The sequence below is a fragment of the Kineosporia sp. NBRC 101731 genome (assembly GCF_030269305.1).
Taxonomy (GTDB): domain Bacteria; phylum Actinomycetota; class Actinomycetes; order Actinomycetales; family Kineosporiaceae; genus Kineosporia.
Window position 1 is genome coordinate 281,832 of record NZ_BSTC01000004.1, and the last position, 55,806, is coordinate 337,637.

The window sequence follows — 55,806 nt, forward strand, 5'->3', positions numbered from 1 at the left end:
TTCACCGGCAAGGAGGCGCTGGTCTTCGACGAGCAGGCCCACATGCAGGCGAGCCTGGTCGCCGCGGTCCGCGGGCGCCCCGAAGGCCTGAGCGTCGTCGAGGCGCTGCGCGACTTCTGGCTGGCCGGGCGGGTGACGCAGCCCGACGGGCAGGGTGAGCTGGCGCAGTTCACCCGTCTCGTCGAGTCCACGCCGGCCCTGCGCCTGTATGCCGAGCGTGTCTGGGCCCAGCACACCGACATCCTGGCCGCGGCCCTGGCCGACGAGTTCGGGGTGCCGCACGACAACATCGCCTGCGCGAGCCTGGCCCGCTTCGCCCTGCAGGTGCCGACCATCGTGCGGGGCCGGGAGAATCCCGGTGCCGCGGTCGAGGAGATCTTCGCGTTCCTGGCCGACGGCTGGCGCGATCCGCGCTGAGAAGTTCCCCACCTCCGGGGCGTTCACCAGGTCGGGAACGGCCCCGGCGAGCGTTCTCGTCGGGGCCGTTCCCGTCAGTCCGGAAGTTCCCGGTACCCCAGATAGCGCAGGGCCATGCTGTGCGCCGCGCGCACCACCAGCCCCCGCACGAGGTCGAGGGCCAGGAAGATCTCCGGCCCGCCGCTGAGTCGTGCCGTGCCGGCCCAGAACACCGGGCCCGGATTGTCACTGCGTCGCGCGGCCCGGTACATCTCGTCGAAGGGAAAGATGCCCTCGTCCGGCTCGAACGTCCGGGCGACCCCGTTCGGCTTGCCCTCCGCCACCACCAGATCGGTCTCCAGGAAACGGAATCCCGCGTGCTCGACGTCGCGGCGGGCGTGCGCCGCATCGGCCGACGTGGCACTGAAGAACCATTCCCGCGGCATACGCGCCACCCCTCCGTCACCGACGATCGCTCAGGGCGAGCGTAGGCGGTGAACCGCGGGCAACCCGGAAGCCGGTAAGTGTCGGCGATCCGGCGGACGGGTGCTCACAGCGCCCCGGTCAGGGCGCGCAACTCCTCGAACGCCTCGTCGACCTCGGCGTGCAGATCGGGTGACGGCTCGGTCATCCACCGCCGGATCGCCGTACTGAACGCGTCCATGCCGACCCGGGCGCACAACAGGGCCGATCGTGCGCTCACGCCGCGCTTTTCCAGCGCCTCGGCGACGAGCGTGACGAGCGCGGTCGCCTTCGCGGACTCCCTCTCGCGCAGCGCGGGCGCGGCCCGGATGACGGGCGCGCGCAGTTCGGCCAGCGGGCGGTTGCGCTCGAGCAACGGCACGACGTCGTGGAAGGCCCGGCGCAGGGTCGGCAGCGCCTCCAGTTCCGGCGGCACCGCCGCGAGCGCGCCGGACAGGACCTCGCGCAGTTCCTCCTCGGAGGCGAAGAGCACCTCACGCTTGTCCGGGAAGTGCCGGAAGAAGGTGCGCTCGGTGACGCCGGCGTGGGCGGCGATCTGCCCGGCGGTGGCGCCGTCGTACCCGTGTTCGGTGAACAGCTCGAGGGCGGAGCGCTGCAGGCGCTCGCGCACGATCCGTCCGTCCCGGGGCACGCAGCCATCCTAACAGGGTTGCGTCAGTGACTGACAGATGCTTACTCTCCTGCCGTAACGTCAGTCCCTGACTTTACGAATGCCTCGAGGAAGCGTGGATCCATGACCGACACGATGCGGACCGTTCGATTCCGGGAGTACGGCGAGCCCCACGACGTCCTGCGTCTGGAGACCACGCAGGTGCCGGAGCCCGGACCGGGCCGGATCCGGGTGCGAGTGCACGCCGCCGGCCTGGCGCCGGCCGACTGGGCGCTGTGCCGTGGCCTTTTCGCCGGGGATCTCCCCCGCGGCATCGGCTGCGACGTCTCGGGCACGGTCGACGCGATCGGCGAGGGTGTGGACGGTGTCGCCGTGGGCGACGTCGTCTTCGGCACTGCGGACTGGGCGCACTGCCCCAGTGCCGGGGCTGCCGACCAGGCCGTCATGAACCGCTGGTTCCCCGTCCCCGACGGGCTCGACCTCGTCCACGCGGCCGCGCTGCCGATGACGGTCGACACCGCCTTCCACCACCTGAGCTGGCTCGGCCTCGACGCGGGCCGGACGATCCTGATCCACGGCGCGGGCAGCACCATCGGGTTCGCCGCCGTGCAGATCGCGCTCCTGCGCGGGATGAACGTCATCGCCACCGCCGGCGACCCGTACGCCCAGCAGTTGCGTGACCTCGGTGCGAAGGTCACCGCCTACGGTGACGGGATGGTCGAGCGCGTCGCCGAACTGCACCCGGGACCGGTCGATCTCGTGCTCGACACCGCCCCGACCGGTGGCGCCCTCCCCGACCTGCTGCGCATCGCCGGCGGCGACACCCAGCGCGTGCTGACCATCTCCGACTTCGCCGCCGCGAAGGAACTGGGCGTCCGCGCCTCGTTCACCGAGGACCTGACCCGGCGCGACGAGGTACTCCCGGAGTTCGCCCAGCTCGCCGCGGAGGGCCGGTTCACCGTGCCGATCGCCGCGACCTTCCCCCTGGAGGAATGGGAGAGCGCCCTGACCATCAGCCAGAGCGGGCACGCCCGCGGGAAACTGCTCCTCCTGCCGGGCCGGGACCACGCAGCGGCCTGATAGACGCTGAACGCCCTTCCTCCGGGCGTCCGGAGGAAGGGCGTTCAGCGGGTGACGAGGAGGATCAGGTCAGATGACCGGACTCGCCCGTGGCTCCGTGAATCCAGACCGACATCTCGCTGCTGTGGAAGTTCAGCACCGGACCGCCGGGTCTCGTGGCGTCGCGCACCTGGACCAGACCGTCGTGCTCACGCATTTCCACCCGGTCACCATCCGAGCCGCCGGTCCTGACCCACTCACCGCTCACTGCCACTCCTGACGTCGCGCACGCTTGCCGGGACATGATGGCCCCCACTCCGCGGACCGGCTAGTGCAGACGTGCACCAGCGGGGCATATCTGCACAGATCCGAGCACCCCGTGACCGGCCGATCGGTCAGGACGAGTGCTGCTCCAGCCAGACCCGGCCCCGATCTGCGTTGCGCAGGGCGAGGCGCGAGGAGACCAGCATCACGGCCATGCTGAACAAGACGGTTATTGATGCGATCAGCACGGGTATCGATGCGGAAGCCCAACCCAGGACCACGAGCAGCGCGATCCCGATCAGTACGTACACCGGCACGAACCAGACAACGATGTGGCGCCTCGCGGCCATCCGGTGGGCCACGTCGATCGCGACCTCCTGGTCCCGTGCCTCAACCGGTTGCCCGGCCCGGATGCTGTGGATGACGCTCGCACGGCGAGCCCCATAGACCCCCATCAACAGGGGCGGCTGGGCCCAGCGCACACCTCTCCGGCGCCTCCAGAGCACGAAAACCACTGCTGGAACGATGTGTACGGCCAGCAGGCCGGCCATCAGCAGGAGGAACAGCCAGAAGTCGCCGTCCAGTTCCTCGTCGATCCAGAGAAACCCGATGCCACAACCGATCGGCAGCAGCACCGCATACAGCGCAAGACCCCCAGCCAGTAGTCGGGTCTGCCGGCGCCGCGCGAGATCGGTCACCTCCGTGTCACCCATGGCTGAATGATCACGGCCGGGCCGAGGGTGTGCACCTTGAGGGTTAATGTCACATTCGCGGGCTCACGAACGAGAGGGAACTGTGGACGTCGTGGAGACTTTCCGGGTCGAGTCGGGTGCGTTCGTGAGCGCTCTGGGTCGGCTACCGCAGGACGCATGGGGGCTTCCCACGCGGTGTACGCCCTGGTCGGTGGCGGGGGTGGTGGGGCACGTGGTCACCACCGTGGGCCGGGTCCCGGGAATGGTGGACGCGCCGGCACCCCTGGGTGCGGAGGTCACCGCGGTCTCGTACTACCGGGCGGACGCACGGTTCAGCCCCGCTTCCAACGCGCAGCGGGTGCGGGACGCGGCCGCCCGGGCCGACTCTTCCTCTGCCGGAGAACGGGGACTGGCCGACCAACTCGACGACACCGTCGAGCAGGTGGTGCGGGCGTGCGCCGGGCAGCGGGACGACCGGGTGGTACTGACCCGGCACGGCGACGCGATACTGCTGAGCGGGTTCCTGGTAACGCGGGTGTTCGAGACCGCGCTGCACGGGATCGACGTGGCGGACGCCGTCGGACAGGCGGCGTGGGTCACGGAACCGGCGGTGCGGGTGCTGGTGGCCATGCTGTTCGAGCGACCGGAGGCCGCCCGCGCGCTCGGCTGGGCCCCGGATGTGCTGCTGCGCCGGGCCACCGGCCGCAGCGAGGTCGGCAGCAGCGACCGGGAGCGGCTGACCGGTTGCGGGCTGCGGGATCTGGCCCTGGGCTGAACGCGCGAGCGCCCTTCCCCGGAGGTCGGGGGAAGGGCGCTCGGGGACGCTGCGGATCAGCGGGTGGATCCGTGGGTGGATCAGCGGTGGATGTGGTCCAGGTGCAGCATCTGCTTGAGCACGCTGTCGAGCTCGGTGTCGTCGAAGATGCTCTTCCAGTCGTCCTTGATCAGCTTCTCGCGGCCGTAGTCCATCGCGATCAGGCAGGCGTCGGAGAACGGGTTGTCGCCGCGCAGGCCGTTGGCCAGGGCGACCTGAACGTGGCCCATGAGCATGGCGCGGGCGGCGGGCTCGGGCACGCCGACCTTGTTGACGGTCTCGGACAGGGCCTCGTTGAGGAGGTCACCGATCATGCAGGCGACGACCTCGACCAGGGTCGGCTCGAGGTAGGCCAGCTGCTTGACCGTCACCCAGTGCACGTCCAGGACGGGCGCGTACATGAGCTTGATGACCTCTTCGGCCAAGGCCTGCTTCTCGGCGTTGCCCGACTCGATCGCGGCGACGACGTCCTGCGCGGCGGCGATGCCACCGAAGGTGTCGTCGAGCTCGGCCTGGGTCTTGCGCTGCAGGAACACCGACGGGTGGCACGGGTGCGCCACGACGTACTCGATGTCGTCGCGACGGAACAGCAGGTTGGCGTACGCGGCGGCCGGGTCGAGGGTGAGCACCACGGTGCCCGGGTTGACCTGCGGCACGATGGCCTCGGACACCGGGCCCAGGGCGATGTCGGGCACCGACAGGATGACGACGTCGGCGTCCTTGACCGCGTCGGCGGCCTCGGAGAGCTCACGGCCGGCCTCGATGGTGCGCGCCTTCCCCGCCTCGCCGTTCTCGACGTAGTAGACGGTGTGGTTGCTGCGCTGCAGGTTGTTGGAGACCCGCATGCCCATCTTGCCACCGGCACCGATGACGGCGATGGTCAGCTGCTTGTCGCTCATTTGCTGTAACTCCTCAGGGTTTCCAGGTTGGATACGGTCCAGCGGTCTTCGAGGTCGCAGGTGGTGGTGCTGTCGCCCTGCCAGGGCACCCAGTGCTCGATGATCTGGTTGATGCCCTGTTCGTCCGGGCGCACCGCGGCGATCAGACCGTGGTAGTCGAGAAGTCCTTCTCCCAGGGGGATCCCGGCCAGCGTGAAGCCGACCCAGCCGTCCTTGCGGCTGAAGGAGAAGTCCTTGACGTGAATGTTCTTCACCAGGGCGGCGGTGCGGCGCACCACGTCGTCCGGGTGCTCGAGGGCGGCCACGCAGTTGGCCGGGTCCAGGCAGATGCCCAGGTTCGGGGACCCGACGGCGGTGACGACGTCGACCAGGGTGGCGGTCGGCACCTGCTCGTAGGTCTCCAGCGCGATCGTGACACCCGCCTGCTCGTAGGCGGGTACGGCGTCCTCCAGCATCTGTCGGGCCTGCTCCGGCGTGGGCCGGGAGATGGCCGAGTAGAACATGCTGCGCACCAGCGTGATGTCGAGCGCCCGGGCGATCCGCAGATAGAGGGCCAGGTGCTCGGGCGTGACCCCGCGGGTGCCGAGCTCGAACGCGACGCCCCGGCTGTCACCGAGGGCCTTGAGAGCCTTCAGCTCGTCGTCGCTGTAGCTCTCGATCAGCGGATAGTCGCAGATCTGCAGCAGCGAGACCCCGAGATTGGCCGTTCTCTCGACCATCTCGGCCAGGCCGATGGGCTGGAGCGCGGTCTCGGCGTGCCACTGCCAGAAGAACGAGTACGTGCTCAGGCCGATGGTCATGCTGCCATCCCTTCGTCCAGAACGGCTTTCAGCGCCTGCGGGTCATGGGCGAACCGGCCCAGGAACACGCCGTCCGCGGCCCCGGCGATCCGGCCGTACAGGCCCGGGCCGGCGCTGCCGCCGTAGATGACGCTGCTGTCGGGGTGCGCGTGACGGGCAGCCACGGCCTCGCGCAGCGCGGTGCACACCGTGCGGATGTGCGCCTCGCCGGCCGGTTGCGCGGCACCGATCGCCCAGATCGGCTCGTAAGCCACGACGATCCGGCCGCCGAGCGCCTTGCGGTCACTTACCTGCAGGGCGGTGACCAGCTGGCGGACGCACTCGGTGGCCGCCGCGGACGCTTCCACCGGCTCGGGCTCACCGATGCACAGCACCGGCACCAGCCCGTTGCGCAGCGCGGCCGCGGTCTTGTCCGCCACCACGTTCTCGTCCTCGCCGTACATCCGGCGCCGCTCGGCGTGACCGACCTCGACGTACTGGGCGCCGGCCTCGCGCAGCAGCGGCCCGCCGACCTCACCGGTGTAGGCACCGGTGTCGGCCTGCGCCAGGTTCTGCGCACCGACCGCGATCGGCGTACCGCGGAAGATCTCGCGGGCGGCCGGGATCGCCGGGAAGCTCGGGGCGACGAAGAGTTTTCCGCCCCTGTCCGTGAGCAGCGGGTGGTCGCCGCACAGACCGGCGACGTCCCGGCACCAGCGCAGTGTCTGGTCGTAGCCCAGGTACATCTTGAGGCTGACGCCGAAGGTGGTGCTCATTTCGCCTGGGCGTCCTCGTAGGCGGAGATCCGGCTGACCTTGCCGGCCGAGGCGGAGGAGTCGTCGAACTCGTACGTCAGCCACTCCTTGGCCAGGCGGCGGGCCAGCTCCAGGCCGACCACGCGCTGGCCGAACGTCAGCACCTGGGCGTTGTTGCTCAGGATCGAGCGCTCCACCGAGAAGCTGTCGTGCGCGGTGACGGCGCGGATGCCGGGCACCTTGTTGGCCGCGATCGCCACGCCCAGACCGGTGCCGCAGACCAGGAGGGCCCGGTCGGCCTGGCCCGAGGCGATCAGCTCGGCCGCGGCGATGGCGACGTCGGGGTAGGGGTTGTCGCGGTCGGCGGCGACGTCGACGACCTCGATCACCTGGTCGCTGGCCTGAAGATCGGCCTTGAGCGCTTCCTTGTAGTCGAAACCGGCCTCGTCCGCGCCGACGACGATACGGAGCTTGCTCATGCTGGGGTTCACCTTCCGGTTGTGGTGCTGAGGGTGGTGTGGACGGTCCGCGCCACCAGGCTGAGCGAGACGGCGCCGGCGTCGGGGGTGCCGAGGCTGCGCTCGGCGTGCGGCCGGGCCCGGCCGGTCCTGGGCAGGAGACTGCTGGTGGCCTCGGCGGCCCTCTCTCCCTCGGTGGCCGCGGTGGCCGCCGCGTCGATCCCGGTGGATCCGGAATCGACACTCCCCCGGTAGGTCTCGTCGAGAGGGATGAGCACGTCGACCAGGGTCTTGTCGCCGAGCCGGGCGCCGCCGGTCTCGGTGATGGCCGTGCGGGCCTCGTGCAGGGCCGCGGCGACGGTCGCCGCGGTCGGGCAGGCCTCGTCACCGAGGCGGGTTCCCATGCGGCGCAGGGCCATTCCCCACAGTGCGCCGGAGGTGCCACCGGCCTTGTCGGCCCAGGCGTCACCCGCGATGGTCAGCACCGAACCGGCGCCGGCGCCCCGGGCGTACGCCGCGCGGCCGGCCTCGGCCGCCGCCCTGGCGCCGCGCTGCATACCGATGCCGTGGTCACCGTCACCAGCGACCGCGTCGATGCGGCCCAGCTCCTCGACGTTCGTGTCGATCGTGGTCTCGACCGCGCTCAGCAGCTCGACGAGAAGGCCCGCGGCGGAGCGGGACTCCTCGGTGGCCGGCGGGATCGCCGCGGCCTCCTGGGCTTCCTGGGCCACTGCGGTCAGGTCGACCCGGCGCGGCTGCGGGGTGAGAGTGCCCCGCCGGAACGCCGGGCTGTCGGCCGGGGCGAGCCAGAGGTCTTCCAGCTCGGGGTCCAGCCAGGTGAGGGTCAGGGAGACGCCGGCCATGTCGAAACTGGTGCACAGCTCCCCGACCTCGGGGGCGACCACGGTGACCCCGGCGTCCTCCAGCAACTGGTTGACCTTGCGGTAGACCACGAAGAGCTCTTCGTGCTTGACCGTGCCGAGCCCGTTGAGAAGGACGGCGGCGCGGCTGTTCTGCTCGACACCCTCGGGCAGTTCGGCGAGCAGCCTCTCGACCAGGAGCTGGGCCAGCCCGTCGGCCGTGGGCAGGTCGACCTCGTCCAGGCCCGGCTCACCGTGGATGCCCAGCCCGACGGCCATCCGGCCCTCGGGAACGGTGAACAGCGGCTGGGAGGCACCGGGCAGGGTGCAGCCGGAGAACGCGACCCCGATGCTGCGGGTGCGGTCGTTGGCCCGCTGGGCCAGCTGCGTCACCTGTTCCAGGGGCAGGCCCTTCGCGGCGGCCGCCCCGGCGGTCTTGAAGACCACCAGGTCGCCCGCGATGCCCCGGCGCTTGCCGCGTTCGCTGATCGGCGCGCTGCAGATGTCGTCGGTCACCCGCACGGTGCGAACCTCGATACCGCTGTCCCGCAGACGTTCCTGCGCAGCGTCGAAGTTCAGGCAGTCACCGGCGTAGTTGCCGTAGCTGAGCAGGATGCCACCGCCCCGCTCGGCGGCCCGGCCCACGCTCACCACCTGCTGTGCCGACGGGGAGGCGAACACGTTGCCGAGCACGGCACCGTCGGCCAGGCCCGCACCGACCAGTCCCGCGAAGGCGGGGTAGTGACCCGACCCGCCACCGACCACGACGGCCACCTGACCGGCCGGGACCTCGCTCGCCCGGACCACGCCACCGGGCACGGCACCCACCCGGTCGGCGTGCGCGGCCACGAAGCCCGCGGTCATCTCGTCGGCGAAGGCCGCCGGATCGTTGGTCAGGCGTGTCATTGCGGTTTCCTCCGGAGTAGCGAAAAGTCAGTGCGCGGAAAGGGGCTCAGTGCCCGACCGGGACCTCGACACGGTCGGAGGTCTCCACCCGGCCGCTGCGGGCCAGCGCCAGCATCAGCAGGCAGGACATGAGCATCGCCGCGCCGACCACGAACATCGCCAGCTTCATGTCGCCGTCGTTCGCGTCCCGGATCCATCCGGTCACGTACGGGGCGGCGAAACCGGCCAGGTTGCCCCAGGTGTTGATCAGCGCGATCCCGGCCGCGGCCGCGGCACCGGTGAGGAACTGCGTCGGCACGGTCCAGAAGTTCGGCAGCGCCGCGAAGATCGAGCAGGCCGTGACCGCGATGCAGGCGATCGTGAGCTGCGGTGAGCCGGCGAACAGGGCCAGCGGCACGCTCACCGCGCCGGTGAGGGCGGGCAGCGCGATGTGGATCGTCTTCACGCCGACCTTGCTCGCGTGCCGGGACACCAGGTAGAGCACGATCGCGGCCGGCACGTACGGGATGGCCGTGATCAGGCCCTTCTCGACCAGGCCGTACTTCACGTCGTACTGCTCCTGGAAGTCGCCGATGATCGTCGGCAGGAAGAACGCGAGCGTGTACAGGCCGTAGATGAAGCCGAAGTAGATCAGGCTCAGCACCCACACCCGGCCGTTGGTGAAGGCGGCCTTGAGGGCGTCCAGCGAGTGGCCCGACTCCTTCTCCGACTCGGCTCCCTCCTTGGTCGCGGCCTCCGTGGCCAGGGCCGTGGTGAGCCAGTTCCGTTCGTCGTCGGTCAGCCACTTCGCCTGCTGCGGGGAGTCCGGCAGGTAGAAGAACGCGATCAGGCCGACGATCACGGCCGGGGCACCGACGCCGAGGAACATGAAGCGCCAGCCCTCGAGGCCGAAGAAGGCTCCGTCGTGCGTCATCAGCCAGCCCGCGATCGGGGCGCCGATGACGTTGGTGAGGGGCTGGGCCAGGTAGAAGAAGCCCAGGGTGCGGGCGCGGTAGCGGGACGGGACCCACAGGCTCAGGTAGAGGATCGCGCCGGGGAAGAACCCGGCCTCGGCGATCCCCAGGGCGAACCGCAGCCAGGACAGCTGGGTGTACGACTGCACGAACGTGAAGAGCACCGCGACGATGCCCCACGTGATCATGATCCGGGCCAGCCAGACGCGGGCGCCGAAGCGGTGCAGGGCCATGTTGCTGGGCACTTCGAGCAGGATGTACCCGACGAAGAAGATGCCCGCCGAGAACCCGTACTGAGCGGCCGTCAGGCCCAGGTCCGCTTCCATGCCGTTGGGGCCCGCGAAGCTGATCGCGGAGCGGTCCAGGTAGTTGATGAAGAACATCAGCGCGACGAACGGCACCAGCCGGGTCGTCACCTTTTTGATGGCTGACTTAGCCACGTCGCTTTGTGACTCTTCGAACGACGTCGTCGTCATCGGGGGCCTCTCCTTCGAGGGCGCAGGGGGCGGGGCGTCTGCGTTCTGCGCCATCGTCATCGTCATTAGTCCACCTGTCAACCGGTTGACCAATTTTGGTGGACCGGTTGCTAACCTGCTGTGCGTGAGCGACAACTCAGGCAGCTTGGATGCCGCATTCGGGGGCACGATCAAGAGCTCCACGGCAATGGCCGAGGTCACCCGGCGACTGCTCGACTACATCGGCAGCGGCTCGCTGGCCGAGGGTGACCGGCTGCCACCCGAGCGTCAGCTCGCCGCCCATATGGGTGTCGGCAGATCCGCCGTGCGGGAAGCACTCGCGGCGCTGGAAATTCTGGGGATCGTCACCGTGCGCCCCGGCTCCGGGACCTACCTCAGCGGCGGGACCTCGGAACTTCTCCCCCAGACCCTCTCCTGGGGGATCCTGCTGCGCTCGGACAAGACCAAGGAGCTGATCGAGGTCCGGCAGGGTCTGGAGACCCAGGCCGCACTGCTCGCGGCCACCCGGGCCCCGAAGTCGTCACTGAAGGCGCTGGCCGCCCACGTCGCGACGATGGAGGAGAACCTCCACGACTATCACCGGTTCGTCACCGCCGACATGCTGTTCCACCACGAGCTGGCCTCCGGCGCCGACAACGTGCTGCTGCGCGACATGCTGCACAGCGTGCGCTCGCTGATCCGGGTCTGGGTGGAACGCGCCCTCAGCGACGACGACCACGCCCGGCTCACCCTGGCCGAGCACCGCGCGATCCTCGCCGGCCTGGAGGCCCGCGATCCGCTGGCGGCCGCCGAGGCGATGCGGCAGCACATGCTGAGCGCCACCGAACGGTTGCTGCCCACGCTCGAAGACCACGACTGAAAGACCACACTGATGACGAACACCGAAGAACCCGCCCCGTACGGCACCGGCGCCCCGCAGCCCACCGCGCCCCGGCGCGTCCGTACACACCATCTTCTCGAGATGAAGCGCCGCGGCGAGAAGTTCACCATGCTCACCGCGTACGACCTGTACACCGCCCAGGTCTTCGACGAGGCCGGCATCGACGTGCTGCTCGTGGGTGACTCCGCCGCGAACAACGTCTACGGGTACCGCACCTCGCTGCCGATCACCGTCGACGAGCTGATCCCCCTGGCCCGCGCGGTCGTGCAGGGGGCCTCGCGGGCCCTGGTGATGGGCGACCTGCCGTTCGGCTCCTACCAGGGCTCCCCCGAGCAGGCCTGGGACACCGCATCACGCTTCATGAAGGAGGCCGGGGTCGCGGCGATCAAGCTCGAGGGCGGCGCCGCGATGGCTCCGCAGATCAAACGACTGGTGGACGGCGGCATTCCGGTGTGTGCGCACATCGGCTTCACCCCTCAGTACGAGCACGTGCTGGGTGGGTACCGGGTGCAGGGCCGCGGCGAAAGTGGCTCCAGAATTCTGGACGACGCCCTCGCCGCCCAGGAGGCCGGCGCCTTCGCGGTGCTGATGGAGATGGTCCCGGCCGACGTGGCCGCGAAGATCACCGCCGAGCTGCGCATCCCGACCATCGGGATCGGCGCGGGCCACCAGACCGACGCCCAGGTGCTGGTCTGGCAGGACGCCTTCGGCCTGAACACCGGCAAGCTGCCGCGGTTCGTGAAGCAGTACGCCGACCTGCACGGCGTGCTGCTGCAGGGTGCCGCTGCCTACGCCGCCGACGTGAAGGCCGGTACGTTCCCGGCGCCCGAGCACAGCTTCTGACCGCCCTTCATCGGTAGGCGTGCGACTGGAGCCGGTAGAGCTCGGCGTACGTGCCGTCAGCAGCCATGAGCTCCTCGTGGGTGCCGGACTCGGCCACCGTGCCGTGACCGAGCACCACGATCAGGTCGGCGGACCGCACCGTGGAGAAGCGGTGCGAGATCAGTACGGTCACCGCGCCCACCGCCTCGCCGACCCGGCGGGCGGTGAGCGCGTACTGCTCGAACAAGGCGTCCTCGGCTGCGGCATCCAGGGCCGAGGACGGCTCGTCGAGCACCAGCAGCAAAGGGTCGGTGCGCATGAAAGCCCTTGCTGTGGAAAGTTTCTGCCACTGGCCGCCGGAGAGGTCGCAGCCGTCGTGGGAGGCGCCGAGCCGGGTGGCCGTCCCCTCCGGCACCGCGGTGAGCACGTCGAGGGCCCGGGCGCGTTCCAGGGCCGCCGCGACGGCGGCCGGGTCGTCCCGATGGGGCAGGTCACCCACGCCGACGGCGTCGCCGAGGGTGAATTCGTAGCGGACGAAGTCCTGGAAACCGGCCGAGGTGCGCTCGCGCCAGGCGTGGGTCGGCAGGTCGCGCTGGTCGGTACCGTCGACGGTGATCCGGCCCACGTCCGGCCGGTACAGGCCCAGCAGAAGCTTGACCAGCGTGGACTTCCCGGCACCGTTCTCCCCCACCACCGCGACGGTGTGCCCGGCGGGCAGGTGCAGGCTGACATCGTGCAGCACCGGTGACGTGGCACCCGGGTAGGTGAAACCCACGGCCTCCAGGTCGATGCCATGGGTCAGCCGGTCCGGGATCGGCGCACCTTCCTTCAGCGGACTGTCTTGTGCAGCAAGCTCTTTGAGGTCTTGCAGTCGGTCCTGGGCGGTAGCGATACGGCTCAGGTTCTGCGACAGCGTCACCGCGGTGGTGACCTGCACGTTCACCTGCACGGCGAGGGCGATCACCAGCACCACGTCGCCCAGGGGCCGGTCACCGGCCACGCTCGCGCGCACCGCCAGCAGCACAGCCAGCGTGTAGGCGGCGACGAAGACCAGTTGTCCCGCGGCCCGCACCAGTGCCGCCCGGGCCTGGGCCCGCCACAACCGGCCCATGGCCTGCGACCAGGCGTACTCGTGCCGGCGGTCGAGCTCGTCGCGCAGTGCGAAGATGCGCAGCTCACCACCGTGTCGGGGTGCGGTGGCCAGGTGAAAGAGATTGAGGGCCAGCCGGGTTCCCTCACTGCTGGCTGTGCGGCCACGGTCGGTGATGCGCTCGGCGACCCGGGCGGTGAACAGCGGGGGCAGCACCGCCAGCGGCAGCAGCAGGAGCACCGGGTTCACCCGCGCCAGCAGCACCGCGGTCAGCAGCATGGCCGGCACCAGGCCCAGAGCGCTCAGCAGTGCTTCCAGACCGGCCTGGAACTGCCGGCTCTCACGCTGCAGCACGGTCAGGGCGTCGGCCTGGTCGGTACGTTCCTGATGGGCCACCCCGGCTGTGCCGTTGGACGCCGCAGCCAGTTCCTGGTCGAACGCCAGCTCGGCCTGCTCGGAGATCTCGAAGTAGTACAGGTGGGCGAAATGGGCTGCGGTCAGGGTGATGACGGCCAGTACCGCGACCACGGCGCCCGCCCCGGCGGCTGCGGCGCGGTCACCGGCCAGGAACCGGCCGGTGGTCCAGGCCAGCGCGACCGCCAGGGCCGGTGCGGCCAGAGCCCCGCCGATCATCAGCAGGCCCGCGACGATGATCCGGGACCGGTCGGCCGCCCAGGCCGCGCCGAGAATGCGGTGGGCTGCGGCGATGACGCCCCGGGTTCTCACGCGGTCTCCTGGGGTTCGGTGAAACGGTGGGCCTGGGCGTGGAACATGGCCGCGTACTGGCCGTCGGCGGCCAGGAGCTGCTGGTGGTCGCCCTGTTCCACCACCCGCCCGCCGTCCAGCACGACGATCTGGTCGGCGTGACGCACCGTGGAGAAGCGGTGCGAGATCAGCACCGTGGTGGCCCCGGCCGTGACCTGGCGGAACTCCTCGAAGAACCGGGCCTCGGCGCGCACGTCGAGAGCCGCGGTGGGCTCGTCCAGCACCAGCACCGACGAGCCGTGCCGCATCGCGAACAGGGCCCGGGCCAGGGCGATGCGCTGCCACTGCCCGCCCGAGAGCGAGGTACCACCGGCCAGATGCCGGGCCAGGGGCACGTCCGGGCCGCCCGGCAACCGTTCCGTCACCCGGTCGGCCCCGGCATCCACGGCCGCGGCGGCGATCCCGGCCCGGTCGTCCAGCGCCCAGACCGCCCCGAAACCGATGTTGTCGGCCGCGGAGACCTCGAACCGGGCGAAGTCCTGGAAGATCACCGCCACCCGGCGGCGCCACCCCGCCGCCGGGTGCGCGGCGATGTCGGTGCCGTCGACGCGGATCGTGCCGGAGTCCGGTTCGTACAGCCGTGTGAGCAATTTGACCAGCGTCGTCTTCCCGGCCCCGTTCACCCCGACCACGGCCGTGCACCGCCCGGCCGGGAGGGTCAGGTCGAGGTGGTCGATCACCGGGGTGTCGCGGCCCGGGTAGCGGAACGACACGTCGTCGAAGCGGATCTCGCGCTCCGGACTTCCTATGGGTGTGTCACCTTCGTCGGTTCTTGGTCCGGCCTGGGCGGCGAACCGGTCTACCGCCAGGGCCGCGCGCAGCCCGACGGCGGTCTGCAGGTCGGCCTCCGGGTAGTGCTCGGCCAGGCGCAGGGCGCCCAGTACCGCCTGCACGACCAGGACGAAGGTGGCGACCGAACGCTCGTCGACCGAGGAGGCACCGAAAGCGGCCAGAACGGCCACCAGCACCACGGCACCCACCAGCGAGTACGCCACGAACGGCCACAGGTAGACCCGGCGGCGGGCCGCCCAGAGCGGGCCGAGCCAGGCCGTGTAGGCCTCGGCCAGCAGGCCCGCGCACCAGGCGGCCAGCCCGAACACCCGCAGCTCGGGGCCCGCAGCGGGCTCGATCGACAGCCGGCGCAGGTAGTCGATGCGACGTTCGGAACCACTCAGTTCCGCCCGCACCTGCGCGTACTGCCGCAGGCCGTGCACCTGTCCATAGCGGAAAGCGGCTACCACACCCAGGGTTCCGGCCGCCGCCCACCAGGAGAAACCCACGCCGATCAGCACCACGAACCCGGCCAGCTGGGTGTAACGGGCCACCAGCGCCACGGTGCCGGCCACCGCCTGCCCCGGGCTCTGCACCCCGAATTCCAGCTCCTGAGCGGCCACCCGCAGATCGCCCTGCGGCCCGTCACCCTCCAGCACCGCGACCGGGGCGTCCAGCGCCGCCGCCATGAGCCGCCGCTGCTCGATCCCGTCGACCCGGTAGGCCGCCAGTTCGCCCAGCAGGTACTGCACCGGAATGAGCACCTGCTGCACGCCGAGAATCACGGCGGCCGCGATCAGGCTGGTGAACAAGGCGGCCTCGGCCCCCGACCCCGAACCCCCACGCACGGCAGCGGGCACCTGACCCAGCAGGCGGCTCGTGGCCACGACGAAGGCGACCGGGAGCAGGCCGACCATCAACCCCACCACCAGCATCGCGGCAACCGGAAGAGAACCGGCCGAGACCAGCAACCGACCGGTGAGCCATCCCGAACGCCCCGCCGAAACACCCACGTCCTTGTTCGTGATCATGCAAAACCTCCCCGGGGAGGTTTTGCATGATCACGAACAGAGAGATGGACGCTCGCGGCCACCCCTCTGGGTTCCGCTCGTCCACTTCGCTTAGTCATCGCCGAACAATCCACCCGGCGTAGCCTTTTCGAATTCGGCGCAGGAGGGGAGGTCGAGCAGGCGGATGACGTCGTTCATGTTGAAGGGGTTGATCGTGGGGAGGGGCAGGAGCAGTTGCATGATCGGGGTGTTGTACTTCTCGGCGATGCGCCGGTAGTTCACGTACGACGACCACATGTTGGCGCCCTTGGACTTCGGGTGCGGGTAGTGCAGGGACGCGGCCCCGCGCTCCAGGACGAACCGGGCGCCGTCGCGGTGCAGGCGGTAGCCCAGGTCGACGTCCTCACCGCCCCACGACTGCAGTTCCTCGTCGAAACCGCCCACACGTCGTAGCTGTTCGGTGCCGGCCGAGACGTTGCAGGTCCAGTACACCGGCCAGGGGGCGGGCAGGTCGGCGAAGTCGTCGGTGTACTTGCCGTAGAACTCCTCGCGGAAGTCCAGGCACCGGCCCGATTGCGCCAGCCGGGCGATCGCGGTGTCGGCGTCCACCCCGTCGGCGGCGGCCCGGATCTCGTCGGCGCCCGCGTCGTCCAGGGCGAAACCGTAGACGTACCCGATCACCGCCGTCGCCTGCTCCCGTTCATGGGCCGCCAGGTGCGCGGCCACGGCCCCGGAGTGCAACAACACCCCGTCGTCGATGAAGATGCACACGTCACCGGTGGCGTGCTCGATGCCGACGTTGCGGGCGCGGGCCCCGCGGTAGCCCTCGTCGGGCTGGAAGTGGTAGCTCAGCCGCAGCTTTTCCCGGTAGCGATCGGCCACCGACCGGGTGTCGTCGGACGAGCCGTCGTCCACCACGATCACGTCGAACCGCTCACCCGGCAGGTCTTGCGCGGCCAGCGAGTCCAGGGTCAGGGCCAGCAGGTGCGAGCGGTTGTAGGTCGGGATGATCACGGTGCCGGTTGCGAGCACGGTGCCTCTTCTCTCGTTCTGGTCGCGGCCGCCATCGCGGCGACGAACCGGTGGATCCGCTCGGGGGTGACGCCGGGGGTACAGACGATGTGGCTGATCCCACCGACGGCGGGCATCGGCCACTGTTCCAGCACCGCCGGGGGCGGGGTCGGGAAGGCGACGGTCAGGGCCTGGGGGTGGCTGCGCCAGGCGTCCCAGCCGATCGCGCGCAGTTGCGTGAGGGCGAGCTGCGCCACCTCGCGGCCTGAGGTGGCCTGGGCCCGCAGACCGTCCAGCCCCAGGCGGCGGACGTGGAACCACAGCAGCAGGGCGGCGTGACCGCTGCGGGAGCTGCCGACCAGGTCACCGGCCCCGCACAGCGACCCGGCCAGGTTCTCGATCTCGTCGGGTGGCGCCGAGGGACTGATCACCACGCCGCACGGGAAGGGTGCGCCGAGGAACTTGTGCCCGCTGATCGACAGGCTGTCCACGCCCCGCTCGTGCACGCCGAACGGCAACGCCGCCGGGGTGCGGGAGGCCAGGGCCAGGGGCAGGCCGGCGAAGGCGGCGTCCGCGTGGATGTAGTGGTCGGCGACGCCCGCCCGGTCCAGGGCCCTGCGGATGTGGGGCACGTCGTCCACTGCTTCGGTCAGGGTCGTGCCGATCGTGGCGAGCACGATCGCCGAGGCTCCCGGCGCCTGCTGGAGCAGGTGCTCGAGCGCGACGGGGTCCATCGCGCCGGACCGGGTCACGGGCACCGTCACCGCCTCCAGCTGCAGCAGCCCCGCGACCCTGGTGATGCTGGGGTGCGCGGACGCCGAGAGGTACAGGCGCGCCTTGGGCAGGAGGGTTCGGGCCCGCCAGAGCCCGTACATCACTCCCTCGGCACCGCCGGAGGTGACGTAGCCCCACCCGTCCGGCCCGGCCCCGAAGAGGGCGGCCAGGAAGCTGACCAGTTCCCGCTCGAGGTCCTTGGTGTGCCAGGCGAAGACCGGGTCCTGGTGGACGTCGCCGTAGTTGTTGAGCTCGTGGGAGAGGAACGGCAGGAGCTCGGGCGGGAACGGGTTCGACCATCCGGGAAAGCCGACCTTGCGGTGCTCGGCGTGCCGCAGCCGCTGCTCCAGGTCGAGAAGCCGGGCGCTCTCGCTCACCTCAGCCGTCCTGCGCGACGAGGCCGGCGACCGCCGACAGCGGGTCGTGCTCGGCGTACTGGCCGCTCAGCGCGGTGGCCCGGCGGCGGTAGCCCGGATCGTCCAGGACGGCGCGCACCGCGGTGCCGACCGCCTCGGCCGTGGGGGTGCCGGTGTGCAGGTCCAGGCCCGTGCCGCTCCACGTCACCCGGGCCGCCACCTCGGGCTTGTCCTCGGAGTCACCTCCCACGATCACCGGGACCCCGTGGCGCAGTGCCGTGTTCACGCCGCCGTAGCCGCCGTTGGTCACCATCACATCGCAGTGCGGCAGCAGGCGCTCGAACGGCACGTACCCGGCCAGGATCGCGTTCGGCGGGACGGTGCCCAGCAGCCCGGCGAGCTCCGCCGGGCCGTCGGGCCGGCTGGTCACGGCCACCACGGTGATGCCGGTACCGGCCAGCGCCTGCACCGTGGGCAGGATCAGGTCGGTCAGGTCCTCGTTGGCCAGGGTGCCCTGGGTGACCATGACGACCGGGCCGTCGCTCAGACGTGACCACCAGCGCGGTTCCTCGTACGGTTCGTGGAGCACGCGGCGCAGGGCACCGATCACCCGGAACGACGACGGCGCGGACGGGCGCGGATATTCGAAGCCCGGGACCGTCAGTTGCAGAAAATCGTCCGGCACCACGACCGCACTGGTGAAAATGAAGTCGGGAAGCGTGACACCCAGAGAACCGAAAACCTTTTCGGCGTGCTCCTGGAGTTGCGCGTAGTCCTCGTGGGCAGCCGCGTTCAGCCGGCGGTTACGCTCGCGGCCCTCCTCCCCGGCCAGATACGGGTCGCCCGGTCCGAAGGGAGCGGTGTCGTCGCTGAACAGCACCGGTGGCAGCACGCCGACACCGATCACCCGGGGCCGCCCGGCGCGGCGGTCCGGATCCGCCAGGACCAGCGGCGCCGCCCCGAGGTAGACCGTGTCGTGGATGATCGCCGAGGGCCCGAAAGACGCTGCGATATCCGACATCTGCTGACTCTGTGCGGGGACCGCGTCGATGAAGACCCGCCAGAAGAAGGCGTGCATCGGCGGACCGACTCTGACCTGCGCGAACGCCGGGAAAGTGACCTCCATGGCGCGGTCGTCGAAGTCGGCTTCCGGCGCGACCGGCTCGAACCGGCAGCCGGTCGAGCGCACCTGATCGGCGAAGCGCCGCCCGGTGCAGAAGAGCACGTCGTGGCCGCGGACGACGAGGTCGGCGGCGATGGTGAGCAGTGGACCCACATGACCATGGAAGGGCGTGGCCGAGATGACCAATCTTGACAAACTCGTCCTCCGATCAGGTTGTACGCCAAAGGATTTGAGACCGCATGCGCACCAGAACCGGAAGTCGGCCGGTTGGGTCAACCCGAGAGTACAGGAATTGTCCGGTTTGTCAGCCCCACCCCGGAAAGCAAGCGCTTTGTTCTGTGGCGCAACGTATCCGGCCCGGATACCTGATCAGACGAAGATTTGTGCCCAATTTATCGCCCCATGGTTGACCGGTAATCCGGACATGAGGTACTTCTGATGCGCACGCCGCTCCGCGCCGGGAAGCCAACTCCGGCCAGTTGCCCAAATTCCCTGCAACATATTGACTTTGGACTGTTCATCGCGAATGATCCGAGACCGCAGGCCCGACACCGTCGGATGCCGGCCCCCTGGCGGCGCCGCGACCGTCGAGATCATGGCCCAGCGGACCGCGGTGAGCACTTGGCGGTGCCCCCACAGGCCGAATGTTTCTTATGACGAAGGAGTTTTAGCGCTCAGGGCTTCTCGTCGGATACCGGCAGGTGGCCGACGCCGCGTCTGGCCCGGGCGGGGCCCGGTATGAACCTGGCCGCGATCTTCGGGCGTCCTGGTGCAGACTCACTGGGCGTCGAGGGCAATCAGGCCCCGGCCAGCATGACGAGCGCTGCCCACCACCGTGGTCGACATCGGCCGCACCGATCTGTGCACAACGCTGGAAGATCCGGGCAGGGTCACGGGTGCCGACGGCCACTCCCGGGTGCAGGTGGCCGAGGACGACCGACAGCATCTGCCTCGGGTCGCACGACCCGGCGCCGTACCTCTGGTGCCGCTGTCGAACCGGGAACGGGAGATCATCCGGCTGATGGCCCGGTCCGCGCCCATCAGAAGATCTACGACCGCCGATTCACATCCGGTTCATGACGAACTGCCACACTGTGGGCTGACTTCGTCCGTGACCGTTGATCGTGGCGCGCCTGCCCGCGCGCCTGCCCCGAGGTGTGGCCCCATGCGTATCCCCCGTCTTCCCTCACGCGAGCGCCGGCCCGGTGCCACGCTCACCTCCGCCGGGCTCGTGCTCGTCGTGGCCGGGTCGGCGCTGGGGGCGCTGGCCTACACCTGGTCCGGCGATCCGGACGTGCCGCTGGCCGACGTCGCTCCCGTCACCATGCCGCCGGTCTTCAGTTCCGCGGCGCAGGGCCCGACCTCGGCCCCCGCCACCCCGACGGCCACGACCACGCCGCCCTCACCCACGGCCTCGGTCACGACCCGCGTCCGGACGGTGACCGTGACGGTGGATCCGCCGGCCCCAACCGCTACGCCGAAGAAGAAGACGACGACGACCCCGGCCTTCACCAGCCCGTTCCTGATCCGGAACCAGAGCAGCGGGCGCTGCGCCGACCTGCCGAACGACGGCCCGGCCCAGGCCGCCGCCGTCCTGAACCAGTGGACGTGCACGGCCGGGGACAGTGAGAACCAGGAGTTCGAGCGGATCAAGGTCGCGCAGGGGATCATGCTCAGCAACGTCAAGAGCCAGCTGTGCATCGACCTGGTCGGGTACGACTCGGTGCCCGCCGGCAGCAATGCCCTGCTGGGCCAGTGCGTGCGTGACGCCACCGACAATGCGGTGTTCCGCAGCCGGGCCCAGGGCAAGGGCTTCCAGCTGGTGAACGTGAAGAGCAACCTCTGCCTGGACCTGGTCGCCGACGACCCGGAGGGTGAGACCGGCAACGGCCGCAACCTCGTGATGGCTACGTGCAGCTCCGCCGCCACCCAGGTCTGGACGTTCGCCTGACCTCGCCCCCTTTTTTCTTTCGTGATCACGGCGGTCTTGGCAGATTCAGGCCCCGACGTCGAGGGCGATCTTTCCTCGGCGCGGGCCCGGAGCCTCGACCAGTGTGTGGGCGCGCCAGGCCTCCTTCAGCGCGAAGACCTCGTGCAGCGGCACGCGGAACCGGCCCTCGACAGCCAGCCGGGCGGCCTCGGCCAGGCCGTGCTCACCGCCCGGCTCCCCGGCGAGCGCTCCCATCGACAGGGCCACGCCGAGTCCGGGGGCGGCGACGTCGGCGAGGCTGAGCACCCGCTGCGCCGAGCCGGTGATCGCGATCAGTTCCGGCAGCGAGCCCTTCCCGGCGACGTCCAGGGCCACGTCCGCCCGTGGCACCCGGGCGCGCAGGTCCGGCCCGTAGACCACCGGCTGCGCGCCGAGACTCTCGACGAACGACTGGTTCTGCCACCGGGCGGTGCCGATGACGTCAAGCCCTCGGGCGATCGCCAGTTGCACGACCGCACTGCCCACTCCCCCGGCCGCGCCGTCCACCAGCAGCGTCTGGCCGGCCCTGACCTCCAGCCGGTCCAGGGCCCGGGTGGCGGTCTCCACGCTGGTCCCGGCCGCTCCCGCCTGGTGCCAGGGCAGCGCCGCGGGCCGGTGGGCCCAGCAGGTGAGCACCGCGAACTGGGCGTTGGCACCCCCGAGCGTGCGCACGTCCACTGCTCCGAAGACCGCGTCCCCCACGTTCGTGAGCGTGACCGCGTCCCCGATCTCGTCGACCACGCCCGCCGCGTCCACCCCCGGGACGTGCGGCAGCGTGAGGCGGGCCGCGGCCGCCGTGGTGCCCGAGCGCAGGGCCGCGTCGACCGGGGTGACCCCGGCCGCCCGCACCCGGATCCGGATCTGCCCCGGGCCCGGGTGGGGTTGCGGGGCCTCACCGGCGCGCAGCACCTCGGGCGGCCCGAAAGATGAATAGTGGACGACGAACACGAGTTCTCCTCAACAGCTGGGTGATGGGGTTGCCGGGTACCGTAGGCCGGGGAACGGCGACCCGATCCCGGAAACCGGCGAAGTGAGACAGATGAGCCCGCAGACGTCCCGGAAACCGCGCACGGACGCGCATCTCAACCGCCTGCGCATCCTCGGCGCCGCCCGGCGGGCCTATGCCACGACGGCCTCGACGTGCCGGTCAGGACCATCGCCGATCGGGCAGGGATCGGCAGTGCCACGCTGTACCGGCACTTCCCCACCCGCACCGACCTGCTGGAGGCCGTGCTCGCGGAACGGGTCGCGGCCTGTGAGGACAATCTGGCGCGGGCACTGGCCGGTCCGGACGCCTGGAGCGCACTGACCCAGGTGATCCGGCACTTCGCCGACACCCGGCTCAGCGACCCGGCCCTCACCCAGATACTGCTGCGCACGCAGTCCTTCGTCGGTCGGCGTCGCGAACACGCTCAGGCGCTGGACGATCTGGTGCGGCGGGCGCGGGAGGCCGGAGCCTTGCGCGAAGGAGTGACGGTGGCCGACGTGCGCGCGGGCCTGCTGGCGATCGCCTCGCTCGGTGTGCTCCCCGCCGACCAGGCGCGCGACACCGTGCGGCGCCTGGAGAACCTGCTGCTGGCCGGGCTGCAATCGGTCCCGGGGGGCCGTGACACCGGAACGCCGTGACGAGGCCCGTGGACGACGATTCTCAGCAAAATCTTTTAGGCCCTGCATTAACTACCCGGTCACATCGGCATAACGGTCCGCCGCCCAATGCCCCTGAGAATGTGACGGCTGAGCACTGAACGGCGTTCGCAACGGCTTTCGCCATGAGCACGCCTTAATCCGCGATCGTGCTAGACCTCTCGCCCATGGCCCTGACACGTCACCAGAAGATCCGGAAACTCCGGCCCGTCCTGATCGCCGGCGTCACCGCCGTGGTCGTCGGAGGCACCGGCGCTGCCTTCGCCTGCACTCCGTGGGCGGGTAATGGCTCTGCTGCCAACGCCTCTCCCATCTCCGGCAAGACCCGGACCACGCCGAGCGCCTCGGCGACCACCGAGCCCGGCACCGACACCCCCACCAGCCGGGCGACGTCCCCCGATGCGCAGGAGGTGCGGCAGAACCGTCGTCGCGGGCACCGCGGCCACCACGGCAAGCCGACCGCGAGCCCCACCCAGACCCCGACGTCCCCGGCTGACAACCCGAGCACGCCGCCGGCCGACCCGACCACGGACCCCGACGAGACCACCCCGGCGCCGTCCGGCACCACCAGCACGAGCCCCACAACCACCGCACCGACCGGTGGCAGCGGCGACAGCCAGGTGGCGAAGTACCAGGCCGAGGTGCTCGCCCTGACCAACGCCGAGCGCGCGGCCGCTGGGTGCGACGTCAAGCTGACGGCCAATGCCGCCCTGACGAAGGCCGCCCAGGCCCACGCCGAGGACATGCTGAAGAACAACTACTTCAGCCACGACAGCCAGAACGGCACCGGCGCGTTCGAGCGGATCACCGCCGCCGGCTACACCTGGAGCGGTGCGGCCGAGAACATCGCGGCCGGGCAGGCGACTCCCGCGGCCGTGATGAAGAGCTGGATGAACTCGGCCGGTCACAAGGCCAACATCCTGAACTGCAGCCTGACCGAGCTGGGAGTGGGCTACGCCGCGGGCAGCGGCGCCGCCTACGGCCAGTACTGGGTGCAGGACTTCGGCACGCCGAGGAAGTAGCCCACTTCCGATCCGCCCCTCGGCCGACCGGGGGGCGGATCGGGCCGGCTGGAGGTACCGGCCTGAACTCGAGCCGTTGCCAGTACTTCTGCGGAGTTAGCATCAGTCAACCAAACCACTTGACGCAAGCCATGATTCAAGTGGTTGACACGAACTCGTCGTGAGACCAGATCCACAGGATCCACCTGAACGCCGATTCCGACTGCGACTCACGGGCACCAGAGCCCCGGCCGTGCTGACCGTCGATGATGTGAAAGCACCTCCCAAGAGGCGGTAGTCGCCAGGGCACCGGCGGCGGCACCGATCGCCGTTCCCCAGAACTCCCTGCCGCCGTATGTCCCGTCCCGCAACGGGGACTGCTCGGGCTACCAGGCCACCAGAACCAATCCGTTGTGCCCTGCTGTGCCCGCGGTGGCTCCGTCGGCGCCCCCGCCACGCTTGCTCCCGGTGGATCCGACGTCGACACCGCCCTCACCGCCTCGGGCCCCACCGGTACCGGCACCGCCGTTGCCACCGGCGGCCACATCGGCGGGAACCGTGTAGGTGCTGCCGTCCGGCAGCGTGATGGTGGCCGGGCCGACCCGTCCGCCGGCTCCGCCGTTACCGGCACTGCCGCCGTAGCCACCGAACCGGGTGTCCTTCGAGACCCCGCCGCCGGAGGTGCCCAGGGTCCCGGCTGCGCCTGCCACCCCGATCACAGTGCTGCCTTGGCACTTGTTCGCAATGATCTGCCCGATCCCCCGGGCCTCCCCACCCGCGCCGCCCACGGAGACCTGCTCAGCGGCTCGGCCGCCGCCGGTCCCGGACTCCTGACCGCCACCACCGCCGCCCACCGAGCTTCCGCCCTGCCCACCCGCGCCACCGCCGGCCCGCAGGACGGGCAGGAAGATCGGGAGATCGCGGGTCCGTGACGACACGACGGTGGACTTGTCAGCACCGAGCAGACCACGCAGCAGGGCGGGCGCCGCCGACTCCCCTGCCCCACCGGAGTGGCCGCCCTCACCGTTGCTGCCGTCACCCCCGAAGGTGTCGACGCCCCCACGACCTCCGGTCGTGCCGCCGCCCCCTCCACCGCCGGCACCGCCGGTCCCGATCTGGACCCGCAGATTCCCCTCGGTGGTCAGTGACGTCGAGCAGGCCAGGAAGGACCCGCTGCCGCCGCCTGCGCCACCGCCTCCGCCGGCACCGCCGCCGCCCCCGCCGCCCATGCGGTAGCCACCGAACTGCTGCGATCCCTCGCCTCCGCCACCGGCCCCTCCGGAAGCACCACCGCCCCCGCCTCCACCGGCTCCCCAGACATAGATCATGGCCTTGGAGTCGACCGGCGGCGTCCAGTCCTCGTTGGCGGTGAATTCCTTGAAACCGTGAGCGGTCGCGGCCGAGGCCGAAGAGACCGGGACGAGCGTGGCGGCCGAAATGGCCACGGCACCAGCAAGACCCAGACCGGCGAGACGGACGGGACGGAGCGAGTTCATCGTCATGGAACGACAATTACTCGCCCGAAAAGATCAGCGCGCGCTCAGAACCGGGATATCACTCGCCCAGCCGTCATGATTTGACGCTTCACACAAGGTCTTTGAAGCTCAGATGATTGACGAACGGTATCCGCCGGACGGGCCGCCGCCCCGCAGACTCACCGTCGGTCAGGACAGCCGGGCCGCACCGTTCCGCTCGACCACCCGCACGTCGACCGAGGTCGCTACCGTCTGCTGTCGCATGTGGTGCCGGCGGCACAGCACCTCGTACGCCACCGCCCCGGTCGCGCCGCTCGTCACGTCGCCGACCACGACCTGCTCGCCCGCCACGACCATCACGCCGTTGACCGTGCGCGCGTTGTGGGTGGCGCGGGCACCGCACCAGCACAGGGCCTCGGCCTGCGAACCGACGATGCGGTCGGCCAGCTCGATGAACCGGGCCGAGGAGGGGAACAGCTTGGTGCGGAAGTCCGACAGCAGACCGAAGGCGAACACGTCGATGTCGTGGTCGTCGACGAGCAGGGCCAGCTGCTCGACGTGCGAGGGGGTGTAGAAGTGCACCTCGTCACACACCAGGTAGTCCACCGTCTGGCCGGTCATGATGCGGTCGGTGACGGCCTGGAGCAGATCCGTGTCGTCGTGCACTTCGATCGCCGGCCGGGACAGGCCGATGCGGCTCGAGATCACGGCCTCCCCGGACCGGTCGAACCGGGAGAACAGCAGGCCCTGACGGCCGCGGATGCGATGGTTGTGATCGGTCTGAAGGGCCACGGTCGACTTGCCGCAGTCCATCGTCCCGGAGAAGAACACGAGTTCGGACACCCCGGTATCTTGCCAGGCCCAGGAACGGGCCGGGACCTTCCGCGGTACAGGCCAGGACCCGGCGCGGTGTCGGCAAAGGGCCACCCACCCCTGGGGGGGGTGCAGGGCCAAGGATCAACGAGGTGGCGTCTCGCCTGTATGACGGGGCCGTTCATGAGGCCGAACTGCAACCCTGAGGTCGGCTCACGCGACGGCGGTGGCCAGCCGTCTCACCGTCTCACCGTCGACGACGTAGGTATGACGAGCGTCGATCGTCAGGAAGGTGGTCCCGCCCTCGACGCTCCACAGCAGGTCATCGACCAGGAGCGCGCCGCCCCGCCACAACCAGGCCGCGAAGACCCCGCGCTCGATCACGGCCAGGGTCCTCGCCCCGAACCACACCGTGATGTCCTCGCAGCGGAACACGAACTCCAGCACCATCACCGACCGCGTGACCTCGTCCGAGACGACGACCTCCTCACGACCCGGCCGGTGCCCGCTATCCACGACGCCACCACCGTGGCGGGCGGGACGACGCACGACGGCCCGCCACGGGTGACGCCGTTCGATGAGCCCGCACCAGACCGGGGGCGACGCAGGTCACCCGGACGATGCCGGGACAGCCGAGCAACAGATACTCCAGGTGACTGGCCTGCCCGAGGTTGTTATCAAAGCTCAGCGCCAGCACGTCATCATCGATGATCGCGGCTTCGTGGACCGGCACACCGTGCCGCCTCAAATACACCACGAGCTGCCCGAGCCGCTCCATATCGGCGTCCCCGTGCACCGTCCCACCCCCGTCTTCTCGGCCAGTAGCGACAGCGTCGTCGCGCCGGACGAGGGCGGACAAGGAGACCGTCGGTCCGGGACGGCCGGTCAGTGACACGACGACACATCGATTGTGTCCCGGATTACCAGGCCATTACGCTGCACATATGACGCAAAAGGCTAGCGCCGCTACCCAGCGTAGGCCTGTCGGACGCCAGCTCTGGGCGCGCGCGAGGATCACTTCGCCGACCACCGCGACAAGGAGCTGCCCCTGGCCGATGCCGCTGTCGCGCTGCGGGTGAACCCCCGCACTCTGCGCAGGCTGGAGCAGGGCGAGGTCAAGCCCAACTACAACCTCGTCAAGAGCGCCTGCGAGCTCTACGGTTTCGCTCCCGAGACCACCGGCCGCATTCTCGAGATGGTGGATCAGGCCGACGAAGACGAATGGCACGAGAAATACCGCCAGGACATTGCCCCCTGGCTGGTGCAACTGCTCGACCTCGAAGCCGTGGCCGACCGAATCCTGATATTCGGCAGTCTGATTCCGGGAGTTCTGCAGACACCGGCCTACACCGAGGCGGTCGGGGCCAAGAATCCGCACCACAGTAACGATCCCCAGTACGCCCGTCGGCTGGCGGAGATCCGTGTCCGGCGAGCGCGGAACGTCTTTGACCGTCAAGCGGTCCAGGTCTCGGTGATTCTTGACGAAGCCGGCCTGCTCCGCCAGGTCGGCGGCCCGAACGTCATGGCCCAGCAACTGGATCACCTGCGCACGCTGGCGAAGCGCCGCAACGTGACCGTGCGCGTCCTCCCCCTCGACGCCGGAGCCAGTGCGGCAACCAAGGGCGAGTTCACCCTTCTGGAGTTCGACGACGACAAGGAACCCGACCTGGCCTACATGGAGACCTACGCGGCCGGGCAGTATTCGGTCAAGGAACAGGTTCTCGACGACCTCCGCCAGCGCTATGCCAGTCTGTTGACTCAGGCCGTTCTTATCAAGGAGTACGAGAGATGAGCCCCGACAGCGTCACGTGGATCAAGGCCACCAAGTCCGGCGAGTTCGACCACCTCGCCCTCTGACGTCGTCGCATCTTCCGCGTGTGGGGGTGGCGCCCTTGGACACTGCCTCCACACGATCGAGCATCATGTTCGGCACCGCCGAAGGCCTGTTATCACCTAGCCTCCTGCGCACCGAGCCCTGACCGGGTCGTGGACCGGAACCGTTGCTGGTACTTCAGCGGTGAGATGCCCAGGCGGGCAATGAACGCCCGGCGCAGCGACTCGGCCGTGCCGTAGCCTGACAGCAAGGCGGCCTGGGCCACCGTCGAGCCGGCGTCGAGCTTGGCCCGGGCGGCCTCGAAGCGGATCGAGGCCAGGTATTCCATCGGTGTGGAGTCGAGTTCTTCACGGAACATCCGGGCCAGGTGCCGCACGCTGACCCGGGCGTGGTCGGCGAGCTTCTGGGCGGTGAAGGGCTGGGCCGGGTCGGCCTGGATCAGGTCGACGACCAGGCGGACGACCGGGGTGCGCGGGGCGGGACCGGCCAGCTGGGCGGAGAACTGCGACTGGCCCCCGGCCCGCTGGAGGTAGACCAGCAGCGACTGGGCGACCCGGCGGGCCGCGTCGGCGCCGTGGTCTTCCTCGACCAGGGCCAGGCCCAGGTCGATGCCGGCGACCACCCCGGCCGAGCTGTAGACGTTGCCGTCGCGCACGAAGATCGAGTCCGGCTCCACCAGCACACGCGGGTGGTCCTTGGCCAGGCGCTTGGTGAACTTCCAGTGGGTGGTGGCCCGGCGGCCGTCGAGCAGCCCGAGCGCCGCCAGCACGAAGGCACCGCTGCAGATACTCGTCACCCGGCGGGCCCGGGGCACCAGCAGCGCGGTGGCCTCCAGCACGGCCGGGGTGACGAACGACGGCGGGGCGCACTCACTGCCCGGCACCACCAGGGTGTCGATATCGGTGACGTCGGCCGCGGCGGCCATGACCTCGACCCGGGCCCCGATGGACGTGTGCACGGGCTTGCCGTCAGGCGAGATGAGCACCACCTCGTAGTTGCCCACGGTCTGGTTGGCCTCAACGAAAACCTCTGCCGGGCCGGCGAAGTCAAGCATCTTCACGTAGTCGAAGACGAGTACACCGATGCGCAGCCGTCCACCTCGCACTGCCACTACGGCCACCTGCCCAGCTCGCCACCTCACCGATATGTCCGGTCCGCGCCGACCGGCCCTCATCATCGCACCGTTGTCTGAGGGTGTCGGATTTCGAGGGTTTCCCGTCCGGAGGTGAGGGGTCGTCCGGCCCTTGACGAGGGCAGGCTGGGAGGCACGTCCCCCAACCAGGAGTACCCCATCCATGTCTGATGCCAAGCCCACGATCGTGCTCGTGCACGGCGCCTTCGCCGATGCCGCCAGCTGGGCGCCGGTCACCCGGATCCTGCTGGACCAGGGCTTCGAAGTGATCGTGCCGTCCGTACCCAACCGCACCCTGAGCGGTGACTCCGCCTACATCCGCTCGGTCGTCGAGCAGATCGAGGGCCCGGTCGTGCTGGCCGGCCACTCCTACGGCGGCGCGGTCATCACCGTCGCGGGTGTCGCGCAGAACGTCACCGCGCTGGTGTACGTCGCCGGTTACGCCCTGACCGAGGGCGAGAGCCTGGGCGAGCTGCAGGGCGGCTTCCCCGACTCCGATCTGGCCGCCCACCTGGTGCAGAGCACCACGCCGGCCGACGGCCCCGAGTTCACCGTCGAGATCTCCGCCTTCGGTGAGGTTTTCGCCGCCGGGCTGGACCCGGAGGTGGCGCAGGTCCTGGCCGTCGGGCAGCGGCCCCTGGCCGCCGCCGCGTTCGGTGAGGCCGCCTCCGTCGCGGCGTGGCGCACCAAGCCGAGCCGGGCGATCGTCGCCGCGGCCGACCACACGATCAACCCCGACGTCGAGCGCTTCGGCTACCAGCGCGCCGGGATCGAGCACGTGGTCGAGCTCGACGGCCCGCACCTGCTCATGCAGACCCATCCGGCCGAGGTCGCGAAGGTCATCACCGACGCTGCCGGTATCTGAAACCCCTCACCCCCGAAAGAGAGCACTCATGCCCGGAACAGAACCCGTCCTCGAGACCGCCGCCCAGGAATTCGCCGACGCGACCAGCAAGCCGCCGTTCCTCTACGAACTCGCCCCCGCCGACGGCCGGGCCGCGGTCGACGGTGTGCAGAGCGGTGACGTCGCGGTCCCCGAGGCCGAGGTCGAGGAGCTGACCATCACCGGCGGCCCTTCCGGCTCGGTCTCGATCCGGATCCTGCGCCCGGTCGGCACCACCGGCCCGCTGCCGGTGCTGCTGTACACGCACGGCGCCGGCTGGGTGTTCGGCAACGCGCACACGCACGACCGCCTCGTCCGTGAGCTCACGGTCCGCGCCCAGACCGCAACGGTTTTCGTGAACTACAGCCTCTCCCCCGAGGCCAAGTACCCGACCGCCATCGACGAGGTCTACGCGGCCCTGGAGTGGATCGCCGCCGAAGGCGCGAACCACGGCATGGACCCCTCACGCATCGCGGTGGCCGGCGACTCGGTCGGTGGCAACATGACCGCCGCCACGACCATCCGGGCCAAGCAGCGCGGCGGCCCGGCGATCGCGGCGCAGGTGCTGTTCTACCCGGTGACCGACGCGAACTTCGACACCGACTCGTACGAGCAGTTCCAGACCGGCTACTTCCTGGCCCGCGAGGGCATGAAGTGGTTCTGGGACCAGTACACGACCGACGAGGCCCAGCGCGCGCAGATCACCGCCTCGCCGCTGCGGGCGACCCTCGACGACCTGGCCGGCCTGCCCCAGGCCCTGGTCATCACCGGTGAGGCCGACGTGCTGCGCGACGAGGGCGAGGCCTACGCCGCGAAGCTGCGCCAGGCCGGTGTGCCGGTCACGGCCGTGCGCTATCAGGGCATCATCCACGACTTCGTGATGGTGAACTCGATGCGCGACACCCAGGCCGCCCGGGGCGCGACCCGCCAGGCCGGCGAGTTCCTGTTCGACACCCTGCACGCGTGACGAACGCCTAGGCCGGCCCGGGCCGGGGACTCAGGTCCTCGGCCCGGGCTACGGCCTGACCTCGGTGAGAAGACGGCCTCGCAGCTGCTTCACCGTCTCGGTGTCAACGCCGACGCGATCAGTGAGATACCCCTGTACCGAGCCATGTTCAGCCTCCAGGTCGGCCAGCACCAGCTCCATGACCACCGCGGGGGCCCGGCCGTACGAGGGCCACAGCATCGGCCGGTCCGGGTTCGCGGTGTGCCAGTCGGCCAGCAACCGGGCCGTGGCCAGCTCGGTGAGGGCGAAGTCGGCCAGCACGTCGTCGCGGGAGACCCCGAGCAGGGTGAGCACCAGGGCCGCGATCAGGCCGGTGCGGTCTTTTCCCGACGTGCAGTGGAACACCACCGGGGCCGGTGCCTGCGCCAAATGACCGATCACCTGCCGGATCTCGTCGGCCCCGTCGTCGGCCACCTCGGCGAAGCGGTCGGCCAGGTAACGCCACGGATCGAGGTCCGGGTCGATCGTGGCCTGGTCGTACGGGCGGTGCTCGATGCTCAGGTTCACGTACTCGAAGCGTTCCGCCTCGGGCACCCGGCCCCGGGCCTCGATCTCCCAGGGATAGCGCAGGTCGATCACGGTGCGGATGCCCAGTCCCAGGAACGTGTCCCAGTCGGCGCCCTGCAGCTTGCCCAGCGAGTCCGCCCGATAGACCGTTCGCGGCACCACGTACGCGCCCTCCCCGGTGCGATAGCCGCCCAGGTCGCGGAAATTGTGCAGCCGCTCGAACCCGATGTGCCGGTTCACGATCTCGTCCTCCCCCTCGAATCATGGACGTCCACCCGCTTTTGCGCGAGATCCCTCACCAGCCGTCGGGCTGGCTCGGGAGCGGCGATCTCGATGTGCTCCCCGAGCTGGAGCAACTGCCGCACACCCGCGGTCTCCTCGTACGCGACCGCCAGGGACAAGTGTCCATGATCCAGATCCCTGACCTCCCGCCGACGGGTGCCGAAAATACGGCGCGCGAGGTCGAGGCGGTCGGGCACCAGGTGGGCTGTGACGATCACGTCGTCACGATGCTCCCGGCGCTCCCCCGTGCTCCCCCGTGCTCCCCGGTGCTCCCGGTGCTCCCGGTGCTCCCGACCGGGCGGCTTCACGGCGACACGGTCTCGGCGGCCCGCCGGCCGCGGGCGAAGCCCCAGCCCACGAGCACCGCGGCCAGGGCGGTCAGAGTGAGCGCGGCGATCGTGACCGCGTGCTGGAACTGGCCACTCTGGTGGGCACTCCAGTCCGGATCGGCGATGGCACCGGTGAACAGCGCGGCCAGGAAGGTGCCGGAGATGGCGACACCGACGCCGGAGGTGACCTGGGTGGCCGTGTCGACGAGGGCCGCGCCGATCGTGGTGCGGTTCTGCGGCAGACCGCGCATCACGTTGACCGCGGCGACGACCCCGACCACGCGCAGGCCGGCGGCCACGAGCACGAGGGCGAGCGCGATCCAGACGTACGCCAGGGAACCCAGCACGGCGTAGACGGCGAGCCCGGACACGACGGCCGCGGAACTGATCCAGGCCGCGCGCTCGAGACCGGCCCACTCGACGAACGGCCGCACCAGCGCACCGCCAGCGATGAGCACGACCACCTGGGGCAGCAGGCCGACGGCGGCGTGGGCGGGCGACCAGCCCCACTGCAGCTGGAGTTGCAGGGTCACCAGGTAGCTCAGGCCGGCGGTGGCCAGCCCGGCGGCCGCCTTGAACGCCAGGCCGCTGGAGACCAGGGGCAGGGCCACCAGTCGCAGGTCGAGCAGCGGGAAACGGGCCGAGCGTTCACGGACCACGAATCCGGCGGCGCCGGCGAGGGCCGCGACGGCGCTCGCCCACGGCCACCCGGACCCGGCGCCCTTCTCGACGAACAGGGTGGGAGCGACCAGGGCGAACACGATGGCCGCGGTGGCCAGCCCTGCCCCGGCCACATCGACGGGGTCACGGTGCAGTTCGGCTTCGGTGTCGGCGGCGATGCCGGCGCGCACCCCGATGAGGGCGAGCACGGCGATGGGCACGTTGACCAGCAGCAGTGCCTGCCACGGGGCGACCGTGAGCACGAAGCCGCCGAGTGTCGGCCCGATCGCGAGCCCGACCAGACCGACGGTGGAGATGAGGGTGGTGGCTCGCACGCGCAGGTCGTCGCCCGTGTACAGACGAAAGGCCAGGGCCATCGAGCCGGGCGTGGTCATCGCCGCGGCGACGCCCATGACGGCCCGGACGGCGATGAGCTGCTCGGTGGTGGTGACGAAGGCTGTCGCCAGGCTCGCAAGCCCGAGCAGGGCCAGGCCGATGAGCATGATGCGACGGCGGCCGAACCGGTCGGCCAGGGCACCGAAGGCGAGCATCAGGCCGCCCAGGACGACCGCGTACGAGTTGGTCACCCACTGCAGGGAGCTGGTGGAGGCGTTCAGGTCGCGGCCGATGGTGGGGAGGGCGACGTTGAGGATCGAGTTGTCGAGCATTTCGAACAGGAACACGGCGGACAGGCCCGCCAGCGCCATCCAGGCGCCGCGCAGGGACTGGGGGGCGGCGCCTAGAGTGGGGACTTCGGAGGTCATGTCACTAAGCTAAGTGACTAAGCTTAGTTACACAAGACGGCGGGAGACGGATGCCCAGAACCAGTACGCGAGGTGGCCCCCAGACGCGGGCGAGGATCGCGCAGATCGCGGACAAGCTGTTCTACGAGCACGGGTTCGAGAACGTGACGGTGGCCCAGGTCGCGAAGGAGGCCGGGGTCTCCAGCGTGACGGTGTTCAAGCACTTCCCCCGCAAGGAAGACCTGTTCCTGGACCGCTCGGAAGACGCCGTCGAGCTCCTGCGGTCGGCCGTGCGCGACCGGGCCGCGGACACCGACGTGCTGGAGTCGCTGCGGATGATGGCACTCGGGCTCACCGCCACGAGTCACCCGCTCTCGGGCCTCGACCCCGCCTCCGACCCTTTCTTCGCCACGCTGGCCGCATCACCCGCGCTGATCGCCCGGGCCCGCGACATCGCCTCCGACCTCCAGCAGACCCTCATCGACGAGCTCCAGCAGGACGACGCCTTCGACGGCGACGCCTCACTCCTGGCCGCGTTCTTCATCGCCGGATACAGCACCGTGCTGGTGGAGACGGCGCGCCGCCGCATCGCCGGCGAGTCACCCGAAGATGCGACGGACGAGCACCGCACCCGCCTCGAGCAGATGTTCACCGCCCTGCGCGAGGGGGTCCTCACGCGTTCGTGAGCCTCGCTCGCCCTGTCGGGCCGCACCGTTCAGGCGGAGGGAGTCCGGAACGGCGCAGCCCAGCAGGTCCGCACACCCGACCGAGAGATCTGGGCCCTCCTAGTTTCTCGCTCCGCCACCCGGCGCCCCCATCGACAGCCTTCGATGTTCGCTTTGCGAATCGCCCCGTCGCAGGCTGTCTGTAGTTGTACCTTGACTCTGGGTCAGATGATCAGGTGGAAGTGGTGGGGTGTCCATGACAAATTCCGCAGATTTTGCCGGCGGGCCGGTGCGCTCATCGTCCGTGGCGACCGACCGCCCCGAGGTGGCCAGTCAGTTCATCGGGCGCATCTTCGCCCGCACCCGGCTGGATCTCGGTGTCACCGCCCCCCATTTCCAGTTCCGCGCCGTGCGGGCCGAGGTCGGGGAGCTGGCCTGCGGGGTGCAGCAGTGGGGCTTCGCCGGACGTTGCGTGTCCGAGCCGGCCAGCACGTTCGCCACGGTGCTGGTCACCGACGGATCGATGTGCCAGGAACGTCCGGGCCGCCTGGACACGCCGATCGGCCCGGGAGGAGTCTGGCGCGGCGACACGGCGCAGGCCACCCGGGCGACCTGGACGCCGAGCTCGACGTTCGCCACGCTCCACCTGCCCCTGACCAGCATCGCCGAGACCGCCGGCGAGATGATCGAGGCCCCGGGCACCGTGCAGTTCCTCGACAACACCTCGATCGACGAGGCGTCCGGGCGCTACTGGTCCGACCTGATGCGAATGACCTACCGCCAGGCCATCGCGCCCCGATCGTGCCTGGCCAATCCCCTGATCCGGGCCCACCTGGTGCGCACGATCACCACCGCCGCCCTCAGGGTGTTCCCCAACAGCACCATGACCAGTCACTACGTCCGCGCCGGCGACCAGGTCGGCCCCTCGACCCTGCGCCGGGCCGTGACATTCATGCACGCACACAGCGACCAGCCCCTGACCATCACCCAGATCGCCGAGGCCGCGGGCGTCAGCGCCCGCGCCCTGCAGAGGGCATTCACCCGTCATCACGGTTGCAGCCCGATGAGATATCTGCGCGACATCCGGCTCGAACAGGCACACCGCGACCTGCAGGCCGCCGACCCGTCCTACGGCGACACCGTCACCGACATCGCCCGCCGCTGGGGCTTCGCCCATCCCGGCCGGTTCGCCAGTGCCTACCGCCGTGCCTACGACGTCCACCCCAGCACGACGCTGCTCCACTGACGCAACCATGGACGGAACCATCCGCACTGCACCGACGAGCGGACCGCCGGGCGATTCCCGGCACACAACCCTCGACGGTGGAGGTGAGGCCGGTGTCCGATAGGGGATCACCGCGCAGCCCCCAGAACGACCCGTCGCACAGGCCGGGAGTCCCCGCCGACACCACTTGACCTGTGCGACGGGTCTGCTGTGTCCCGGTGAGCTCCGTGACCGTGGAGGAGTTCCGGCCGACCTGGCGGTCAGGCGTCAACGGGTCGTCCCGCGATAGACCCCGATCATGTGCCGCCCACCGCCCCCCCGCCCGCCGAGCAGATACTCCGCCGGATCGAGGCTCTCGTGAGATCCCGCAGCACCGAACTCTGGGAATGAGGTCAGGCCAGGTGCTGGGCCAGGAAGCGGAACTGGTCCGGCACCAGGCTGCGCCAGTAGTTCGTCGTATGGCCCCCGTCACCGGTCGAGCCCTGCGGCTGCGGGTCGCACCGGCTGCGGTACCGCTTCGTCTCGGCGTAGAACGGATCGTCGCTGCCGCAGGAGACGCTCAGCGGGAACGGGCCCTTGATGCCGGGATGCCGGGACAGGGCGCCCCAGCGGGTGAAGTCCTCGGCGTCGTCGAAGGAACCGGCCGAGCTCACCGCACCGCTGGCGAACAGGGCCGGGCTCGACGCCGCCGCGGCGACCAGCTGACCGGGCGCACCGAAGCGCCCGTTCGTGGCCTCGCGCGCCAGCAGGAGAGATCCGTAGCCACCCATCGAATATCCCATGCTGGCGACCTTCTTCGTACTGAAGCCGAGCTCGGCCACCCGCGGGAGCAACTCGTCCTGCAGCATGGCCAGCGCATTGTCGCCGGAGGCCCGCGGATGCCAGTAGGTCTCGCCGCCGTCCATGGAGATCACTCCGAACGGCGCCCCACCCTCCTGAACGTGCTGGGCCAGGTACTGGTGCAGAGCCAGGCCGCCGAACGCCGAATGGGCACTGTCGCCCCGGCCGTGCAGCACGAGCACCACCGGCAGACCGTCGGGGTCCTGGTCGGGCGGTGTCACCCAGCCCCAGGTCACCTCCCGGCCCCGGGCGGCGGAGTCGAACGTCTCGAAGGTCGGGTCCGAGCCACCGGCGTCCGGAGCTCCGGCCACCACCTGCCCGATGCCCAGCGCGCTCCGCAACCGGGCCCGCCCGGGCAGCACGCCGTTGAGCGACCCGGCCACGGCCGCGCCGGACAGCGCGATGCCCGAGACACCGGCCAGCAGCACGCGGCGGGTGATATGCCCGGAAGAAGCCATGGCGGTGATTATGCCGCGACGGAGAACACCTCCCGGTGCGGGATGCCGTAGTTTCACCGTGTGCAGCGGGTTCTCGTGGTGGAAGACGATCTGGTGATCGCCGACGCGGTCGCGCGGCGGCTGGAGAAGGAGGGTTTCGCGGTCGACGTCGTGCACGACGGTCGCGCGGCGGTAGAAACCTTTCGCGACGAGACCGACCTGCTGGTGCTCGACGTCATGCTCCCGGGCCTGGACGGGCTGGAGGTCTGCCGCCGGGTGCAGGCCGTGCGGCCGGTGCCGGTCCTCATGCTCACCGCCCGCGCCGACGAGGCCGACCGCATCATCGGTCTGGGAGTCGGGGCGGACGACTACCTGACCAAGCCGTTCAGCCCCCGTGAGCTGGTGGCCCGGGTCCGGGCGCTGCTGCGGCGGGTGGAGCGGGCGCAGGAGCTGGCCCTGCGGCGGGCCGGTCTGGACCTCGGCCGGGGCTTGACCGTGGATGTGGCGGCCCGCCGGGTGGATCTGGCCGGGCAGGAGATCCATCTGACCCGCACCGAGTTCGACCTGCTGCACGCCCTGGGCCGCCGGGCGGGCGAGGTGGTGCTGCGCGAGACGCTGCTCACCGAGGTCTGGTCGTGGCCGGAGGCACCCAAGACCTCCCGGGCCATGGACACCCACGTGAAGGCGCTGCGCCGCAAGCTCGGGCCCGGCCGCATCCGCACGGTGCACGGCGTCGGGTACGCCCTGGACACCCCATGACGGCGATGGACCGGCTCGCGCTCTGGTGGGACCGGGTGCGCCCGCTCGACCCGGTGCCCTCGATCAAGATGAAGTTCGCCCTGCTGGTGGCGGTGAACCTGGTGCTCACCGCCGGGGTGACCTGGTTCGCGGTGGTGGAACTGCACTGGCGCACCCGCTACGGCATGATCGTCGCCAGCCTGATCGTGCTGGCCGTCAGCCAGGTCGTGGGTCACGGCATGACCCTGCCCCTGCGCCAGATGACCGCCGCCGTGCGGGAACTGGCGGCCGGTCGCCCGGCCCCGCCCCTGCAGACCAACAGCCGTGACGAGGTCGGTGAGCTGGCCCGGGCCTTCACGGTCATGACCGCCCAGCTCGCCGCGGTCGATCAGCAACGACGGCAATTGCTGGCGGACGTCGGTCACGAGTTGCGCACGCCCGTCGCCGCCCTGCGCGCCCAGGTGGAGAACCTGGTGGACGGGGTGCGCGCCCCGGACGAGCCGGCGCTGGGTGAGGTGCTGGCCCAGGTCGAGCGGCTCGGTGACCTGCTCACCCAGTTCCTGCACCTGGCCAGCACCGACGGCGGGGCGCAGACGCTCCAGCGCCGGCCGGTCGATCTGCAGGAGCTGATCGCGCCGGTGGTCACCGAGATCCGCACGGCCCGGCCCGGTCCGTCGATCACCGTCGACGTCTCCCCCGGGCTGGTCGCCGACGTCGACCCCGCCCGGATGAGCCAGGTGCTCACCAACCTGCTGGACAACGCGGCCCGTCACGCCGGGGACGGCGGGAAGGTGACCGTGAGCGCCCGCGCGCTCACCTCGTCCACCCGTGCGGGTCTGGCCCTCGAGGTGACCGACAACGGACCGGGCATACCGCGCGAGGACTGGCAGAGCGTTTTCGAGCGCTTCGGCTCCGGATCGCCGACGGCCCAGGTCACCTCGCGGCTGGACGGCGGCACCGGCTTGGGTCTGGCCATCGCCCGCTGGGCCGTGGTGCTGCACGGCGGACGGATCGCGGTGGTGCCCGCCGAGGGTGACGGCTGCCGGATCCGCGTGGAGATCCCGGCCTGCCCCGGGCCGGAAGAGTTCTAGAACTCCGGGGAGATTTTGCATGATCACGGAAGGGTTCGGGGGTCTTCACGGAATCTCCACAACCTGACCACAGGAAGCTCCCCGGGTCGCTCCTACCGTCGGCGGCATGAACGACACTCCGGCCCTCGGTCTGTCCACGCCGTCCTGGGCCGATCCGCCGCCACCGCGACTGAGACTGCTGGCGGGGGCGCTGCTCTGCGCCGTTCCGGCCGCTTTTCTGCTGGCAGACACCGCGTTCGGGATCAACGTGCCGGTGATCGCCTACCTGATCGCGGCCACGGTGCTGATGTCCCGGCCATCACGCACCGAAGGACACACCTGGTCCGGCGTCGTCCTGACCGTGATCGCCCTACTGCTCAGCACGGTGGCGGTGCTGCGGGCGAGCGAATGGCTGGTGGTCGGCTGCATCCTGGCCTCGGCCACGCTCGCCGCCACCGTGGCGCTCGGCACCCGGACCTGGAAGACGCTGCTGGCGACGGGTTTCCTGTTCGGCGAGGCAACGTTCCGCGCCATTCCCTGGGCCGCGGCGACCGGGCGGCGTCACCGGCCCCGGCGTCTGCCGTTGCGGGCCCCGGCCTCGGTGTTCAGCGGCCTGGTCACCGGCCTGGTCTGCGCGGCGATCGTGGGCGCGCTGCTGGCCAGCGCCGACGCCGGCTTCGCACAGGTGCTCTCGGACGTCGGGGGCTGGTTCGTGCTCGACGTGCCCAGTTCCGACGTGATCGCGGCCCGGATCATCACGTTCGGTGTGGTGACGCTCTTCGTGCTCGGTCTGGGCTTCGCCGCCTCGTCACCACTGCGCCACGCGCCCGACGCACCGGGCGACCGGCACCCGGCCGAGTGGCTGGTGCCGCTGGTCCTGGTCACACTCACCATCGCGGCCTTCCTCGCCGTCGACGCGACCCGCCTGTTCGGCGCCGGGCCGGCGGTGCCGGACAGCACGCACGCCGAACGCGCCCGGGAGGGTTTCGGCCAGCTGATCGTGGTGACGGTGCTCGTGCTGCTGCTCATCGGCTGGGCCGGGCGTTCGGCAGCACCCCGTCACCGCCATCTGCTCGCGGCCGGCGGCGGGCCCCTGCTGGCCCTGACCCTGCTGCTGGCCTTCTCCGCCCTGCGCCGCCTGTGGCTGTACATGAGCGAGTTCGGCTGGACCGTCACCCGTTTCAACGCGGGCGCGTTCGAGCTGTGGGTGGTCGGGGTGCTGGCCCTGGTCGGTGGCACCTGGCTGGCCCGGCGCACCGACCTGCTCCCCCGTCTGACCGCGGGCTCGGCCGGCCTCGGTCTCCTGGTCGTGGCCCTGGCCGGTCCCGATGCCGTGGTCGCCGCCGCCGACGTACGCCGCTACGAACGCACCGGTGACATCGACGTCCTCTATCTGTCGCGTCTGTCCCCCGACGCGATCCCCGCCCTGTCGAAGCTGCCCGACGACGTCCTCCCCTGTGCGCTGCCCCGGCTCCCAGACGATCAACCCTGGTACTCCTGGAATCTCAGCCGTTCACGGGCTGACAGCCGGTCCGACCGGCCCGCGCAGTGTCTCCGCGACTGACCAAGCGACTGACCAAGCGACTGACCAAGCGAGCCCCCTGACCAAGGCAGCGACCAGCGGACGTCCCGCCCCCGGCCGATACCCGGAGCGGCTCGCGATCGTTGTGTACACCTGGTACATCCGGTACCGGATGTACCAGGTGTACACAACGATGAGGCACCCCTGCGCACGGCGCACCATGGGTGGTCATGCCGATCGCCGGCCTTCAGAAGATCTACGGGGCCATGCAAAGGGCCCGGGGCCTGCTCGCGCGCCGACAGGGCCCTGGGCCGAAATGCACGACGCGGCCGTTGACTACGTTGACTACACGGCGCTTCGCTCGGCACGGCTGCGTTCCACGCAGAACTCGTTGCCCTCCGGGTCGGCCAGCACCACCCAGCCCGTGCCGTCGGGCTTGCGGTGGTCGCCGACCTGTGTGGCCCCCACGGACAGAAGACGCTCGACCTCCTCGTCGCGGGTACCGGTCTGCGGGACCACGTCGAAGTGGATGCGGTTCTTCGCGGACTTGCCCTCGGGCACCGGGACGAACAGCAGACCCGGGCCACCGTCACCCGGCACGATCACGTACTCCGCATCGCCGGGCTCGTTCGGGTTCTGCGGGTCGTCGGTGTAACCGAGTGCCTGCTTCCAGAAGCTGCCCAGGACCCAGGCATCGGTGCAGTCGAAGGTGAGGTGACGGATCCGTGAGGTCATGGGTCCTGCCTACCAGGTACCGGCAGGCAGGACCACGAGGTTTCTCAGCCGGAGGTCGCGGCGGCCGTCGTGGCGGCGACCGTCGCCGCGGTGATCGCGGCGGCCGCGGCCTTCACCGCGTCACTGACCACCGTGGCCCCCCAGTCGCCCTCCTGGATCTCCTTGCCCCGGCGGCGGATGTCGGACGACCACCTCAGGGGCGGTTCCATGTCGCGCAGCGAGGTCTTCAGCGCGTTGCCGGCCGAGAGCAGGGCGATCAGCGACGCGGTGCGCTGGTCGGGTGTGGCGCCGTCGGCCAGCACCGGACGCATCTTGCGCCGCAACTGCGTCTCGTACGAGGTGTTCTCGGCCGGGTGCACGATGTGCGGGATGACCCCGAGCATCTTCTTCTTCTCCTCGCGCAGGATGCCGCGCTCGACCAGGCGCTCCGGCACGGTCTTCTGCAGGCCCTTGCCGATCTTCGTCAGGGCCTGCTGAGCGCCGCGCGGTTTCTCGGCGATCGTGTCGTAGGCCGCCTGCAGCAGCGGGTCGGGCAGCGGCCCGGTGCCCGTGGCCAGCAGCTTGCGGCCGGTCAGCAGCGACTTCTTCTCCGACTGCCCGACCCGCTCGAGCAGGGCCAGCTCCACCAGCAGCCCACCACCCAGCAGGAACTGCAGCGACGGGCTCCCGGCCACCGAGCCCTTCTCGTCGTCGAGCAGGAGAAGCATCAGCTCCTCGACGATCAGCATCTGACTGCCCGGCGAGAATGCCTGTGTGGTCATGTCCTCATCCTGATTCCCGGTGCCGTTCCTTCCGGCCTGCGATCAGGCTACTGGCTCATCGCCCGCCAGCGACGCGATCCAGCCGCGGGCGGCCCGCAGCAGCGCCTCCTGCGAGACCCCGTCGAAGGCGTTCAGCTGGAGGAAGTGCTGGGTGATCGTCAGGCCGAGGATGCCGCTGACGGTGAGCAGAGCGCGCAGCTGCGCGTCGTCGCCGTCCAGCGACCGGGTCAGGTTGTCGACACGCTCGTCGAGGTAAGCCCGCATGGACTCGGTCGCTTCGGGCACGGTGAGCATGGATCGCACGAGAGCCCTGGTCTCCGGCGGCAGTTCACCCAGCCGCACGGTGAGCACCTCCAGAAGGTGCTCGGAGGCCACCTTGTCGTCGTCGACCGGCAGCTGCACGGCCGAGTGGAACAGGGCCGCCTTGGAGCCGTAGTGCTGCATCACCAGCGACGGGTCCACCCCGGCCACCCGCGCGATCCCCCGGATCGTGGTGCCCTCGAAGCCCTGGGCCGCGAACTCCTGCCGGGCCGCCTCGAGGATGCGCTGTGCGGTGAGCGCGCGTTTCGCGTCGCGAGAGGTCCCGGCCATGCAACTCACTCTACCGGTGTTGAGCGAGAGGTGTAGAGTCTTCACTCAACAGCTGTTGAGCGAGATCCGAGGAGACCTGACGTGGCACTGATCGCGATCGAAGAGCACTGGAACCTGCCCGAGCTGACCACCGCCGTCAAAGCCCTGCCCGTCGAGCGGGGCGACGCGAGCATCGCGTTCGACGAGATGGGCAACAACCTCGAGCGCCTCGACGACATCGGCGACGCCCGCATCGCCGCGATGGACGCCCAGGGCGTCGACCTGCAGATCCTCTCCCTGGCCCCGCCCGGTACGCAGCCGCTGGACCCGGCGCCGGCCCGCTCGCTCGCCCGGCGCGCCAACGACCTCGCCGCCGAGGCGGTCGCCCGGCACCCCTCCCGGCTGCGAGCGTTCTCCACGCTGCCGATGGCCGACCCGCAGGCCGCCGTCCTCGAGCTCGAACGCGCCGCCGAGCTCGGGTTCGTGGGAACGATGGTCTACGGGCGCACGGGCGAGACTCCCCTGGACGACCCGCGCTACGACGACCTGTTCGCCGCGGCCGCGGCGCTGCACCAGCCGGTCTTCATCCACCCGCAGATCCCCTCGGGCCCGGTCCGCGAGGCCGCCTACAGCGGCTTCGACCCGATGACCGACCTGGCCCTGGCCACCTTCGGCTGGGGCTGGCACCTGGAGGCCGCGCTGGCCGCCCTGCGCCTGATCGCCCGCGGCACCTTCGACCGCCACCCCGAGCTCCAGCTCGTGCTGGGCCACTGGGGTGAACTGCTGCTGTTCTGGACCGACCGGGCCGACGGCCTCTCCCGCGTCGCGGGCCTGGAGCGGAAGGTGTCGGACTACCTCCGCTCCAACGTCCACATCACCAGCTCCGGGATGCTGAACCCGGCCCTGCTGCGCCACGCCCTGGAGGTCACCACGCCCGACCGGCTGCTGTTCTCCACCGACTACCCGTTCCAGCGGCCCACCCCGGCCGACATCGAGCAGTTCCTCACCGCGTTCCCCACCGACGCCGACCGCGAGCGCTTCACCGCCGGTAACGCCCGCGCCCTGTTCGGCCTCGATCAGCCGGCCTGACGCTCGCTCCCGGTGGCGAAGAAGTGCTTGAGGTACTTCTCCGGTTCCCGCTTGCTGGTGCGCATCAGTGAGAAGACCTCGGAGCCGTGCTCGGGTGTGTCGAACATGGCGAAGCACTGCGCTAGGCCGAGGTATTCGGCGCCGACGATCTCGCCGTACTCGGCGGCTTCCTCTTCCGCGAGGGTGAGGGCCTCGTCCGGTGCTGCCGCCCGCCAGAGGGTCACACGCTCCTCATAGGTGTCCACGTCGGCGAACCGGTACACGCAGCGCACCCCGAACCACTGCTCACTCATCGCGGAATCTCCTCAGCAGCTCCAGCACCGCGTCGCGGTACGGCAGCACTCCCTTGTAGTCGAGATCGGCCGGTGGCATGACCTCGATGGTCGAGGCCAGGTCGGCGGCGATGCGGGGCCGGTCCGCGAGCGCCCTCAGGGGCTCGTGGGCGGTGCGGATGGTGAACAGCACGGTGCCGCAGCCCGACAGCAGGCGCAGGGTCTGGTACTCGACGCGCACGTAGAGTCGGTCGGCGGCCTCGTCGGCGGTGGTCACGGTGCCCGGGCGGCGGGCGCGGGAGTCGGCAGCCGGCTGGAACAGGCGGGCGTCGTCGGTGATGGCCCAGTTGGCGCGGGTCATGATGCGGTGCTCGCGCAGGCTGGTGAGGAATTTGTCGACGGCGGCCGAGAGCTGTTCGGCGTAGCCGGGAACGGGTACGTGGATGCCGGTCATGGGTTGCCCGAGTTTGTCGGCCAGCAGCCAGCGGTTGGGCATGGCCAGGCTGGCGCCGACCAGGCGGGGCTCACCGTCACTGATGTCGACGAGGCAGAGGTCTTCGGCGACCAGGCGACCGGCGGTGTCAAGGGGGTGGCGGCCGGTGACGGTCTGCGCCCCGAGCAGGTCCAGCAGCACCTGGCCCGCGGGTTCGGTACCGGGCAGGGCGGCGAACGCGGCCGGTCCCTGCTCGTCGAGCAGGGCCTGCCGCCAGGCGATGAGCGGCGCGTCGTGCGGGCGGGGCCTCAGCCACTCACCCGGTGGGAGTGTGCGGGCTCCGACCACGTGCCGGAACGGGTTCGGCGCGGGTTTAGGCCACCAGGAGTCGTCGGCCCGCAGCGCCTGTTGCGGCAGCTGCGCCTGGAGCTCCTGCGCCCGCGTCGTCATCACCCCAGCATGCCAGGCACCAACGGCGCCAACAGCCCCACCACTGGCCGACCGGCGGCCGGGCACCCTCGGGTGCCCGACCGCGTCCTGCAGGTCAGGCCTTCTGCTGCTCGATCTCCCGCACCAGGTCGGCCACCTCGCGGCGCAGCACCTTGCCCATCTGGTTGACGGGGAGCTTCTCCACGGGCACGAAACGGCGCGGCACCTTGTAGCGAGTGAGCTCCTCGCGCAGGAACGCGGCCAGGGTCTCCTTGTGCACGCTGTGCCCCTCGGCCGGCACCACGGCGGCCACGACCTCGTCGCCGTCCTCACCGGGAAGACCCACCACCGCGGCGTCGGCGACGCTCGGGTGGCGGCGCAGCACCTCCTCCACCTCGGAGGGGTACACGTTGAAGCCGCCGACGATGACGACTTCCTTGATGCGGTCGACGACCGTGAGGAACCCGTCGGGAGCCATGGTGACGATGTCGCCGGTGCGGAACCAGCCGTCCTCGTCGAGCACCTGGGCGGTCTCCTCGGGGCGGTCGCGGTAGCCGCTGAACACCTGCGGGCCTTTCACCACGAGTTCCCCGCGCTCGCCGAGAGGCACCTCCTGCGAGGGCTTCTCGGGGTCGACAATGCGCACCTGCACGTCGGGGAAGGGCACGCCGATGGAGCCGGGACGCCGGTTCGGGCCCATCGGGTTGCCGACGATGCACGGGGCGGTCTCGGTCAGGCCGTAGCCCTCGACCAGGAACCCGCCGGTGGCGGTCTCCCAGCGCTCGATCAGCTCGGCGGGCAGCGTCATCGCGCCGGACAGCGAGTACTTCATGCCCTGGACCGAGACACCGCGACGGTTGGCCTCGTCGAGGATGCGCTTGTAGATCGGCGGCACGCCGGGCACGAAGGTGGGGCTGCGGCGCTTGACCGCGTCGACCAGCAGCGTGGTGTCGGGCTTGGGCAGGAGCACCAGCTCACCGCCCAGGCGCAGGCCGCACAGCACACCGATGGTCAGGCCGTAGGCGTGGAACATCGGCAGCGACGAGAGCACCACCTCGTGGCCGTGGTTCAGCTCGGGGATCCAGGAGACGCCCTGCACGCAGTCGGCGATCACGTTGCGGTGCCGCAGGGGCACGCCCTTGGGGGTGCCGCTGGTGCCCGAGGTGTACAGGAGCACGGCGACGTCGTCTGCTTGCGGACGCGGGTGGTCGCCGGCCAGCGGCGGTGCGGTGGTGAGGTCGGCGAACAGGGGGACGCCCGCGGCGGTCGGGGCGGTCATCTCCTCGCGCGTCGCGCGGGCCTTGGCGATCGGCAGGCGCAGGGCCAGGCGCTTGACCAGCGGCAGGTCGAGGGTCATGTCGACGCTGATGATCGTGCGCAGCGGCAGGTTCGGGTCGGCCCGCAGCGGCTCGACCGTGGCGATCGCCTTGTCCCAGACCAGCGCGACCTGGGCGCCGTGGTCGGCGAACGGGGCCCGCAGCTCACCGGTGGTGTAGAGCGGGTTGTGCTCGACCACGGTGGCGCCCAGGCGCAGCACGGCGTGGAAGGCGATCATGTGCTGCGGGCAGGTGGGCAGCAGGATCGCGACCTGGTCGCCGGCCTTCACCCCGAGCCGGCGCAGACCCTCCGCGACCCGGGCGACCTTCTCCCCGAACTGCGCGTAGGTGGTGCGCTGCCCCAGGAACTCCAGGGCGGGCCGGTCCGCGAACTTCGAGACGACGCCGTCGAGCTGATCGATCAGCGTCTCGTCGCCGTACTCGAGGTGGAGCCGAACGCCCGGGCCATAAGATCCCGCCCAGATCGATTCGTCGGGCACAGCGAACTCCTCTTCACGACGACAGAAACCTACGGGAACGTAGGTTACGCGGTCGGCGGTTGGGCTGTGCACGACGCCCAAAATCCTTGCCGTGATCATGCAAAACCTCCCCAGAGTTCTAGAACTCCTCGAGCGAGAGTTCTAGATGGCCGGGGAGGTTTTGCATGATCACGAGGGGTGGGGGGTGGTTTGAAACTCCCGTGACGAAGGGCCGCTGCCGCGTCGATACTGCGCGGGTGATGCTTCTGCTGCCCGCTGACCCGCTGCGTCCCCGCCGTCCTGACGAGCACTACGCCGAGGAGGCCGCGCTCGCGCGGGAGCTGGGGGTCACGGTGGCGCTGGTCGATCACGACGCGCTGCCGTCGGGCGACGCGGAGCGCGCGGTCCAGGGGGTGCCGCGCGGGGGTGGTCCGGCGCTCTACCGGGGCTGGATGCTCACGTCCGGGCAGTACGGCGCATTGGCGGACGCCCTCCAGGCCCGGTCGGTGTCTCTGGTCACGGGGGTGGAACAGTTCCGGGCCGCGCACGAGCTGCCCGGCTGGTATCCCTCACTGCGCGAGGTCACCCCGGTCTCGCAGTGGAGCACCGATGACGGACGTGCGGGCTTCGATCGCGCCCGCCTCGCCCTGGGTGCGGGGCCGGCGGTGCTGCGCGACTGGACGAAGTCGATGAAGCACTACTGGACCGAGGCCGCGTTGATCCCCGACCTGGCCGACGCCGACGCCGCATGGAAGGTGGCGTCAAGGTTCCGCGAACTGCGCGACGACAGCTTCACCGGTGGCTACGTGCTGCGCCGCTTCGAGGAACTGGCCCCGGCCGAGGTACGCACCTGGTGGATCGGCGGCACCTGCGTGCTGGCCGGACCCCACCCCGACTCCCCCACCGCCCTGCCGGAGACACCGTTCGACCCGAGTGCCTACGCGTCCCTTATCAGCTCCCTTGAACTACCTTTCGTGACAGTGGATTTCGCCCTTCGCAGCGACGGGGTGTGGCGGGTGGTGGAACTGGGCGACGGCCAGGTCAGCGACTGCCCACCGGCGCTACGCCCAGCCCTGATCCAAGCCCTGGTCGGCATGTCCACAAGCCACATCACCTTCCGGCGGCCGGAACCCTGGTCTTAACCCCTTGGTTCGTGATCATGCAGGCTCCCCCGGGACATTGTGCATGATCACGAACACGAGGTGGCCACCGCTAGACCCGCTCCGGGGCCGGGAGATGGTGCCGCACCGGGCGGCGCGGGCCGGGCAGGACGTCGGCGATCTGGTCGGCGACCTGACTGTCCCGGCACACCGCCAAGAGGTGGTGGCGGTCGGTGCGCCGGCTCACCCGGTTCACCAGACGCTTGTTCTCGCAGATCCCATGTGCCTTCTCCCCGTGACCCTTTCGACGGTCATGGGTGAGCCTCAGCGCCCGGCTCACGGAGGGCGTACGACGTCGTCTCGTTCCTGTCATGAGGCGTCATAGTGGCGCACCCGGCCGCCGGCGGGAAAGTGATTTTCTCCCCCGCCGGCGAACCCTCCCTCAACCCAGGGCCAGCGCCGCGTCGTACCCCGAGCGCACGGCCTCGCCGACCTTCGCGGGCTGCACGCAGTCACCGACGGGATGCACCCGCAGGTCGGGTGACAGCTGCTCGAGCAGGGTGCGGGCGGGCAGCAGGCCGAAGGCGCTGATCACAGTGTCGGCGTGCAGGGTGACCCGACCGTCGGAACATTCGGCGATGGCTTCTCCCCCGGCGATCTTGGTGATGCGGTGGCCGGTGAGCACGGTGACGCCGGCCTGCGCCAGGTCCCGCAGCAACGTCACCCGGTTGACCATCAGCATGTCGCGGGCCACCTCGTCCGCCGCCTCGACGAGTGTCACCTCGTGGCCGTCGCGGGCCAGCTCCAGGGCCGCGTCCGCACCCGAAAGACCGCCCCCGGCGACCAGAACCCGGTGCCCCACCGGCGTCCCCTGATGAAAGGCCAGCACGTCGATGACGGCCGGGTCGTCCAGTCCCTCGATCGCCCGCGGCCGCAGCGGCACCGAACCGGTGGCCACGATGATCTCGTCGGCCCCGGCCAGTTCGGGGCAGCCCGGGGTGATCGTGACCCCGGTGTGCACGGTGACGTCGAGATCGGCCAGCTGACCCTCCCACCAGGTGATCATCGAGCGCAGTTCCCGCTTGAAGTCGGGAGTGGCGGCCGGCAGCAGCACCCCGCCCAGCTGCGCGCCCTGGTCGTACAGGTCCACCCGGTGGCCGCACAGCGCCGCGGCGCGCGCCGCCTCCATCCCGCCCGGGCCTCCGCCGATCACGACCACGTGCTTGCGCCGGAGCGACAGCACCGGGCCCAGTTCCAGCTCGTGGCCCGCTGCCGGGTTCACCGCGCACTCCAGAGCTTTTCCGAAGAAGGCATTTCCGGTGCACGAGGCGTTGCAGCGGATGCACGGGCGCACGTCCTGCGGGCGGCCGGCCCTCAGCTTGTTCACCAGATCGGGGTCGGCGATCAGGCCGCGCCCGATCGCGATGAAGTCGGCCTTCCCCTGGGCCAGCAGACGCTCGCCGTCCTGCGGGCGCAGGTTGCCGACCGCCGCGACCGGGATGGCCACCACGTCTTTCAGCACCGTCGCGGCGTCGGCCATGCAGGCGTCACCCAGGTAGTAGGGCGGGAACACGTAGTCCATCGCCTCGTACGATCCCTCGTCGGCGATGATCAGGTCGATACCGGCCTTCTCGAGTTCCCGCGCGATGTCGAGACTGTCGGCCGGGGTGCGCCCGCCCTCGAAGTGGTGGTGCACCGAGAGCCGGAAGCTGATCGGCAGGCCGGGCGCGTTCTGGCGGATGGCGGCGACGATCTCGGCGGTCAGCCGTACCCGGTTCTCGACCGAGCCGCCGTAGGCGTCGGTGCGGCGGTTCCAGACCGGGCTGAGGAACTGGTCGAGCAGGTAGCCGGTGTGCCCGTGCAGATCGATCATGTCCACCCCCGCGGCCCGGGCCCGCACGGCGGCCTCACCGAAACGCCGCACGATGACGGCGATCTCGTCGAGGGTCAAAGGGCGGCAACGAATGGACGCATCGGCGAACCAGGTGTTGTCCGAGGCGGACACCGGTACGGTGCCCGGCTGCACGGTGTTGATGTTGCGTCCCAGGCCCGCGGTCAGCTGCAGCGCGAACAGGCTGCCCTCCTCGTGCACCCGCTGCGCGATGCGCGCGATCCCCGGGATGTGCCCGTCGGTGTCGATCCGGGCGAGACCGGCCGTGATCGGCTCGGTGTCGGACTGCACGGCGGTGATGCCGCTCATCACGATGCCGGTGCCGCCGGCGGCCCGGGCCGCGTAGTAGGCGGCCTCCTGCTCGGTGCTCCTGCCGTCCGGGGTGCACATCTCCGTGCCCATCGGGGCGAGCAGCACCCGGTTGGGCACCTCCAGCGATCCGATCCGGCTCGGGGACAGCAGATTCTCGAAGGAGGTCATCACGTCTTCACTTCCGTTCCAGCGGTCCGTAAGACCGCCCTTCTAGCCCGTGACCCCACCCTTTCAGTGAATGGTTTTTTCTCCGGAGAGGCCATGGTCCCGGCTTCTCGACCCGACCGGAGCATTCCCGGGGACCTCCGCCCCTGCCTGGCCAGGACCTTTCCGGATCATCCTGGAGGCAACCGGAAACCATTGCGGAGAAACGTTCAGAGGAACTGCCATGAAGGCACTGCTGGTGTACGAATCCATGTTCGGCAACACCGAGTCCGTGGCCCGCGCGGTCGCGGCCGGGCTCGGCACCGTCATGCACACCGACATCCACACGGTGGCGAGCGCGCCCCTGGTCCTGCCGGACGACGTGGACCTGCTCGTGGTCGGCGCCCCTCACGGTCTGGACTCCTGCCGGGACCTGGCCCTGACGCAGGCCCACCGCGCCGGGATTGCCGCGCGCTCCACGGGTATCGGCGTGTGCGAGTGGCTGCAGCGCCTGCAGCCCGCCGACATCGCGGCGGTCGCGTTCGGCACGTGCGTGTACACCCAGATGTCGGACGGGACCGATCCGGTCAGCCACCGTCTGCACCACCTGGGCATGCGGGTGATGCGGCACGAGTCGTTCTACACCCGGGACACGCTGGGCCCGCTGGAGGGCCACGAGCTGGAGCACGCCCGGCTGTGGGCGCAGCGCCTGGCCACCGAGGTGGCGGGCACCCTGGCCTCGGCCTGAGCCGTACCGGAACCGAACCGAACCAACTGGCCGAGGCGTTGCGTGAACGCCTCGGCCGGATCATTGAGAGTTTCTCAGTTGCTCGTGACGACCAGTTCCTGGAGCTTGACCCCGGGGTTGTCGCGCTCGAAGCTGCGCACCCGCCACTCGTCGGTGAACAGGGCGAAGAAGCGACCCTCGGCGTTCGAGACCACCTCGGTGCCGCGGTGCCCCCGCACCACCTGCGCGTCGGCCGGGTCGATGATCCGGGCCGTCGAGAAGGGCAGCTCGCCGAACACCACGGCCGAGCGGTACTCGTGGGTCATGCGGTGCTGGACCACGTCGAACTGCAGCACGCCGACGGCGCTCAGGACCGGTTCCCCGTCGCCGCGTGAGTCGGAGGTCAGCACCCGCACGACCCCCTCGGCATCCAGCTCGCGCAGGCCCTGCCGGAACTGCTTGCCGAAGCTGAGGTCGGCCGGGCGCACGGTGCGGAAGTGCTCGGGGGCGAACACCGGCAGCGGCGGGTAGGCGATCTTGCCCGCCTCGGACAGGGTGTCGCCGACGTTGACGTGGCGGGCGTTGACCAGCCCGATCACGTCACCGGGCCAGGCCACGTCGACCGTGGAACGGTCGGCACCGAAGACGGTCTGCACGTGCTTGAGCACCATCGGCCGTCCGCTGCGGTTGTCGCGCACCGTCATGCCGCGGTGGAAGACACCGGTCTGGACGCGCGCGAACGCGAGCCGGTCGCGGTGGGCGGGGTTCATCCCGGTCTGGGTCTTGAACACCTGGGCACTGAAGTTGGACGTCAGGGCCTGGCTGCGCCCGGCCACGTCGAGCTGGTCGTGCGGGGCGGGCGCGACGTCGACGATGGCGTCCAGCACCTGCCCGACGCCCACGTTCGCGACGGCGGCCGTGAAGTAGACCGGCGTGGTGCGGAAGGCCAGGAACTCCTCCTCGTCGTGGTCGGCGCCGGTGGCCGAGAGCAGCTCGTGCTCCTCGACCGACTGCTGCCAGGCCACGCCCTCGACCTCGGCCGCCTGCTGCGCGTCCATCCGGTCTTCCAGTGCGCGGGTGGCACCGCCGGGGGCCTTGGTGTACTTCACGTACGCGTCGGTGCCGCGCTCGAGCAGACCGCGGAAGTCGCCCGCGATCCCGACCGGCCAGGTCATCGGGGTGGGCTTGAGACCGGTGACCGACTCGACCTCGTCGAGCAGCTCCAGGGCCTCGCGGCCAGGACGGTCCCACTTGTTGACGACCGTGATGACGGGCAGGCCGCGCTCCTTGCACACGGCGAAGAGCTTGCGGGTCTGCACCTCCATGCCGCGGGCCGCGTCGATCAGCATGATCACCGCGTCAACCGCGGTGAGGGCGCGGTAGGTGTCTTCGGAGAAGTCGGCGTGACCGGGGGTGTCGACCACGTTGACGACCTGGTCGCGGTGGGACAGCTGCAGCACCGCGGAGGAGATCGAGATCCCGCGCTGCTTCTCCATGTCCTGCCAGTCGGAGACGACGCCCGCGTGACCGGCCTTCCCGTGCACGTGCCCGGCCTCGCGCAGGGCGTTGGAGTGCAGCGCCAGCGCCTCGGTCAGCGTGGACTTACCGGCGTCGGGGTGACTGATGACGGCGATGGTGCGACGGCGGCCGGCCTCGGCCAGCACCTGTGCGGGGGTGACGTCGGCCGTCTGTCCCGGGGTCTGTGTATCGGCTCTCACCCTGCCATTCTCCCTGCTCCACGACCCTGTGCCGTCCAGGGAGGCCGACAGGCCTCCCCGGACAGCCCTCAGCAGGTCACAGCCCCAGCCCGGCCAGCTCCTCGAAGGCCCCTTCGATGCGCGCGAGCGCCTCGTCCACGACCTCGTCGGTGTGCGCGGCGGCCAGGAACATGTTGTGCCACGGGTGCAGCAGCACCCCGCGCCGCACCGCCGCGTCGGTGAAGGCGAAGACCTTCTTCAGCTCCGGGTCGTCGGCGAAGCTCAGGTGCGGCATCTGCACCGGCCCGGTGATCGACAGCGGCAGGCCGGCCGCGGCGCCCTGCGCCTCGATGCCCTGCTTGAACCGCTCGCCGGAGGCCTTCAGCACCGTGGGCAGGTCGAGCTCGAGCGCCCGCTTCACCGTGGCGATCCCGGCCGCCATCGGCACCGCGGAGTACCAGAAGCTGCCGGTCACGAAGATCTTCGAGGCACCCTCGCGCAGCGAGTCGTTGCCGACCACCGCGGCGATCGGGTGCCCGTTGGCGATGGCCTTGGAGTACGCCGTCAGGTCCGGTCGCACGCCGATGGACTCCCAGGCCCCGCGCAGATCCAGGCGCAGGCCGCTGCGGACCTCGTCGATGATCAGCGCGGCGCCCTGGGCCGTGGCGAGCTCGCGGGCCCGGCGGGCGAAGGCCGGGTCGACCAGCTGCTGCGGCACCAGCGAGTCGTGCTGGAACGGCGCGAGGATGATCGCGGCGATCTCCCCGTCGTGCTGGGCCACCGACGCCTCCAGCGAGGCGACGTCGTTGTAGGCGAAGTACCCGATGTTGGCCCGCTCCCCCGCCGGCACGCCGGTCGTGTTCGGGGTGAACCAGTCGTTGGCGCCGTGGTAGGCCGGGGTCGCCTTGAGGAACTTGGCCTTGCCGGTGGCCGAGCGGGCCACCCGGATCGCGGTGGACGTCGCGTCGTTGCCGTTCTTGCCGAACATCGCCCAGTCCGCGAAGGGGATGACCGAGGTGAGCAGCTCGGCGAACTCGACCATGCGGGCGCTCGGGCCGCTGATCGTGTCGCCCCGCGCCGCCTGCTCGGCGGCCGCGGCCTCGACCACCGGGTCCTGGTAACCCAGCACCATCGGACCCCAGGCACACATCAGGTCGATGTACCGGTTGCCGTCCACGTCCCAGCCGTACGGGCCCTGCGAACGCTCCCAGAACTGCGGCCACGACGGCGGCAGGGTGTGGTCGGCCTTCATGTGCCCGTACACACCGCCGGGCAGCACCTGCTGGGCGCGGGTGCGCAGCTGCTGGTCGAGGGGAAGACTCTCCGGGCGCAGGAAGCCGGTCATGGGAACTCCTTGGGTGCGAAGGTGGTTGAACAAAGATCAGTTCTGCCCGTAGGACAGGCGGCGGGCCTGGGTCAGGACGTCGTCCAGGTCGCCGGGGGTCAGCAGCGCGAGCTCACCGAACGGCCGCGCCGCCAGGTAGATCTCGCAGAGCCACTCGGTCATCTCGGCGTGCTCCACGGCCTCGTCCAGCGAGCTGCCGCAGGCCACCGATCCGTGGTTGCGCATCAGGGCCGCCCGGGCGCCGTTGCCGACCACCTCGCCGACCGCGTCCGCCAGCTCCTGCGACCCGAAGGTGAAGTAGGCGACGGTGGGCACCCGGCCGCCCAGCCGCAGGAGGTTGTAGTGGATGAGCGGGATCTCCTGCGCGACCAGACCCACGGCCACGGCGGCCTTCCCGTGGGTGTGCACGATCGCGGTGTCACCGCAGCGCCGGTAGATGCCCAGGTGCAGACCGGTCTCCGACGAGGGCCGCTCGCCCTCGAGCAGCTGCCCGTCGAGCCCGACCACGCAGATGTCCTCGGCCGTGGCGACCTCGAACCGCAGGCCGCCCCGGGTGATCAGGACCCGGTCGTCGAGGCGGACACTGATGTTGCCCGCGCCGCCCACGGCCACACCCCGCGCGGCCACGTCACGGCAGGTGGCCGCCAGCTTCTCCCGCGGGTCCATCAGGAGACCCGCGCGGCGATGCGGTCGGCGGCCTGCGGGTCCTGGCCGCGCACGACGTCGAGAACCCCGCCCAGATCGACGATCCCGGCGTCGGATCCGAGACCGGAAGCAACCAGGGAACCACACGCGCACCCGATCAGCGCCGCGTCCTCGGCCCGGCAGCCGTGCAGGATGCCGGTGATCATGCCCGCGTTGAACGAATCACCGCAGCCGGTGGTGTCCAGGACCGTGGTGGCGAACGCCGGCACGGTCACGTCGGGCACGCCCGGGCGCACCAGCAGGGCGCCGTCACCGCCCATGGTGACCGCCACCCCACCCACACCCCGATCGACCAGGCAGCGGGCCGCGTCCGAAAGATTCTGGTGGCCCGTGAGATTGCGCAACTGCTCGTCGTTGGGCATGAGCCAGTCGATCAGCGGCCAGAGGTCGGCCAGGGTCTGCAGCATGGCCGTGTCGCCGCCGTGCAGGAAGTCGACGAACACCTTCACCCCGACGGCCCGCAACGCCCGCAGCCGGTCCAGGCCGGCCGGCTCCAGCAGGGCCGGCGTGGTCTCGGGACCGCCGAAGAGCACCGCCCCGCACCGGGCGATGGCGTCCCAGTCCACGTCGTCCACCTGCAGGCTCGCGGTGGCGCCGAGCACGTGCAGGGAGGGGCGCTCGCCGTTGGGCCGGATCGGCAGGATCGTCGAGGAGGTCAGCTCGCCGGGACGGCTGATCAGACCCCGGGTGTCGACCCCGAGCAGGTCCAGCTGCGAGCGCAGGTAGACACCCAGACCGTCGGCGCCCACGGCCGCGAACGAGGAGACCTCCCACCCCAGTTTGGCCAGGTCGACCGCGGCCCCGCCACCGGTGCCGGCGACCGTCATCCGGATCTCCTCGAGCAGGACCCCGCCCTGTCCGGGAGGTATTTCGGTGACCGGGCGGCCCAGCACATCGACGATGTGAGGGCCGAGAACGGCGATGCGGGTCATGTGATCGTCCCAGGAAGTTGTGCGGATGTCCGACATAAAATGAGGGCGGGTGGACGCGCCCCTCACCGGGAGGGGCACCTCACGCCTCAGTGGTGCCTCAGTGGTGCCTCAGTGGTGCCCGGTCGGGATCGCGGCCAGGAGGGTCTTGGTGTACTCGTGCTGCGGGTTCTCGAAGATCTGCTCCGGGGTGCCGCTCTCGACCACCTGACCGGACTTCATCACGTGGATCTGGTGGCAGATCATCCGCACGACGGCCAGGTCGTGACTGATGAACAGGTAGCTCAGGCCCAGCCGGGCCTGCAGGTCGACGAGCAGTTCCAGGATCTGGGCCTGCACCAGCACGTCCAGCGCCGAGACCGCCTCGTCGAGCACGACCAGCTCCGGTTCCAGGGCCAGGGCCCGGGCGATCGCCACGCGCTGGCGCTGACCGCCGGAGAGTTCGTGCGGGTAGCGGGAGGCGTACGAGGGGTCGAGGGCCACCTGCTCCAGCAGCAGGCTCACCCGCTCGCTGCGCTCGGCCGGGATGCCGACCTGGTGCACATCCAGCGGCTCGCGGATGGCCTCGCCGATCGTCTGCCGGGAATCCAATGCCGCGTAAGGATTCTGGAACACCGGCTGGACCCGGCGGCGGAACGACGTCAGCTTGCGGCCCGACAACCGGGTCACGTCGTCCTTCTTGAAGTAGATGTCGCCGGCGCTGGCATCCTCCAGGCGCAGGATCATCTTGGCCGTGGTCGACTTGCCCGAGCCGCTCTCCCCCACGATCCCGACCGTGCGGCCCCGCGGGATGCGGAAGCTCACCTGGTCGACCGCCCGGAAGGTACCGGCACGCCCGAGGATTCCCGAACGCGTCGCGTAGTCCCGGGTCAGGGCCGCCGCCTCGACCAGGGGGGCGCCGTCCTTCTCGGGGCCGGTCGTCACCAGGGATGTGGTGGTGAGGCTGGGGGCCGCCGCGATCAGCCGCCGGGTGTACTCGTCCTGCGGGTTCTTCAGTACCTGGGCCGCCGGCCCGGACTCCACGATCGCGCCGCGGTTCATCACCACCACGTGATCGGCCCGCTCGGCAGCCAGCGCCAGGTCGTGCGTGA

General features: G+C 70.4%; 57 protein-coding genes (2 of these 57 running past the window's edge). 20 read left to right on the forward strand and 37 right to left on the reverse strand.

Annotated features, from left to right (window positions below; genetic code table 11):
- On the forward strand, positions 1-417 hold the 3' portion of the coding sequence (locus tag QSK05_RS14175) for a TetR/AcrR family transcriptional regulator (protein ID WP_285597638.1). It extends 168 nt beyond the left edge of the window; the window shows 417 of its 585 coding nt (coding positions 169-585); its start codon lies off the left edge, out of view; the stop codon is at positions 415-417.
- Between the two features lie 74 nt (positions 418-491).
- Here QSK05_RS14175 and QSK05_RS14180 read toward each other — a convergent pair whose 3' ends face one another.
- Together QSK05_RS14180 and QSK05_RS14185 are read right to left on the reverse strand one after the other, a co-directional pair.
- Positions 492-842 (reverse strand): hypothetical protein, encoded by a 351-nt coding sequence (locus QSK05_RS14180; protein ID WP_285597639.1) that lies wholly within the window; start codon positions 840-842, stop codon positions 492-494.
- Between the two features lie 104 nt (positions 843-946).
- Positions 947-1,510 carry a TetR/AcrR family transcriptional regulator gene (locus tag QSK05_RS14185; protein WP_285597640.1) on the reverse strand — a complete coding sequence of 188 codons (564 nt, stop codon included), beginning with the start codon at positions 1,508-1,510 and terminating at the stop codon, positions 947-949.
- 102 nt (positions 1,511-1,612) lie between these two features.
- Between QSK05_RS14185 and QSK05_RS14190 the strand changes: the two genes are divergently transcribed.
- Complete coding sequence (locus tag QSK05_RS14190; RefSeq protein WP_285597641.1) at positions 1,613-2,569, forward strand: NADP-dependent oxidoreductase; 957 nt, start codon at positions 1,613-1,615, stop codon at positions 2,567-2,569.
- A gap of 64 nt (positions 2,570-2,633) precedes the next feature.
- Here the strand turns inward: QSK05_RS14190 and QSK05_RS14195 are convergent, their stop codons facing one another.
- On the reverse strand, positions 2,634-2,816 hold the full coding sequence (locus tag QSK05_RS14195) for a DUF397 domain-containing protein (protein ID WP_285597642.1): 183 nt from the start codon (positions 2,814-2,816) through the stop codon (positions 2,634-2,636).
- Positions 2,817-2,943: 127 nt separating this feature from the next.
- On the reverse strand, positions 2,944-3,525 hold the full coding sequence (locus QSK05_RS14200; protein ID WP_285597643.1) for a hypothetical protein: 582 nt from the start codon (positions 3,523-3,525) through the stop codon (positions 2,944-2,946).
- A 91-nt stretch (positions 3,526-3,616) separates the two neighbouring features.
- On the opposite strand from QSK05_RS14200, the gene QSK05_RS14205 reads away from it, so the two are divergent.
- A complete protein-coding gene (locus QSK05_RS14205) occupies positions 3,617-4,279 on the forward strand; it encodes a maleylpyruvate isomerase N-terminal domain-containing protein (RefSeq protein ID WP_285597644.1) in 663 nt (220 codons plus the stop codon).
- 80 nt (positions 4,280-4,359) lie between these two features.
- Here QSK05_RS14205 and QSK05_RS14210 read toward each other — a convergent pair whose 3' ends face one another.
- The 6 genes from QSK05_RS14210 to QSK05_RS14235 are packed head-to-tail and all read right to left on the reverse strand — an operon-like array spanning position 4,360 to position 10,404.
- The gene (locus QSK05_RS14210) at positions 4,360-5,217 is read right to left on the reverse strand and encodes a phosphogluconate dehydrogenase C-terminal domain-containing protein (protein WP_285597645.1); all 858 of its coding nucleotides are present in this window, start codon (positions 5,215-5,217) and stop codon (positions 4,360-4,362) included.
- Positions 5,214-6,017, reverse strand: coding sequence for a sugar phosphate isomerase/epimerase family protein (locus QSK05_RS14215; protein WP_285597646.1), 804 nt, complete (start codon positions 6,015-6,017; stop codon positions 5,214-5,216). Before QSK05_RS14215 ends, QSK05_RS14210 begins: the two co-directional genes overlap by 4 nt.
- Positions 6,014-6,772, reverse strand: a complete 759-nt coding sequence (locus QSK05_RS14220) for a triose-phosphate isomerase family protein (RefSeq protein ID WP_285597648.1) — start codon at positions 6,770-6,772, stop codon at positions 6,014-6,016. Before QSK05_RS14220 ends, QSK05_RS14215 begins: the two co-directional genes overlap by 4 nt.
- Positions 6,769-7,230, reverse strand: a complete 462-nt coding sequence (locus tag QSK05_RS14225; protein WP_285597649.1) for a ribose-5-phosphate isomerase — start codon at positions 7,228-7,230, stop codon at positions 6,769-6,771. Before QSK05_RS14225 ends, QSK05_RS14220 begins: the two co-directional genes overlap by 4 nt.
- A gap of 8 nt (positions 7,231-7,238) precedes the next feature.
- Positions 7,239-8,975 carry a dihydroxyacetone kinase family protein gene (locus QSK05_RS14230; protein WP_285597650.1) on the reverse strand — a complete coding sequence of 579 codons (1,737 nt, stop codon included), beginning with the start codon at positions 8,973-8,975 and terminating at the stop codon, positions 7,239-7,241.
- A 46-nt stretch (positions 8,976-9,021) separates the two neighbouring features.
- Entirely contained in the window at positions 9,022-10,404 is a 1,383-nt protein-coding gene (locus QSK05_RS14235) for an MFS transporter (protein WP_285597651.1), read from the reverse strand.
- 124 nt (positions 10,405-10,528) lie between these two features.
- On the opposite strand from QSK05_RS14235, the gene QSK05_RS14240 reads away from it, so the two are divergent.
- Together QSK05_RS14240 and panB are read left to right on the forward strand one after the other, a co-directional pair.
- Entirely contained in the window at positions 10,529-11,263 is a 735-nt protein-coding gene (locus QSK05_RS14240; protein WP_285597652.1) for a FadR/GntR family transcriptional regulator, read from the forward strand.
- Positions 11,264-11,275: 12 nt separating this feature from the next.
- A complete protein-coding gene (panB, locus tag QSK05_RS14245) occupies positions 11,276-12,127 on the forward strand; it encodes a 3-methyl-2-oxobutanoate hydroxymethyltransferase (RefSeq protein WP_285597653.1) in 852 nt (283 codons plus the stop codon).
- A 7-nt stretch (positions 12,128-12,134) separates the two neighbouring features.
- On the opposite strand, the gene QSK05_RS14250 is transcribed toward panB, so the two are convergent.
- The 5 genes from QSK05_RS14250 to QSK05_RS14270 all read right to left on the reverse strand — a co-directional run bounded on the left by QSK05_RS14250 (position 12,135) and on the right by QSK05_RS14270 (position 19,159).
- Positions 12,135-13,922, reverse strand: coding sequence for an ATP-binding cassette domain-containing protein (locus QSK05_RS14250; protein ID WP_285597654.1), 1,788 nt, complete (start codon positions 13,920-13,922; stop codon positions 12,135-12,137).
- On the reverse strand, positions 13,919-15,763 hold the full coding sequence (locus QSK05_RS14255) for an ABC transporter ATP-binding protein (protein WP_285597655.1): 1,845 nt from the start codon (positions 15,761-15,763) through the stop codon (positions 13,919-13,921). The genes QSK05_RS14250 and QSK05_RS14255 overlap by 4 nt, the downstream gene beginning before the upstream one ends.
- 90 nt (positions 15,764-15,853) lie before the next feature.
- Positions 15,854-16,774 (reverse strand): glycosyltransferase, encoded by a 921-nt coding sequence (locus QSK05_RS14260; protein ID WP_285597656.1) that lies wholly within the window; start codon positions 16,772-16,774, stop codon positions 15,854-15,856.
- Positions 16,753-17,904 carry a pyridoxal-dependent decarboxylase gene (locus tag QSK05_RS14265; RefSeq protein WP_285597657.1) on the reverse strand — a complete coding sequence of 384 codons (1,152 nt, stop codon included), beginning with the start codon at positions 17,902-17,904 and terminating at the stop codon, positions 16,753-16,755. Before QSK05_RS14265 ends, QSK05_RS14260 begins: the two co-directional genes overlap by 22 nt.
- Before the next feature lies 1 nt (position 17,905).
- Positions 17,906-19,159, reverse strand: coding sequence for a nucleotide disphospho-sugar-binding domain-containing protein (locus QSK05_RS14270; RefSeq protein ID WP_285597658.1), 1,254 nt, complete (start codon positions 19,157-19,159; stop codon positions 17,906-17,908).
- A 1,012-nt stretch (positions 19,160-20,171) separates the two neighbouring features.
- On the opposite strand from QSK05_RS14270, the gene QSK05_RS14275 reads away from it, so the two are divergent.
- The gene (locus tag QSK05_RS14275) at positions 20,172-20,957 is read left to right on the forward strand and encodes an RICIN domain-containing protein (RefSeq protein WP_285597659.1); all 786 of its coding nucleotides are present in this window, start codon (positions 20,172-20,174) and stop codon (positions 20,955-20,957) included.
- Between the two features lie 45 nt (positions 20,958-21,002).
- Here the strand turns inward: QSK05_RS14275 and QSK05_RS14280 are convergent, their stop codons facing one another.
- Positions 21,003-21,923 (reverse strand): NADP-dependent oxidoreductase, encoded by a 921-nt coding sequence (locus QSK05_RS14280; RefSeq protein WP_285597660.1) that lies wholly within the window; start codon positions 21,921-21,923, stop codon positions 21,003-21,005.
- A 192-nt stretch (positions 21,924-22,115) separates the two neighbouring features.
- Between QSK05_RS14280 and QSK05_RS14285 the strand changes: the two genes are divergently transcribed.
- A complete protein-coding gene (locus QSK05_RS14285; protein ID WP_285597661.1) occupies positions 22,116-22,601 on the forward strand; it encodes a TetR/AcrR family transcriptional regulator in 486 nt (161 codons plus the stop codon).
- Positions 22,602-22,786: 185 nt separating this feature from the next.
- Entirely contained in the window at positions 22,787-23,641 is an 855-nt protein-coding gene (locus QSK05_RS14290) for a CAP domain-containing protein (protein ID WP_285597662.1), read from the forward strand.
- Between the two features lie 365 nt (positions 23,642-24,006).
- Here the strand turns inward: QSK05_RS14290 and QSK05_RS14295 are convergent, their stop codons facing one another.
- The 3 genes from QSK05_RS14295 to QSK05_RS14305 all read right to left on the reverse strand — a co-directional run bounded on the left by QSK05_RS14295 (position 24,007) and on the right by QSK05_RS14305 (position 26,424).
- Complete coding sequence (locus tag QSK05_RS14295) at positions 24,007-25,122, reverse strand: hypothetical protein (protein WP_285597663.1); 1,116 nt, start codon at positions 25,120-25,122, stop codon at positions 24,007-24,009.
- Between the two features lie 162 nt (positions 25,123-25,284).
- The gene (locus QSK05_RS14300; protein ID WP_285597664.1) at positions 25,285-25,938 is read right to left on the reverse strand and encodes a thymidine kinase; all 654 of its coding nucleotides are present in this window, start codon (positions 25,936-25,938) and stop codon (positions 25,285-25,287) included.
- Positions 25,939-26,121: 183 nt separating this feature from the next.
- Complete coding sequence (locus tag QSK05_RS14305; RefSeq protein WP_285597665.1) at positions 26,122-26,424, reverse strand: hypothetical protein; 303 nt, start codon at positions 26,422-26,424, stop codon at positions 26,122-26,124.
- Between the two features lie 61 nt (positions 26,425-26,485).
- Between QSK05_RS14305 and QSK05_RS14310 the strand changes: the two genes are divergently transcribed.
- Together QSK05_RS14310 and QSK05_RS14315 are read left to right on the forward strand one after the other, a co-directional pair.
- Positions 26,486-26,800 (forward strand): hypothetical protein, encoded by a 315-nt coding sequence (locus QSK05_RS14310; protein ID WP_285597666.1) that lies wholly within the window; start codon positions 26,486-26,488, stop codon positions 26,798-26,800.
- Between the two features lie 156 nt (positions 26,801-26,956).
- Positions 26,957-27,700: a DUF5753 domain-containing protein gene (locus QSK05_RS14315; RefSeq protein ID WP_352301396.1), complete on the forward strand. Its 744-nt coding sequence runs from the start codon at positions 26,957-26,959 to the stop codon at positions 27,698-27,700.
- A 157-nt stretch (positions 27,701-27,857) separates the two neighbouring features.
- Here QSK05_RS14315 and QSK05_RS14320 read toward each other — a convergent pair whose 3' ends face one another.
- Positions 27,858-28,862 (reverse strand): GlxA family transcriptional regulator, encoded by a 1,005-nt coding sequence (locus QSK05_RS14320; RefSeq protein ID WP_285597668.1) that lies wholly within the window; start codon positions 28,860-28,862, stop codon positions 27,858-27,860.
- 175 nt (positions 28,863-29,037) lie between these two features.
- Here QSK05_RS14320 and QSK05_RS14325 point away from each other — a divergent pair, with 175 nt between their 5' ends.
- Both QSK05_RS14325 and QSK05_RS14330 read left to right on the forward strand, forming a co-directional pair.
- Complete coding sequence (locus QSK05_RS14325; protein WP_285597669.1) at positions 29,038-29,739, forward strand: alpha/beta fold hydrolase; 702 nt, start codon at positions 29,038-29,040, stop codon at positions 29,737-29,739.
- A gap of 28 nt (positions 29,740-29,767) precedes the next feature.
- Positions 29,768-30,724, forward strand: a complete 957-nt coding sequence (locus QSK05_RS14330; protein WP_285597670.1) for an alpha/beta hydrolase — start codon at positions 29,768-29,770, stop codon at positions 30,722-30,724.
- A 48-nt stretch (positions 30,725-30,772) separates the two neighbouring features.
- Here QSK05_RS14330 and QSK05_RS14335 read toward each other — a convergent pair whose 3' ends face one another.
- From QSK05_RS14335 to QSK05_RS14345, 3 genes are all read right to left on the reverse strand, one after another.
- Positions 30,773-31,510 carry a tyrosine-protein phosphatase gene (locus tag QSK05_RS14335; protein ID WP_285597671.1) on the reverse strand — a complete coding sequence of 246 codons (738 nt, stop codon included), beginning with the start codon at positions 31,508-31,510 and terminating at the stop codon, positions 30,773-30,775.
- Entirely contained in the window at positions 31,507-31,770 is a 264-nt protein-coding gene (locus tag QSK05_RS14340) for a hypothetical protein (RefSeq protein ID WP_285597672.1), read from the reverse strand. The genes QSK05_RS14335 and QSK05_RS14340 overlap by 4 nt, the downstream gene beginning before the upstream one ends.
- 86 nt (positions 31,771-31,856) lie before the next feature.
- Positions 31,857-33,305 (reverse strand): MFS transporter, encoded by a 1,449-nt coding sequence (locus QSK05_RS14345; RefSeq protein ID WP_285597673.1) that lies wholly within the window; start codon positions 33,303-33,305, stop codon positions 31,857-31,859.
- 50 nt (positions 33,306-33,355) lie between these two features.
- Between QSK05_RS14345 and QSK05_RS14350 the strand changes: the two genes are divergently transcribed.
- Together QSK05_RS14350 and QSK05_RS14355 are read left to right on the forward strand one after the other, a co-directional pair.
- Positions 33,356-33,970, forward strand: a complete 615-nt coding sequence (locus QSK05_RS14350; protein ID WP_285597674.1) for a TetR/AcrR family transcriptional regulator — start codon at positions 33,356-33,358, stop codon at positions 33,968-33,970.
- Between the two features lie 235 nt (positions 33,971-34,205).
- Entirely contained in the window at positions 34,206-35,195 is a 990-nt protein-coding gene (locus tag QSK05_RS14355; protein ID WP_285597675.1) for an AraC family transcriptional regulator, read from the forward strand.
- 371 nt (positions 35,196-35,566) lie between these two features.
- Here QSK05_RS14355 and QSK05_RS14360 read toward each other — a convergent pair whose 3' ends face one another.
- A complete protein-coding gene (locus QSK05_RS14360) occupies positions 35,567-36,472 on the reverse strand; it encodes an alpha/beta hydrolase (protein WP_285597676.1) in 906 nt (301 codons plus the stop codon).
- 60 nt (positions 36,473-36,532) lie between these two features.
- On the opposite strand from QSK05_RS14360, the gene QSK05_RS14365 reads away from it, so the two are divergent.
- From QSK05_RS14365 to QSK05_RS14375, 3 genes are all read left to right on the forward strand, one after another.
- Positions 36,533-37,210: a response regulator transcription factor gene (locus QSK05_RS14365; protein WP_285597677.1), complete on the forward strand. Its 678-nt coding sequence runs from the start codon at positions 36,533-36,535 to the stop codon at positions 37,208-37,210.
- Positions 37,207-38,280: a HAMP domain-containing sensor histidine kinase gene (locus QSK05_RS14370; protein WP_285597678.1), complete on the forward strand. Its 1,074-nt coding sequence runs from the start codon at positions 37,207-37,209 to the stop codon at positions 38,278-38,280. Before QSK05_RS14365 ends, QSK05_RS14370 begins: the two co-directional genes overlap by 4 nt.
- 106 nt (positions 38,281-38,386) lie before the next feature.
- Entirely contained in the window at positions 38,387-39,823 is a 1,437-nt protein-coding gene (locus QSK05_RS14375; protein ID WP_285597679.1) for a DUF4153 domain-containing protein, read from the forward strand.
- A gap of 303 nt (positions 39,824-40,126) precedes the next feature.
- Here QSK05_RS14375 and QSK05_RS14380 read toward each other — a convergent pair whose 3' ends face one another.
- The 3 genes from QSK05_RS14380 to QSK05_RS14390 are packed head-to-tail and all read right to left on the reverse strand — an operon-like array spanning position 40,127 to position 41,868.
- The gene (locus QSK05_RS14380; protein WP_285597680.1) at positions 40,127-40,516 is read right to left on the reverse strand and encodes a VOC family protein; all 390 of its coding nucleotides are present in this window, start codon (positions 40,514-40,516) and stop codon (positions 40,127-40,129) included.
- A 44-nt stretch (positions 40,517-40,560) separates the two neighbouring features.
- Positions 40,561-41,277 (reverse strand): GOLPH3/VPS74 family protein, encoded by a 717-nt coding sequence (locus QSK05_RS14385; protein WP_285597681.1) that lies wholly within the window; start codon positions 41,275-41,277, stop codon positions 40,561-40,563.
- Positions 41,278-41,319: 42 nt separating this feature from the next.
- The gene (locus tag QSK05_RS14390; protein WP_285597682.1) at positions 41,320-41,868 is read right to left on the reverse strand and encodes a TetR/AcrR family transcriptional regulator; all 549 of its coding nucleotides are present in this window, start codon (positions 41,866-41,868) and stop codon (positions 41,320-41,322) included.
- 81 nt (positions 41,869-41,949) lie between these two features.
- Here QSK05_RS14390 and QSK05_RS14395 point away from each other — a divergent pair, with 81 nt between their 5' ends.
- Positions 41,950-42,936: an amidohydrolase family protein gene (locus QSK05_RS14395; RefSeq protein ID WP_285597683.1), complete on the forward strand. Its 987-nt coding sequence runs from the start codon at positions 41,950-41,952 to the stop codon at positions 42,934-42,936.
- On the opposite strand, the gene QSK05_RS14400 is transcribed toward QSK05_RS14395, so the two are convergent.
- From QSK05_RS14400 to QSK05_RS14410, 3 genes are all read right to left on the reverse strand, one after another.
- Positions 42,924-43,229 (reverse strand): hypothetical protein, encoded by a 306-nt coding sequence (locus tag QSK05_RS14400; RefSeq protein ID WP_285597684.1) that lies wholly within the window; start codon positions 43,227-43,229, stop codon positions 42,924-42,926. The genes QSK05_RS14395 and QSK05_RS14400 overlap by 13 nt on opposite strands.
- Positions 43,222-44,091 carry a heme-dependent oxidative N-demethylase family protein gene (locus tag QSK05_RS14405; RefSeq protein ID WP_285597685.1) on the reverse strand — a complete coding sequence of 290 codons (870 nt, stop codon included), beginning with the start codon at positions 44,089-44,091 and terminating at the stop codon, positions 43,222-43,224. Before QSK05_RS14405 ends, QSK05_RS14400 begins: the two co-directional genes overlap by 8 nt.
- Before the next feature lie 94 nt (positions 44,092-44,185).
- Positions 44,186-45,886, reverse strand: coding sequence for a long-chain-fatty-acid--CoA ligase (locus QSK05_RS14410; RefSeq protein WP_285597686.1), 1,701 nt, complete (start codon positions 45,884-45,886; stop codon positions 44,186-44,188).
- 236 nt (positions 45,887-46,122) lie between these two features.
- Between QSK05_RS14410 and QSK05_RS14415 the strand changes: the two genes are divergently transcribed.
- Positions 46,123-47,007, forward strand: a complete 885-nt coding sequence (locus tag QSK05_RS14415; protein WP_352301247.1) for an ATP-grasp domain-containing protein — start codon at positions 46,123-46,125, stop codon at positions 47,005-47,007.
- A 70-nt stretch (positions 47,008-47,077) separates the two neighbouring features.
- On the opposite strand, the gene QSK05_RS14420 is transcribed toward QSK05_RS14415, so the two are convergent.
- Positions 47,078-47,212, reverse strand: coding sequence for a hypothetical protein (locus QSK05_RS14420; RefSeq protein ID WP_285597687.1), 135 nt, complete (start codon positions 47,210-47,212; stop codon positions 47,078-47,080).
- 195 nt (positions 47,213-47,407) lie between these two features.
- A complete protein-coding gene (locus tag QSK05_RS14425; protein ID WP_285597688.1) occupies positions 47,408-49,336 on the reverse strand; it encodes an oxidoreductase in 1,929 nt (642 codons plus the stop codon).
- 220 nt (positions 49,337-49,556) lie between these two features.
- Here QSK05_RS14425 and QSK05_RS14430 point away from each other — a divergent pair, with 220 nt between their 5' ends.
- The gene (locus QSK05_RS14430) at positions 49,557-50,060 is read left to right on the forward strand and encodes a flavodoxin family protein (protein ID WP_285597689.1); all 504 of its coding nucleotides are present in this window, start codon (positions 49,557-49,559) and stop codon (positions 50,058-50,060) included.
- A gap of 74 nt (positions 50,061-50,134) precedes the next feature.
- Here the strand turns inward: QSK05_RS14430 and QSK05_RS14435 are convergent, their stop codons facing one another.
- From QSK05_RS14435 to QSK05_RS14455, 5 genes are all read right to left on the reverse strand, one after another.
- Positions 50,135-51,757, reverse strand: coding sequence for a peptide chain release factor 3 (locus QSK05_RS14435; protein ID WP_285597690.1), 1,623 nt, complete (start codon positions 51,755-51,757; stop codon positions 50,135-50,137).
- A 76-nt stretch (positions 51,758-51,833) separates the two neighbouring features.
- Positions 51,834-53,081, reverse strand: coding sequence for an aminotransferase class III-fold pyridoxal phosphate-dependent enzyme (locus QSK05_RS14440; protein ID WP_285597691.1), 1,248 nt, complete (start codon positions 53,079-53,081; stop codon positions 51,834-51,836).
- 36 nt (positions 53,082-53,117) lie between these two features.
- Entirely contained in the window at positions 53,118-53,747 is a 630-nt protein-coding gene (locus QSK05_RS14445) for a class II aldolase/adducin family protein (protein ID WP_285597692.1), read from the reverse strand.
- The gene (locus QSK05_RS14450; RefSeq protein WP_285597693.1) at positions 53,747-54,718 is read right to left on the reverse strand and encodes a carbohydrate kinase family protein; all 972 of its coding nucleotides are present in this window, start codon (positions 54,716-54,718) and stop codon (positions 53,747-53,749) included. Before QSK05_RS14450 ends, QSK05_RS14445 begins: the two co-directional genes overlap by 1 nt.
- A 108-nt stretch (positions 54,719-54,826) precedes the next feature.
- On the reverse strand, positions 54,827-55,806 hold the 3' portion of the coding sequence (locus tag QSK05_RS14455) for an ABC transporter ATP-binding protein (RefSeq protein WP_285597694.1). It continues 634 nt past the right edge of the window; 980 of the gene's 1,614 nt are visible here — the last part of the coding sequence; its start codon lies beyond the right edge, outside the window; its stop codon occupies positions 54,827-54,829.

Bases quoted from the DNA above. Each gene is read 5' to 3' on its own strand.
- QSK05_RS14180 (WP_285597639.1), bottom strand. From the start codon at position 842: ATGCCGCGGGAATGGTTCTTCAGTGCCACGTCGGCCGATGCGGCGCAC.
- QSK05_RS14190 (WP_285597641.1), top strand. From the start codon at position 1,613: ATGACCGACACGATGCGGACCGTTCGATTCCGGGAGTACGGCGAGCCC.
- QSK05_RS14200 (WP_285597643.1), bottom strand. From the start codon at position 3,525: ATGGGTGACACGGAGGTGACCGATCTCGCGCGGCGCCGGCAGACCCGA.
- QSK05_RS14210 (WP_285597645.1), bottom strand. From the start codon at position 5,217: ATGAGCGACAAGCAGCTGACCATCGCCGTCATCGGTGCCGGTGGCAAG.
- QSK05_RS14215 (WP_285597646.1), bottom strand. From the start codon at position 6,017: ATGACCATCGGCCTGAGCACGTACTCGTTCTTCTGGCAGTGGCACGCC.
- QSK05_RS14220 (WP_285597648.1), bottom strand. From the start codon at position 6,772: ATGAGCACCACCTTCGGCGTCAGCCTCAAGATGTACCTGGGCTACGAC.
- QSK05_RS14225 (WP_285597649.1), bottom strand. From the start codon at position 7,230: ATGAGCAAGCTCCGTATCGTCGTCGGCGCGGACGAGGCCGGTTTCGAC.
- QSK05_RS14230 (WP_285597650.1), bottom strand. From the start codon at position 8,975: ATGACACGCCTGACCAACGATCCGGCGGCCTTCGCCGACGAGATGACC.
- QSK05_RS14235 (WP_285597651.1), bottom strand. From the start codon at position 10,404: ATGACGACGACGTCGTTCGAAGAGTCACAAAGCGACGTGGCTAAGTCA.
- panB (WP_285597653.1), top strand. From the start codon at position 11,276: ATGACGAACACCGAAGAACCCGCCCCGTACGGCACCGGCGCCCCGCAG.
- QSK05_RS14255 (WP_285597655.1), bottom strand. From the start codon at position 15,763: ATGATCACGAACAAGGACGTGGGTGTTTCGGCGGGGCGTTCGGGATGG.
- QSK05_RS14275 (WP_285597659.1), top strand. From the start codon at position 20,172: ATGCGTATCCCCCGTCTTCCCTCACGCGAGCGCCGGCCCGGTGCCACG.
- QSK05_RS14290 (WP_285597662.1), top strand. From the start codon at position 22,787: ATGGCCCTGACACGTCACCAGAAGATCCGGAAACTCCGGCCCGTCCTG.
- QSK05_RS14295 (WP_285597663.1), bottom strand. From the start codon at position 25,122: ATGACGATGAACTCGCTCCGTCCCGTCCGTCTCGCCGGTCTGGGTCTT.
- QSK05_RS14310 (WP_285597666.1), top strand. From the start codon at position 26,486: ATGAGCCCGCACCAGACCGGGGGCGACGCAGGTCACCCGGACGATGCC.
- QSK05_RS14325 (WP_285597669.1), top strand. From the start codon at position 29,038: ATGTCTGATGCCAAGCCCACGATCGTGCTCGTGCACGGCGCCTTCGCC.
- QSK05_RS14330 (WP_285597670.1), top strand. From the start codon at position 29,768: ATGCCCGGAACAGAACCCGTCCTCGAGACCGCCGCCCAGGAATTCGCC.
- QSK05_RS14345 (WP_285597673.1), bottom strand. From the start codon at position 33,305: ATGACCTCCGAAGTCCCCACTCTAGGCGCCGCCCCCCAGTCCCTGCGC.
- QSK05_RS14350 (WP_285597674.1), top strand. From the start codon at position 33,356: ATGCCCAGAACCAGTACGCGAGGTGGCCCCCAGACGCGGGCGAGGATC.
- QSK05_RS14355 (WP_285597675.1), top strand. From the start codon at position 34,206: ATGACAAATTCCGCAGATTTTGCCGGCGGGCCGGTGCGCTCATCGTCC.
- QSK05_RS14360 (WP_285597676.1), bottom strand. From the start codon at position 36,472: ATGGCTTCTTCCGGGCATATCACCCGCCGCGTGCTGCTGGCCGGTGTC.
- QSK05_RS14370 (WP_285597678.1), top strand. From the start codon at position 37,207: ATGACGGCGATGGACCGGCTCGCGCTCTGGTGGGACCGGGTGCGCCCG.
- QSK05_RS14375 (WP_285597679.1), top strand. From the start codon at position 38,387: ATGAACGACACTCCGGCCCTCGGTCTGTCCACGCCGTCCTGGGCCGAT.
- QSK05_RS14380 (WP_285597680.1), bottom strand. From the start codon at position 40,516: ATGACCTCACGGATCCGTCACCTCACCTTCGACTGCACCGATGCCTGG.
- QSK05_RS14385 (WP_285597681.1), bottom strand. From the start codon at position 41,277: ATGACCACACAGGCATTCTCGCCGGGCAGTCAGATGCTGATCGTCGAG.
- QSK05_RS14390 (WP_285597682.1), bottom strand. From the start codon at position 41,868: ATGGCCGGGACCTCTCGCGACGCGAAACGCGCGCTCACCGCACAGCGC.
- QSK05_RS14400 (WP_285597684.1), bottom strand. From the start codon at position 43,229: ATGAGTGAGCAGTGGTTCGGGGTGCGCTGCGTGTACCGGTTCGCCGAC.
- QSK05_RS14405 (WP_285597685.1), bottom strand. From the start codon at position 44,091: ATGACGACGCGGGCGCAGGAGCTCCAGGCGCAGCTGCCGCAACAGGCG.
- QSK05_RS14425 (WP_285597688.1), bottom strand. From the start codon at position 49,336: ATGACCTCCTTCGAGAATCTGCTGTCCCCGAGCCGGATCGGATCGCTG.
- QSK05_RS14430 (WP_285597689.1), top strand. From the start codon at position 49,557: ATGAAGGCACTGCTGGTGTACGAATCCATGTTCGGCAACACCGAGTCC.
- QSK05_RS14440 (WP_285597691.1), bottom strand. From the start codon at position 53,081: ATGACCGGCTTCCTGCGCCCGGAGAGTCTTCCCCTCGACCAGCAGCTG.
- QSK05_RS14445 (WP_285597692.1), bottom strand. From the start codon at position 53,747: ATGGACCCGCGGGAGAAGCTGGCGGCCACCTGCCGTGACGTGGCCGCG.
- QSK05_RS14450 (WP_285597693.1), bottom strand. From the start codon at position 54,718: ATGACCCGCATCGCCGTTCTCGGCCCTCACATCGTCGATGTGCTGGGC.